The organism is Curvibacter sp. EU05-FHT14A10, from assembly GCF_058791075.1.
The window spans coordinates 113,215-168,921 of the sequence record NZ_JBYTDE010000012.1 but is presented as its reverse complement, the minus strand read 5'-3'; the positions used below and the strand labels follow the sequence as shown (position 1 = coordinate 168,921).

Below are 55,707 nucleotides of genomic sequence, written 5' to 3'. Positions count from 1 at the left end.
AGGCGCTGTCGCGAAAGCGGCGCGTGATGTCTTCGATGGTGGCTCGCTCCTGGGCCAGGGCCGCGACGCAATGCGGGTCAAGCTGCCCGGCCTCGGCCATGTGCTGCAACTCGCTCAGGGCCTGGTCGGTCGGCCAGCCTTCCTTGTAGGGGCGGGGGCTGGTCAGCGCATCGAAGATATCGGCCACGGTGACAATGCGGGCCTCGATCGGGATCTCGGGGGCTTTCAGCCCCCGCGGGTAGCCGGAGCCATCGAGCAATTCGTGGTGATAGGCCACGATATTGTGCATCATCGCCGAATTGGGCAGGTCATTGAGCTTGAAGTCGCCCATCATCTTGCCGACCAGCGCACAGCCGAGTTCGACATGGGTTTCCATGATGCGGTGCTCGTCGGCGTCCAGTGAGCCCTCCTTGAGCAGGATGCGGTCGGGGATGCCGATCTTTCCGATGTCGTGCAGCGGCGCGAATTGGTAGATGTTCTCCACAAACTCGTCGTCCAGCCCATAGCGCGGCGCCACGCCGCGCGCAATCAGTCGTGCGTAGCGCGACATGCGCTCCAAGTGGGCCCCGGTTTCGAAGTCGCGCAGGTTGGCAAAGTCCCGTGCGATCTGGGTCGATGCCAGCAGCATGCGCACCGTGGCCATTTCGCTGCTGATCATCATGTTGATCAGGCTGCAGGCCAGCACCAGATCGCGTTGTACGGTGGGGTTGAAGACCTCGGGCTGCAGAGAGTCGAAGAACACGAAGCCCAGCAGCGTTCCCTGGCCATACATGGGCACGGTGAACGACGACTGGTAGCCCTGCTGGTTCAGCCATTGGGCATGCTCACTGCCTTGGCCGATGACCTTGGGGATGTGGTCCAGCACGCGCAACTCGCCGCTGCGTGCCAAGGCAAGAAGCGATTGGCTTTCGTGCAGGGGAAACTCATAGCCGCGCAGCGCCTCACCGGTGCGGGTGCTGTGCAAAAAGGTTTTCAGGCGGTCTTCGCTCTCGTCATAGAGCGCACAGGCGACGCGGTCAAGCGAGGGCACGGCGGCTCGCAGATGCTCGTGCATCTCGCGCAGGCGTTCGCTCAGGCTGCGGGCGCCTGCAAACAGGTCGACAAAGTGGGGAATGGGTATTTCGGTCATGGAGCGTGGAGCGCGCCCGCGTGATTGGAGCACCGATGTCAGGGGCGACAAGCGTTCAGTATCGGGCTTTCTTGATGCAAATCAAGCTGTGTTGCCGGGCCGGGCCGGGATGGCCTCGTGCTGGGGCCTGTGAGGTCGAGATGACGCGTGTCAGGTCTGAGCAAGCCCCTGATGAATAATTATGAATTCAATTGAATAGACCCAAGCCCCCAGCCCGGCTTGCAGCGGGGGGTCCCAGAGTCGGTGAGAGGAGATCAACCGGATGACTTACGCACAATTCCACCAGCGCTCCCTGACGGAGCGCGACGCCTTCTGGACCGAACAGGCGGCCTTGATCGACTGGCAACAGGCGCCCCAGCAGGTTTGCGATGACAGCAACCCGCCTTTTGCGCGCTGGTTCGTCGGCGGTACCACCAACCTGTGCCACAACGCGGTGGACCGCCATGTGGCCACCCGCGGTGACCAGGCTGCGTTGATCGCGGTGTCCACCGAGACCAACTCCGAGCGGGTCTACACCTTTGCCGAGCTGCAGCGCGAGGTCGAGCGCATGGCTGCATCGCTCAAATCACTGGGTGTGGGCAAGGGCGACCGGGTCTTGATCTACATGCCCATGATTGCCGAGGCGGCCTTTGCCATGTTGGCCTGCGCGCGCATCGGGGCGCTGCACACCGTGGTGTTCGGGGGCTTTGCCTCCGGCGCCCTGGCCTCGCGCATCGATGATGCCGAGCCGGTGGTGATCGTGAGTGCGGACGGTGGTTCGCGTGGTGGCAAGCCCGTGCCCTACAAGCCCTTGCTCGATGCCGCCATCAGTCTGGCCACGCACAAGCCCGCCGCGGTGCTGTTGGTGGACCGTGGGCTGGTGCCCATGAACTGCGTGGCCGGCCGCGATTACCGCTGGGCCGATCTGCGCCAACAGCACCTGGACACCCGCGTGCCTTGCGAGTGGGTGGACTCGACCCACCCCAGCTACACCCTGTACACCAGCGGTACCACGGGCAAGCCCAAGGGCGTGCAGCGCGACACAGGGGGCTACGCCGTGGCCCTGGCCGCCAGCATGAAGCACATCTTCCAGGGCAATCCGGGCGAGACCTATTTCTCGACCAGCGACATCGGCTGGGTGGTGGGGCACAGCTACATCGTCTACGGCCCGCTGATCGCCGGCATGGCCACCATCGTCTATGAAGGCCTGCCGACCCGCCCAGATGCCGGCATCTGGTGGCATTTGGTCGAAAAATACAAGGTCACCCGCATGTTCAGCGCCCCCACGGCTGTGCGCGTGCTCAAGAAGCAGGACCCGGCCTACCTGAGCAAGTACGACCTGTCCAGCCTCAAGGCCCTGTACCTGGCGGGCGAACCGCTGGACGAGCCCACCGCACAGTGGATCAGCAGCGCGCTCAATGTACCCATCATCGACAACTACTGGCAGACCGAGTCGGGCTGGCCCATCCTCACGCTGGCCAACGGCGTGCAGGCCCAGACCAGCAAGTTCGGCAGCCCGGGGTTGGCCATGTATGGCTACGACGTCAAGCTGTTCGACGAGTCCACCGGTGAAGAACTCAAGGGCCCCAACCAGAAAGGGGTGGTGGCCATCGAAGGACCGTTGCCTCCGGGTTGCATGCAGACCGTGTGGCGTGATGACCAGCGCTTCGTGAACACCTACTGGAAGAGCATTCCGGGCAAGCTGGTGTACAGCACTTTCGACTGGGGCATTCGCGACGAAGATGGTTATTTCTTCATCCTGGGCCGCACCGACGACGTGATCAATGTGGCCGGGCACCGCCTGGGCACCCGCGAGATCGAGGAAAGCATCTCCAGCCATTCCAACGTGGCTGAGGTGGCGGTGGTCGGGGTGGCCGACAAGCTCAAGGGCCAGGTGGCCATGGCCTTCGTGGTGCCCAAGGACGCGGCCTCGGTCGACAGCGAAGCGGCCCGCCTGGCGCTGGAAGGCGAGATCATGAAGGTGGTGGACGGCCAATTGGGCGCCGTGGCCCGTCCGGCACGCGTGCTGATCGTCAACGTGCTGCCCAAGACACGCAGCGGGAAACTGCTGCGCCGGGCCCTGCAGGCCGTGTGCGAAGGCCGCGACCCGGGTGACCTGACCACCATGGACGATCCCGCGGCCCTGCAGCAGGTGCGCGACATGGTTCAACCTGGCTGAGCACGGCCCCACGCCGCGCCTGCAGGCCAGCACCGTCTGAACGCGACGGGCCCAGTACATCGGGTCCTGATTTGACAGCCCAGAATCCGAAATAGGATGTACGCGTACATCCTATTTTGTTTTCAAGGCCGCCATGATTCAGACCAAGCGATTCAAGAACGGCAATTCCCAGGCGGTTCGCATCCCTGCCGAACTGGCCTACAGCCAATGGGACCTCGATCTGGTCATCGAGCGTCGAGGCGACGAGTTGCTGATTCGACCGGCGCGTCGCCGAATTGGCGATGTGCTGGGCAAGTTTGCCCAGTTTTCACCCGATTTCATGGCCGACGGCCGTGAGCAGGTCGAGGCCGGTGAGCGTGAGGCCCTTTGATGCCGCGCTACATGCTAGACACCAACATCTGCATCTACCTGATGAAGCACCAGCCTGCGGAGGTTCGTGAACGCTTTGCGGCTTGCTATGTCGGGGATGTCGTGCTCTCGGCCATCACGCTGGCCGAACTCGAATACGGCGTCGCGTGCTCTGGCGAGGCTCAGGCATGCAACCAGGCGGCTCTGAGCAGCCTGCTCGAAGACATCACGGTGGCTGCTTTTGAAACCGGTGCAGCGCGCGCCTACGGACCTTCGCGGGCACAACACCGTGAGCGAAATCGGCATGCCCTGGACAAATTGATCGCCGCGCATGCCCTGGCGCCGCAGGTGGTGCTGGTCACCAACAACGAGTCTGATTTTCTGGCTTTCCCGGGCCTGAGGGTCGAGAACTGGGTGAATGCCCATTGATCAGGGTGGATGGCCTTACTATTCGCTATTCATTAACGGAATAGCGATCATGGACCACTTCCTCATCCGCGCCCCCCGAAGGCTTGTTCTGCTGGCTCTGATGGGCCTGGCACCGGGTTTTGCCCTGGCCCAGGCCCCTACCCAGGAGCTGACCGTGTCAGCCGCTGCCAGCCTGACCAATGCGTTTCAGGACATTGCCAAAGCCTTTGAAAAGGCCCACCCGGGCAGCAAGGTGGTGCTCAACTTTGCGGCTTCCGGGCCCTTGTTGCAACAGATCCGCCAGGGCGCGCCGGTGGACGTGTTCGCTTCGGCAGACCAGGAAACCATGGACCGAGCGGCGGCCGCGCAATTGCTGGCGCCGGGCCGGGTCGACTTTGCGGCCAACACCCTGGTGCTGGTGCAGCCCGTCACCTCCACCGCCACCCCCAAGGCCCTGGCCGATCTGGCCAGTCCGGCTTTCAAGCGCCTGTCCACCGGCAGCCCGGCCACCGTGCCCGTAGGGCGTTACACCCTGGAAGCCGTGAAAACCGCCGGGCTGGAGGCCGATTTTCAACCTCGCTGGATCTACGCCGACAGTGTGCGCCAGGTGCTGGCCTATGTGGCGCGGGGCGAGGTGGACGCCGGCTTTGTGTACCGCACCGATGCCCTGATCGAGAAAGACCGGGTGCGCATTGCCTTCACGGTGCCCACCGGCACGCGGGTCAGCTACCCGATCGCACCGGTGGCTGCAGGCAAGAACCAGGCCCTGGCCCAGAGCTTCATCAGCTACGTGCGTTCGGCGCCTGCCCAGGAGATTCTGGCGACTTACGGTTTCGCCAAGCCCTGAGCCCAGGCCTCGGGCGCGCGCCATTGGGCGGCCCAGGCCTTCAGTTCGTGGGCCGGCATGGGCCGGGCGATGCCATAACCCTGGCCCAGCAGGCAGCCCATCTGCAGCAGGCGCAGGCCTTGCTCGGTGGTTTCCACCCCCTCGGCGATCAAGGTCAACCCGAAGGAGCGTGACAGGCCGATCACCCCGTCCACGATGGCCATGTCGCCGATGTCGGTCATCATGCCCATCACAAAGCTGCGGTCGATCTTCAGCGTGTCGGCCGGCAATTGGCGCAGGTAGGTGAGCGAGGAGTAGCCGGTACCGAAGTCGTCGATGGCGACCGACAGCCCCATGTTGCGCAATTGGACCAGTGTGGCCGACACCGCATCGATGTCGGTCAGGGCGGCGCTTTCGGTGATTTCGATCTCCAGCAGTGAGGTGGGGACATCGGCGTACTCGGCGAGCAACTGCTGTACGCGCAGCGGAAAATCGGCCATCTGCAGATGCCGCGCCGAGATGTTCAGGCTCAAGGGCACGCGCAGCCCCTGGGCCAGCCACTCCCGTTGCAGCGTCAGGGAATGGGTCAGCACCCATTCACCAAAAGGCGCCTCCAGCACGGAACCTTCGATCTGAGGCAGGAACTCGCCCGGCCCCAACAGGCCCTGTTCGGGGTGGCGCCAGCGGGCCAGGGCCTCAACCCCCACCAGCGTGCCTTCCTGCATGTCCACCTTGGGTTGCACGTACAGGCAGAACTCGTTGGCCTGCAACGCTGCGGCCAGGCGGTCCAGCCGGGTGTGGTGCTCGCGAGAGGCCCGTTCGCGTTCGGCATCAAACAGGTGGATTCGGTTACGCCCTGCCTGCTTGGCCAAGTACATGGCTTGATCGGCGTGGCGCAGCAGGGTGTCGGCATCGGCGTCGTCATCGGGGTACAGCGTCAGCCCGATGCTGGCGGTCACGGTCAGGGCCTCACCCTCCAGGCGCACCGGCTCGGCCATGCGTTGCATCAGGCGGCCGAGGGTGGCTTCGCAAGTCTTGCGGCATTCGGGCTGGGTCAGCAGGATCACAAACTCGTCGCCGCCCAGTCGGGCCACCAGATCCTGGGCACGGATGGCGCTTTGCAGTCGGCGTGCAATTTCGACCAGCAACTGGTCACCCACACCGTGGCCCAGCCGGTCGTTGACCGGTTTGAAACCATCCAGGTCCAGGTAGGCCACCCCCAGCAGTTGGCCGCTCTGGCGGGCTTCACGCATGGCAGATTCCAGGGCCTGGGCCAGTTGCACCCGGTTGGGCAGGCCGGTCAGGGCGTCGAAGTGGGCCAACTTCTGCAGCTGAGCCTCTTGTTCGCGCTGGCGCGTCACGTCCAGCCCCACCCCCACCATGCGAAGGGGCCTGCCGTCGACCTGGCGGGCAATCACTCGGCCCAGGTTGCGCACCCAGCGCACGTTGCCGTCCCCATGCTGCAGGCGCAAGGTCACGTCAAAGGGCTGATTGGGGTGGTTTTGATGGCGATCCAGTGCCGCAAATGCCAGCGCGCGGTCGTCGGGGTGAACCACGTCGCCCCAGCGTTCCGGCGCCGAGCTGGGGTCGGCCGGGGGCAGGCCCCGCAGTTCACGCCATTGACGGTCTCCCACCACCTCACCGGTCTGCATGTTCAGGTCCCACAGGGCCAGGGCGGCGGCTTCAATGGTCAGCGACAGCAAGGCCTCGCGCTCTTGCACCAGGCGTTCGGCCTGTTTGCGTTCGGTGATGTCCTTGATGCCGAACAGCCAACAGGCCTGGCCATCGAATTCGATGGTCTGCATGGATTGCAGGCCGGTGCGTGTCGGGTGGCCGCGCGGCGTGAAATCGACTTCGTAGGCATTCAGCACGCCCTGGGCGTTGGCCATGCTCAGCAGCGCGTCGCGATCGGCCTGGGTGTACAGACCCAGGCCTGCTGAAGAGGTGTCTTGCAAAGCCTCGTTGCGACTGATGCCCGTGGCCTGCTCCCAGGCGGGATTGACCTCCAGGTAATGCCCGGTGGCCTTGCTGCAGATGCCCATGGGGTCGGGAATGGCCTGGAAGATGCGTGAAAACCGCTCTTCCGATTCGCGCAGGCGATCACGGCCGCGGCGTGCTTCATCGATGTCGCGGATCACGCCGCGCACCCGGCGCACCCGACCGTCCTGAACCACAGGCTCGGCCATGGCTTGTACCCAGACCACACGCTGGTCACGGCGCACGATCTGGATCTCATGTTCAAAGGGCTTGTGCTCCAGCACGGCGAGCCGCATCGCCTCGCGGAAGACCTCACGGTAGGGCAGGGCCACGAACTGATCGACATACTGGTCTGGCACACCTTCACCCGCAGACAGGCCGTGCAGTTCGTAGCAGACGTCCGACCAGTAACGCTCGGTGGGGTCGGGCGAGTCTTCCCACACCCCCAGGCGGGCAATGCGCCCGGCCTGTTGCAGCAGGGCGTTCACCCGCACCAGCTCATCTTGCATGGACTGGTGCTCGCTCATGTCATGGAACAGGAAGATGAAGCAGGGCTCGCCGTCCATGTTGATCTGGCGCGCCGACATGCGTCCCGGGATGATGCTGCCCTCAACGCTGCGCGCCAGCAGGGGCAGGCTGTCGACCTGCCCCTTGTCGCGGAAGCATTTCAACAGTTTCTCGCGTTCCGCGGGGCTGGCCCAGATGCTGAGTTCGAGGGAGGTGTGCCCGACGATGTCGTCGCGCGGGCGGCCCAGCAAACGGCAGAAAGCGGGGTTCACCTCGCGGTAGGTGCCATCGCTGATGCGGGTGATGCCTGCCGCATCGGGCAAGGCCTCGTAGATGGTCTGAAACTTCGCTTGCGACAGTTGCAGCGCATCGCTGGCCTGGTGGCTGGCCGTGATGTCGTGGTGCATGCCCACCACCCGGCTGGCCCGGCCGAGTTCGTCACGCTCGACAATGCGCCCACGTGCCAGCACCCAGTGCCAGCGGCCGTCGCGGTCGTGCACCCTGAACTCGGTCTCAAAAGCATCGTCGGGGCTGCGCAGCAGGTCCTGTCGGACGTTTTCGAGCCGATGGGCGTCGTCAGGGTGCCAGTGTTGGTCCCAGACCTTCCAGGGGTCGGTGCCACGGGGGCCGCTCAGATCGAACTGTTCGTAAAAGCTGCCCTGGAAGGTGGTCCGTTGCTTGGGCACGTCCCAGATCCAGCGTCCGCCGCCCGAGGAGTCCAGTACCTGAAGCAGCTCGTTTTCTCGCCGCTTGAGCTGAAGTTCGTACCGTGCCCGTCCCAGCATCAACTCCAGGCAGCAACCCAGCAGCAGGGTGCTCCCCCCGTAGCGCCACAGTTGGGCGTGCGATTGATCACTCAACCAGCCCAACTGGCTGGCCAGCAGCATCAGAGCCTGCACCCCTGCCGCCAGCATCAGCAAGGACAGCCACACCCTGACCCGCGGCGAGGCCTTGGACCGCTCACGCCGCAGCAATTGGCGGCAGACATCGGCCCAGGCCATGAGCATGAAGATCAGCAACATCTGTGTGTCCGCAGAGGGTGCGCGCAGGATCACGGCCGCCAGCAAAGCCGGTACCAGAGCGATCAGCCCGACCCGGCGCCCCATGATGTACAGCGCCAGGGTCAGGTAGGCTGGCCGCAGTTCGGCCATGGGCGACAGCCCCGCCAGCACGTTCCAGTACATGGCCACCACTGAGGCCAGGCCCAGCAGCGTGCCTGTGAACAGGCGTTGTCGAAGGCTGGGGGTCAACAGCCAGCCGGGGGGCAGCAGCAGGAACACGCCGACCACGGCCGCCGTGATACCGCTGTTCACCGCCAAGTCAAGCGGAAAGTCAATCAACCCATCACCTCGTTCATATCTTGAAGCCGGGCATCCGGGCGCAGGCCTCAAGGCCTGGGGTGAGGCCTTCAGCCTGAGGCAGGGCGCCGGACTGCGTTACTGAACACAAGTGTAGAGGGATGGTGGCCCGCCTCAGGGCGCGCCAGGGCAGGTCCAAGGGGGGGCAAACCCGGGGAGGCCCCCTGCCAGGGCTGCGTTTGCCTATTTTTTGATCTGTATCAGGCCGGTGGAGAGCGCGGTGCCGCAAACGATCACCAAGCCGCACAGCACCATCCATGGCGTGATCTGTTCGCCCAGAAACAGGCCACCATAGGCCACGGCGAACAGGGGCGTGACGAAGGTGACCGTCATGGCACGGGCCGGACCGGCATGCAGGATGAGCCTGAAATACAGGATGTAGGCAATGCCAGTGCAAAACACCGCGATCGCAGCGATGGCGGCCCAGGCCTGCAGGCTGGGAGCCTGGGCTGGCCACGACAGGGCGGTGGGCACGGCCAGCACCAGGGCTGAGCCCAGTTGGCTGCCGGTGGCATTGGCCAGGGCGGGCACCCCACCGAGGAAGCGCCGCGTCAGATTGGCGGCCCAGCCATAGCAGAACGTGGCCGCTAGGCAGGCCAGCACGGCGAAGCCGCTGCCACCGGGTTTGAAGCTGGCCTTGTCCACCGCCAGCAGCACCACGCCCGTGAAGCCGATGGCCAGGCCCAAGGCCTTCATGCGTCCAGGGCGTTCACCCAGCCACAACCAGGCCAACAGGGCGCCACACAGGGGGGTGGTGGCATTGAGGATGGCCGCCAGCCCGGTGTTGATGGACAGCACGGCCCAGGCGTACAGGGCGAACGGGATCGCTGAATTGACCACGCCGATCAGCAAAATCGACCGCCATTGGGCCTTCAGTGCCGGCCACTGCCCCCGCGAGACCATGATGGGCCACAGAAAGACCGTGGCCAGAATCACCCGCAGGCCGGCCGTGGCCAGCGGGCCGAACTCCGAGGCCCCCAGACGCATGAACAGAAAAGACGCGCCCCACAGCGCTGCCAGCAACACAAACTCCAGGACCCAGGCGGCGCTCATGCGGGCACCTCGGTCCACAGCAAAGCCTGGCTGGCAGGCCCATCGGGCAGGGCCTGGCCTTCCAGGCGCAGCAGCGCCTGCTTGCGCTCCAGGCCACCGGCATAGCCGGTCAGGCTGCCATCGGCGCCCACCACTCGGTGGCAGGGCACGATCACCGACACCGGGTTGCGCCCCACGGCGGCGCCGACCGCTCGTGCCGCGGCGGGCCGCCCCAACTGGGCGGCCAAGGCCCCATAGCCCTGCAACTGGCCGCAGGGGATGCGCAGCAGCGCTTGCCACACGGCCTGCTGGAACGGCGTGCCCTGGTTCAGGTCCAGTGGCACGGAGAACTGCCTCAGGCGGCCCTGCAGATAGGCCTGAAGTTCATCACGGGCCTGCTGCAGCAGGGCGTGCCCGGGGGCCAGCGGCCAGGCGTCCGGGCCATCGAGTCGGGCCGGGGCGTGGCGCTGGCCGGCAAACCAGGCACCGGCCAGGCCGAGTGGGCTGGCTGCGAGGTGCATGGGGCCCAGCGGGGTGTCAAACACCAGTTGAACCCGTTCAGAGGGGGCGGTCATCGGCAAATCCTGTGGGGTGAATTCGGGGAAGTGGGGAGGGGCGGGGCCCGGAGGGCAGCGTCAGGCCGTGTCGGGCGCCGTGGGGGGGCCGTGTCCCCAGATGCGCAGCACGGCATAGCCGCGCCAGGGGCGCCATGCGGCCGAGGCGGCTTCGGTGGCCAGCAGGCGCTGGCGCGGCGTGCTGCCTGGCTGGCGCGTGCCCAGGCGCTCTTGCAACACACCGTCGCCAGCCGGAAACGCATCGGGCCAGCGCAGGGCACGCAGCGCGATGTACTGAGCTGTCCAGTCGCCAATGCCGGGCAAGTCGGTGAGTGCGGCCAGGGTCTGAGCCAGTGGAGCGCTGCCATCCAGCGTCAGGCGCCCTGCGAGCAACGCCTGGGCCAGGGCCATCAGGGCGCGTTGGCGTTGTCGCACGATGCCCAGTTCGCCCAGGCGGGGGGCCAATCCCTGCCCATCGTCCAGAGCAGCCAGGGCCGCAGCATCAGGAAACACGCAGGTCAGGCCCACAGGGCGTGGGATGTCGGCGGGCAGTGCCTGCCCCAGCAGGTCGACCAGGCGTTGGCACAAGGTGCGCCCACCCGCCACGGTGACCTGCTGGCCCAGGATGGCACGCACCGCCAGTTCAAACCCGTCCAGCGTGCCCGGCACGCGCAAGCCGTTGAGTGGCCCGAAGTGGGGCGCCAAAACCTGGTCGATGGCGCCTGGGTCGGCGTCCAGGTCCAGCCACTGGCGCACCCGGCGAATCACGGTGGGCAGGGCAGGGCTCAGGCTTTCGCTGCAGGTCAACAACACCTGGTGCGGTTGCGTTGGCCAATGCACCTGTACCCAACCGATCAGCGGTTGGCCTCCGCCGTGCAAGGCTGGCAGGCGCAGCGTGCGCGCCACGCGCAGGCCATCGGCGGCCTGCTCAATGGCTTCCAGACCCTGCAAGGCCCGCTGGGCCAGAAACCCAACCAGGCCCGCCTGGTCGTAGGGGGGGCGGTAGGCCAGGCGGATGGCGGTCTGGGCGGTGTCCGCCACGGCGGGGCTTTTGCGCCATTGGCTGGGGTTGAGGCCGTAGTGTTCAACAAAGGCGGCATTGAAGCGGCGCAGGCTCGCAAAGCCACTGGCCTGTGCGATGTCGGTCACCGGCAGGGGGGTGTCAGTCAGCAACTGCTTGGCCGTCAGCAGCCGCCGGGTCTGCAGGTAACGCAGGGGTGCCACCCCCAGACTGGCTTCAAAGACACGCCTCAGGTGCCGGTCGCTCACCCCCAGGTGAGCGGCCAGCCGGGCCATGACGGGGGCTGCGTCCGGCTCGCCGACCTGAGGCCAGTGGCTGGGGTCGTCCAGCCAGCGCGAGGCCTCGGCAGCCAGAATCCGGCGCGCATCGGTGCTGGACCACGCCAGTGTCTGCGGGGCCAGCTCGGGTCGGCAGCGCAGGCAGGGGCGAAAGCCCGCCTGCTCGGCCTGGGCAGCCAGCTCGAAGAAGCGGCAGTTCTCGCGTTTGGGCGCACGCACCGTGCAGACCGGGCGGCAATAGATGCCGGTGCTGGTGACCCCCGTGAAAAAGTGGCCATCAAAGCGCGCATCGCGGGTGCTGAGCGCCAGGTAGCAGGCCTCGGGGTCGGTGCTCAGCCCCGCGGGCTGCGCCCGCCCACCCGCCCGGGGGGGGCTTTCGGGCAGCGCCTTGGAAGGGACAGGTGGTGAGGCCATGCCGGCATGATACGCAGCGCAGGGTGATGCGCTGGCCGTTTTCGGACCCCGTCCTTCCCCTAAACGGATGAGTAAGAATTTGTCAACTCAGGCTTTCCCCTCACTACAATCGGTCGGAGTTCCGGCGCGTGGTGTGCCGGTTTTGATCAGTGACACATCCTCCGTACGGGCTCTATCCATGCAAGTGAATGCAGCGATCTTCAAGGCTTATGACATCCGGGGCATTGTGCCCACGACCCTGAACACCGAGGTGGCCGAGGCCCTGGGGCTGGCATTTGGTGCCGCTGCCCAGGTGCTGGGCGAGAAGACCGTGGCGGTGGGGCGCGACGGCCGTTTGAGTGGGCCGTCCCTGGTTCAGGCGCTGATCCGTGGCCTGATGGCGGCCGGCATCGAAGTGATTGATGTGGGCGCGGTGACCACGCCCATGCTGTACTTTGCCGCCAGCACCCTGTGCCGCAGCGGCATCCAGGTCACGGGCAGTCACAACCCCAAGGATTACAACGGCTTCAAGATGGTGCTGGCTGGCAAAGCCATCTACGGCGATGAGATCCAGGCCCTGCGTCGCACCATGGAGGCCGACAGCGCCCCGCGCCTGGCTGGTGGCAGCGTGCGCCAGGCCGATGTGGGCCCTGCTTACCAGGACCGCATCGTGGGTGACGTGAAGCTGGCCCGCCCGCTGAAGATCGTGGTCGACTCGGGCAACGGCATTGCGGGTGCATCGGCCCCGGCCATCTTCCGCGCCTTGGGCTGCGAGGTCACCGAGTTGTTCAGCGAGGTGGATGGCGACTTCCCCAACCACCACCCTGATCCGAGCAAGCCCGAGAACCTGCGTGACCTGATGGCGGCACTGCAGGCCGGTGATGCCGAACTGGGCCTGGCCTTTGATGGCGACGGCGATCGTCTGGGCATCGTCACCAAGGACGGTCAGAACATCTTCCCCGACCGCCAGATGATGCTGTTTGCACGCGACGTGCTGTCGCGTGTGCCTGGGGGCGAGATTGTTTTTGACGTCAAGTGCACCCAACGCCTGGCCCCTGAGATCCGTGCTGCCGGTGGGGTACCGGTGATGTTCAAGACCGGTCACTCGTTGATCAAGGCCCGCATGCGTGAAACCAATGCCCCTCTGGGCGGCGAAATGAGCGGCCACATCTTCTTCAAGGAGCGCTGGTATGGCTTTGACGATGGCACCTATGCCGGTTGTCGCCTGCTGGAGATCCTGAGCCGCCACCCCGACGCCAATGTGGTGCTCAATGGCCTGCCGCAAAGCCATTCGACACCCGAGTTGAACGTGGCCTGTGCCGAGGGTGAGCCGCACCGTGTCACGGCCGAATTGCAGGCCGCCGCCCCCGCCTTCCTGGCGCAGCGAGCCACGGCGCGGGGGCAAAGCGTCACGCCGGCCACCCCGACGATTTCGGCCATCGACGGGCTGCGCGTTGACTGGGCCGATGGTTTCGGGCTGATCCGGGCCTCCAACACCACGCCGGTGCTGGTGCTGCGCTTTGAGGGGCAGGATGCCGAAGCCTTGCACCGCATCGAGGGCGACATGCTGGCCCTGCTGCGGCAGATCAAGCCCGACGCCCAGGTTGGCAGTGCGGCTCACTGACGCGGCGGCCACGGTGTCGACCGCAGGGCCTCCCCCATCCTGGGCGGGCCGCGCATGACGCTGGTGCGCACCTTTTACTCGGCGGCCCTGGTGGCTGCACAACCCTTGTTGCGGCGCAAACTGGCGCGCCGTGGGGTCACTGAGCCGGGGTACCTGGAGGCGATCGAAGAGCGCTTCGGTCACTACCGGCAAGCACCCGGGCAAGGCTTTGTCTGGGTTCACGCGGTGTCGCTTGGTGAGACCCGGGCTGCCGGGATCCTGATTGCTGCCTTGCGGGCCGAATGGGCACGCCGAGGCTGGTCATTTCGATTGCTGCTGACCCACGGCACCGCCACGGGGCGGGCTGAAGGCCAGCGCCTGCTGCGTGACGGTGATGTGCAGGTCTGGCAGCCCTGGGACACGCCGGCGGCGGTGCAGCGTTTCGTGCGCCATTTCCAGCCGGCGCTGGGGCTGATCATGGAAACCGAGGTCTGGCCCAACCTGATCGCGGCCTGCCAGGGGGCGGGGATCCCGCTGGCCCTGGCCAATGCGCGGCTCAATGAGCGCTCACGCGCTGCGGCCCAGCGCTTGCGCTGGCTCAGCGAGCCGGCCTACCGAGGCTTCAGTGCCGTCTGGGCCCAGACCGAAGACGATGCCGGCCGCCTGCGCGCCGTGGGGGCGCCGGTGAAGGCGGTGTTGGGCAACGTCAAGTTCGACGCCCAGCCTGACGAGGTCCAGCAGGTGCTGGGGCGGGCGCTGGCGCGCCGCCTGGACAACGAACGGGGTCAACGCGTGGTGCTGCTGGCCAGCTCGCGCGAGGGCGAGGAGGCAGCCCTGATCGAAAGCTGGCGCAGCAACGCCGGCAGCGTGGGCAATGCCGCCATTCAATGGCTGGTGGTGCCGCGGCATCCGCAACGCTTTGATGAAGTGGCTGAACTGTTCAAACGCGCGGGCTTGACGGTGGCCCGGCGCAGCCAATGGGGCGATCTGGCGGCCCCGGTGCTGCCCCCTCAGGCCGATGTCTGGATCGGCGATTCACTCGGTGAAATGGCCTTGTATTACCGGCTGGCCCGCCTGGCCCTGCTGGGCGGCAGTTTCGAACCCCTTGGGGGGCAGAACCTGATCGAGGCCTGTGCCAGCGGCTGCCCGGTGCTGGTGGGCCCGCACACCTTCAATTTTGCCGATGCCGTCGAGTTGGCCCTGCAGGCCGGCGCGGCCTGGCGCGTCAGCGACATGGCCCACGCGGTGGGCCAGGCGCAGGCCCTGCTGGCCGACGAGCGCCGTTGCCTGGACGCCGCCCAGGCGGCGGTGGCCTTCACCCAGGCCCATCGGGGGGCGGCCCAGCGCACGGCGGCGGCGGCGGCTGGTTTGTGGGCGGCCGTGAACGCTTGATCGGGGCGGGAAAGTACCCGCCGCCGTTTGACTTCAAGCCTCTTTCGTTGTGGGATCCTCACCGCTGAGCAGATCCTCTTGGGCCCGGGCGATGAGCACGCTCAACGCCGGCAGGTCGCTTTGGAGGGGCTGCGAGACCACGCCAAGATCGACTCAGAAGTAACCGTGCGCCAGAGCATTGCGCATGTCATCGGCAATCGAAAGGGGCAACTCTGGATGTGCCGCCGCGAACCTGGGGTGGTGCTTTTCGATGTTGTTGGCCGCTTCGCCGATGACTTCCAGGTGACGGATCACGGCGTCTTGCACCGGTTTTTGATGGAGAAACGCCTGTCAATCCAGGTTTTCGGTGTAGCTGCAGATCCGCTCCAGGGCTTCCAGAATGTGGGCGAGGTAGTCGCGCAATCGCTGCTCATCACGGCTCATACTGGAAGCGCTTCCGCCAGAACCCGGGCTCGGAAGCTGTCTGGAAGCGCATGGGGTGTGAGCACATCCACCTTCACACCCAGCAGCAGGCGCAGCTCATGCATGATCGCGCCGATATCGAAGAGGGTCGTTTGAGGCGTCGGGTCAATCAGGAGATCGAGGTCGCTGGTGTCCGTATCGCGGCCATGCAGCACCGAGCCGAACACCCGAGCATTTCCGGCCCGGTGAGATGCAACGACTTGACGGATCGCGGCTCGGTTCAAGGCCAAGGCTTCAGAAGGTCTCATGGGCTTTGCGCCCGCAATGAAACCTGATGCCAGGGCCGAGCCCTGCCAAAAGGCTGCCGGGGTTTCGGCGCCATGCCGCATCCGACTCAGGGCACCAGCAACTGATTCACCGCCTGCAGGTCTTCCGGTTTGAGGCTGCCGTTGGCCTGGCGCAGCTTCAGGCCGCCGAGCAGCACGTTGTAGCGGGCCTGGGCCAGGTCGCGTTTGGTCTGGTAGAGCTGGCTTTGCGAGTTCAGCACATCGATGTTGATGCGCACGCCCACCTGGTAACCCAGGCGGTTGGCGTCCAGTGCCACCTGGCTGGAGGCCTCGGCTGCCTGCAGGGCCTGCACCTGGCTGGCCCCCGACACCACGCCGTAGAACGCGGTGCGCGTGGCCTGCGCCACGTTGCGGCGGGCGGCGTCGAGGTCGCTGCGGGCCTTGTCTTCGAGCGACAGGGTTTCGCGGATGCGGTTCTGCAGCGCGCCACCGGCGTACAGCGGGATGTTCATGGTCACGCCAATCGAGCCCTGGTAGATGCGCGAGCTGACGGTGCTGGTAGGCGACAGGCTGGAGCCGTTCTCATTGCGGGCGTAGCCATAGCTGCCCGTGAGGTCGACCGTGGGTTTTTCGCCCGCCTGGGCTTTGCGCACCTCCAGTTCGGCCACGTCGACGGCGGTCTGGGCCAGTTGCACGCTGGGGTGTTCGTTGGTGGCGTCAATCCATTGACTGATCTGCTCGGCCGGCGGCGCGCTGACGGGCACGTTGGGCTGCAGGGGCTTGGGGCTGGTGTTGTTGCGGCCCACCAACTGATCCAGGAACAGACGCTTCACCCGCAGGTCGTTCTGGGCAGCGATCTCCTGGCTGAGCACCAGATCGCGCCGGGCCTGGGCTTCGCGGGTGTCGGTGATGGTGGCGGTGCCCACCTCGAAGTTGCGCTGTGCCGACGCGAGTTGCTCTTCGACAGCGACCTTCTGAGCCTGCACGAAGACCAGGCTGTCTTGTGCGGCCAGCACGTCGAAATAGGCCTGGCTGACGCGCACGATCAAGTCCTGTTCGGCCAGGGCCAGTTGGGCATCGGCCTGCTGCAGCAGTTTTTCGCCTTGCTGGTAGGCCGCCAGGTTGCCGGGGCGGTACAGCGGCTGTGTCAGGTTGACCCCGTTTTGCCGCACGCCATACGGGTGCTTGAAATAGGGCACCGAATCGATGTTGCCCGATACCGTGCTGCGGGTGATCGAGGTCTGCATGCCAATCGTGGGGCGCAGATTGGCCTTGGCCTGGTCGGCGCGGGCCAGCGTGGCCTCGAACTGCGAGCGGGCACCGCGGTAGCTGGCATCGTAGTCGCGAGCGGCCTGGTACAGCTCGTCCAGGCTCTGGGCGTGAAGCGAGGCACTCAGGCCCGTGGCCAGGCCGATCAGGGTCAGCAAGGCGGGCAGGCGCCGCAGGGCGTGTAAGGAAACTGGCATGGAAAGCATGAAAAGGGCACTCCGGGGAGGTTCATCAATAAACGGGCACTTCGGGGTCGCGCTCCAATGCCCAGGCGTGGATGCCGCCGGCAATGTTGACGACCGAATCAAAACCGTTTGCTGCCAGGAAGGCAGCGACGCGCTGGCTGCGGGCCCCGTGGTGGCACAGGCAGGCCACCGGGGTGGCGGGGTCCAGTTCGGCCAGTCGCGCCGGAATCTCTCCCATCGGAATGCTGACCAGTCGGAAGTCCGCCGCAGGCTTGATGCTGGCGGTCTGCAGCTCCCAGGGTTCGCGCACGTCCAGCACGACGGGCTGGACGCCGGGGTGGGCCTGGAGCCAGTCGTGCAGGCTGGCGGGTCGGACTTGGTCAATCATGCAAGGGTTCCGGTGAGGGTCAGAAACGGAAGCGCGAAGGCTCGGGGAAGTTTTGCAGGCGGGGGGCGATGGTGTCCCAGGGGGTCTTGGTCTCGAAACGCTTGTCGCCGCTGCGGGTGATGTAGTGGGCGCGCATCACAGGCTCGTCGCCCACGATGGCGAACAGGCGGCCACCCACCTTGAGTTGGTCCAGCAGGGCCGCAGGCACTTCGGCCACCGAGCCGCTGAGCACGATCACGTCGAAGGGGCCGTCGGCCTGCACGGTGCGGGCGCCATCGGCCAGGCGCACTTCCACGTTGTGGATGCCGGCGCGCTGCAGGTTGCCACGGGCGAACTCGGCCAGTTCAGGGTTGATTTCCAGGCTGACCACGCGCTGCGCCTGATGCGCCAATAGGGCGGCCATGTAGCCCGAGCCGGTGCCGATTTCGAGCACTTTTTCGTTCTTCTGCACCTTCAGCTCTTGCATCACGCGGGCTTCGTACTTGGGGGCCAGCATCACCTGGCCGCCGGGCAGGGGCACTTCCATGTCGACGAAGGCGATGGCACGCTGGCTTTCGGGCACGAAATCTTCGCGGTGCAGGGTGTTGAGCAGTTCCAGGATCTCAGGCGCATGCACATCCCAGGGGCGGATCTGCTGTTCGATCATGTTGAAGCGGGCTTGCTCGAGGTTCTGGGGCATGGACATGTTGGGGTTCTCCGGCGGTGGATCAGGACAAACCATCGATTTTAGGCGGGCTGGCCGGTGTTTGGCCGCGCTGCCGCGAACGACGCAGCCAAGCCGTCAGGTCATCAAGGTAGCAATACACCACGGGCACCACGACCAGCGTCAACAAGGAGGAGGTGATCACCCCCCCGATCACGGCCTGGCCCATGGGGGCTCGCTGCTCCGAACCCTCGGTGATGGCGAAGGCCAGCGGCACCATGCCGAAGATCATGGCCAGCGTGGTCATCAGGATGGGGCGCAGCCGCACCCGGGCGGCCAGCAGCAGGGCCTCTGCACGGGGCAGTCCGGCCACCGGCTGACCTTGCTCATCCAGGCCGCCCTCTCGGGCCCGAATGGCAAAGTCGACCAGCAAAATCGCGTTCTTGGTGACCAGGCCCATCAGCATCACGATGCCGATGATGGAGAACATCGACAGGGTCGAGCCAAACATCAGCAGGGCCAGCACCACCCCGATCAGGGTCAGGGGCAGCGAGGTCATGAGGGCCAGGGGCTGCAGAAAGCTCTTGAACTGGCTGGCCAGGATCATGTAGATGAAGATGATGGCCAGCGCCAGGGCCGACACGGCGTAGCCGAAGGACTCGGCCATGTTCTTGGCCGAGCCGCTGAAGGCATAGCGGTAGCCTGGCGGCAATTGCACACCCTGCATGGCTTTCTGGATGTCGGCGGACACCTCGCCGGCCGAGCGGCCGTACACGTTGGCATTGATGGCCACCTCACGCGTCAAGTCGCGGCGGTTGATCTGGTTGCTGCCTGCGGTGTCGAGTACCTGGGCCACCTGGTTGAGGCGAACCACCCGGGTGCTGCCGTCGGCGGCGGTGGCCAGGGCAAAAGGCAGTCTTTCCAGATCTTGCGGGCTGTTGCGGGCGTCCGGGGCCAGGCGCACGTTGATGTCGTAGGTCTGGTCGTCGGGCGCCCGCCAGGTGCCTTCGGTCTCGCCAGCCACCAGCAGGCGCAGCGACTGACCCACCTGGCCCACGCTCAGGCCCAGGTCGGAGGCCGCATCGCGGCGCAACTGCACCGAAATCTGTGGGGCCGCGTCCTTCACGCTCGAATCCAGGTCGACCAGGCCCGGGATGCTCCGCACCTTGTCCATCACCAGCCGGCTCAGCCGTTCCAGTTCGTTCTGGTCTGGGCCCTGCAGCGAGAACTCAACCTGCTTGTTGCCACCCACCGAATCCAGCAGGCCCACATGGGTGACCGTGATGCCCGGCACCTGGCGCAGGCGCTCGCGCAGGACGGCCGACATCTGATCCACGCTGCGGCTGCGCTGTTTGCGATCGACCAGGCGCACGTACAGGCTGGCGTACATCTTGCCCTGGGCGGTGCCGGTGTTGAGGGTGGCCAGGGTGTAGCGCACCTCGGGCGCCTCGCGCACGATGGCCTCGACCTGGCGTGCCTTGGCCTCGGTCGCCTCCAGCGACGAGCCGACCGGGGTGTAGAAGTTGACGGTGGTCTCGGAGAAGTCGGCCTTGGGCACGAACTCGGTGCCCAACAGCGGCACCATCACCACGCTCAGCACAAAAATGCCCAGCGCGAGCAGCAGGGTGGCCAGGCGGTGCCCCAGTGCCCAGCGCAGCAGGGTCTGGTAGCCCTCGGCCAGCCATTCGGTGGCATCGTCAAACGCGCCGGTGACGCGGCCGATGGTCTTGTCGTACAGGGTGACGGGGGCTTGCCGCTCGCCATGGGCGTGGATGCTGGGGTCGTGCCAGACGGACGACAGCATGGGGTCGAGCGTGAAGCTGACAAACATCGAGATCATCACGGCGGCCACGATGGTGATGCCGAACTCGTGGAAGAACTTGCCGATGATGCCCTCCATGAACCCGATGGGCAGGAACACCGCCACGATGGACAAGGTCGTGGCCAGCACCGCCAGGCCGATCTCCTGGGTGCCGTCGAGCGAGGCCTGGAAGGCTGTCTTGCCCATCTGCACGTGGCGCACGATGTTCTCTCGCACCACGATGGCGTCGTCAATCAGCAGGCCCACGCACAGCGACAGCGCCATCAGCGTGATCATGTTGATGGTGAAGCCGAACAGGTTCATGAACAGAAAGGTGCCGATCAGCGCAATTGGCAGGGTCAGGCCGGTGATCAGCGTGGAGCGCCAGGAGTTCAGGAACAGGAACACGATCAGCACCGTCAGCACGGCGCCTTCGATCAGCGTGCGGCGCACGTTGTCCACGGCCACCCGGATCGGGCGCGAGCCATCCAGGATGGGCTGCAGGGTGAGCCCCGGGGGCAACTGGCCCTTCATCTCGTCAATGGTCTTGTACAGGCCATCCACCACCTGGATGGTGTTTTCGTCCTGCGCCTTCTGCACCGACAGCAGCAAGGTGCGCTGGCCGTTGTACAGCGCCAGGCTGTCCAGCTCCTGGGCGCCGTCGGACACGCGGGCGACCTGCTCCAGGCGCACCGGGCTGCCGCCGCGCCGCGCCACGATCAGGCGACCGAAATCCTCGGGGCGCTGCATGCGGGCGTCGATCTGCACCACGCGCTCCTGGGCCAGCGAGCGCACCGAACCCACGGGCAGGTCCTGCGCCTCATTGCGCACGGCGGCCGCCACCTGATCGGCCGTGACGCCGAAGGACTCCATGGCGGCCGGGTTCAGGTAGATGTTGATTTCGCGCTTGGTGCCGCCCACCAGCGACACCGAACCCACACCGCGCACGTTCTCCAGTCGCTTTTTGAGCACCTGGTCGGCCCAGTTGGTGAGTTCGACCGGGCTCATGCCCTGGCGGCCATCGGGCCCGGCTTCGGGCAGCACGGCCAGCGACCACACGGCCTTGCTGGCTGGATCGAAGCGAAGCACGCGTGGTTCTTTGACCTCAGTCCTGAAATTGGGCCGGATCGATGCCACTTTCTCGCGCACATCTTCGGCGGCCTTGCGACCGTCGATCTGCAACTGGAACTCGATGATGACCACCGACTGGCCCAGGTAGGTGCGCGACGTGAGGTTGTTGATGCCGGCGATCGAGTTGACGCCTTCTTCGACCTTCTTGGTGACCTCGCTTTCAACGATCTCGGGCGAGGCGCCGGGGTATTCGGTGGTGACCACCACCACCGGGAAGTCGATGTTGGGGAACTGATCGACCTGCAGGCGCTGGTACGAAAACAGGCCCAGCACCACGATGGCGAGCATCACCATGGTGGCGAACACGGGGTTTTTCAGGCTGACGCGGGTGAACCACATGGTGCGTCAGTTCCGGACGGCCGGGGTGGCCTGGGTCGATGCGGCTGCAGCGGCGGGGGCTGTGGCGGGGGCAGATTCGGCAGACATCTGCACTGCCGTGCCTTCGCGCAAGGGCCCCAGTTCGCCGCGCAATACCGCGGTGCCTTCGGGCAGATCGGGCACCGCCACCCAGAGGTCTTGCGCTACATCGCCGCGGGCACCGGGTGTCACCGCCAGGTGCTTGACCTGGCCCTGCAGCACGGTCTGCACATAGGGCTTGGGTTTGTCGGTGCGCACAGCCGAAAGCGGCACGGCCAGCGCTTTCACGCTGACGGTGTCGAGCATGCCCTGGGCGAACAGGCCCTGGCGCAGCACCGGGCCGGTGCTGCCGGGGGTGTCCAGCGTCAGGTAGGCCAGCACGCTGCGGCTGCCGGCCTGGGCACTGGGGTTGATGCGTGAAACCGTGGCCCCCACGGTGGCACTGTCCTGGCCGTTCTGCTCGATGCTCAGCCGCGCCCGCTGGCCCACGTGCAGGGCCAGCGAGTCGGCGGGGCTGAACGTGGCTTCGAGTTCCAGCCGGCTCAGGTCGACGATTTCCAGCACCTTGCTGTCCACCGGCAGTCGCTCGCCGGGTTGCGCCAGTCGCTGCGCCACCTGGCCGCTGATGGGGGCTTTGAGCACGGTGTCCTCAAAGGTCTTGCGGGTGACTTCGACTGCGGCCTGGGCGGCCTTGTAGGTGGAGATGGCGGAATTCAGCGTGGCCAGTGAGGTGTCCAGCGCGGTCTGCGAGATGAAGCCCTGGGCCACCAGCGCCTTGTTGTTGTCGTACTGGCGCTGAGCGATGTCGATCTGCGCCTTGGCCGAATCGGCCTGGTCCTGGGTCTGACGCAGCCGGAACTGAAACTCGGTCACTTCGATGCGCGCCAACACCTGGCCTGCCTTGACGCTGTCACCCTCGCGCACCGTGAGCTCTTGCAGCTCGCCGGGCACCCGGGTGCGGATGAAGGCCGAATTGACGGCCCGCAGCGTGCCCGACACCGGCAGGCCCTGGCTCAGGGTCTGGACCTTGGCCAGCACCAGGTCGGTCGGGGCCAGCTCGATCACCGGTTGCGCCCGCTGACTGGCCTCGGCCACCACCGCCTGTTGGGCCTTGCGGGCCGACAGGGCCCGCAGCACGCTGAAGCCCAGGGCCAGCACGACCAGGGCCAGCACGGCCCACTTGATCCACCGGCTTCGGCCGGACGAGGGTTGCATTTGCGTCATCACTTGTCTCGTTGTTATTCAGGGGGCGGGTGGGCCTGATGGGGCGGCTGGCGCGCTGACACCGGGGGCACGTGTCTGCAGCCCATCGACCAGCAGGTCGATCTGCTGGTCGATGAAGCGCTCGGGCGACATCTCGAAGTCATTGGGGGCGCAAGCCCCGACCGAATGGCGCCACATCATCAGGAAAATCATGGGCGACATCACGCAGTAGACCGCGTGGTCCATGTCCAGCGGGCGGAACTCGCCGCGTGCCACGCCGCGCTCCAGGATGCGGCGGATCAACTGGCGCCCTGGCAGGATCACCTCTTGCTGGTAGAACTCGGCGATCTCAGGAAAATTGCGCGCCTCGCTCATCATCAGCTTGGTGATGCCCGAGGCCTTGGTCATGCCCACGCGCTCCCACCAACTGCGCATGGCATAGGCCATCAGCTCGGCGCTGGTGCCGGTAAAGGCTTCCAGCTCGGCCTGCCATTCGGTGAAGCGGCCGGAGATGTTCTCCCGCACCACGGCCTTGAACAACTCTTCTTTACTGCCAAAGTACAGGAACAGGGTGCCCTTGGACACCCCGGCGCGGGCCGCCACCTCTTCGGCCCGGGTGGCGGCAAAACCTTTTTCAACGAACAGGTCGAGCGCGGCCTCCAGCAGTTCGCCGGGGCGGGCTTCCTTGCGGCGCTCGCGCTTGGCATGGCTTTCGCTGGCAGAACAGAGCTTGAATTTGGGCAGGGGCATGGGGTTAATGACTGATCGGTTAGTAATGTAACGTTCGCATTTGCCGCGCGTCAAGCCAGGAGGCCGCTCAGGGTCGGGCGGAGACGATGACCCCCGGCATGCGATTCTTTCGGGGGCAGGCTACATTGCGGGATTGTGTTGTTGTGCAAAAAGGCTTGAAAACATGACGATCGAGACCATCACCCTGGGCGGCGGCTGCTTCTGGTGCCTATAAGACTAATTATGTAGTTTTATTGCAACAAATCTCTTGTAAGTTGTTGATCTATAAAGATACAGATTTTTGGTTGATTTTTATTGGTTGTTCTATTGGTTGATTGTTCAAGGTGCTATCCCCTTGGCTGTTGCCGGTCCCCAAGGACCTCATGAGTTAGAGGGACCCAGACGAGCTGGTCCAGTTTCATGGTAGGTAGACATGCACTACGTGGAAAAAGCTGCTCTACGACCGTTTAAACGTGCTCTGTGTGGGTGTTCAGTCAACCTGCTCTAAAAAAAATGGAAGTCAAATGACTTCCATTTTTTTTGGAGTAGGTGCCCTCGGCAGAGATCAAACAAATTTAGGTTTGCTCAAATTATTATTGAAGCGATTCTCATGCTGGTTGATCAACTCTGCCTCTGCTGCTTGTTCTTGCTGTGCTTTTAAAATATAGATTTGTTGTTCAAGTTCAATTATCTTCTGCTTGAGTAAAATTATCTTTCTTATATCCGATTCTTTATAGTGGTTCAGCCTACCGATTTGTATTTCAAGATTCAATTTTGAGAAAAGCACCTGATTGATTTGAACAGAAATCAATATAGCTCTTGCCCCAGTGGCAATCTGACTAAAAGCAGAAATCGCAGATTTATTATCGCAATCACTAGATTTTTTCTGTTCCTGTTGATGGTGTCTCACAACAATAGGATCACTAGGTTTGCTCAACTCTGATTTTTTATTGTCCAACTTCTCAAATGCTTCTTGCTTTTTCAATGATTGAGTGACTTCTTTATTTCGTTGCTCCAACATGATTTGCATAGCTTTCATTGGGTCAGGTGGTTGACCTGAATTCTGTTGTTGCTGATTCTGTTGCTTTGTTTGTTGGGCAGGTTTTGAAGGTGAAGATTTTTTAGACTTCATTGACTTTGGTCCAAAAGTACGAAGCTTCTTTTCTTTTTGTTGATACTGTTTTTTGAAAAACTCAAGACGAGTCTGTTTCAAACGATCAATTTTTTCCTTGTTATTGTTGAATTGATCCTGAGTCAAATCTTTGGAATTATTTTTTGATTGCTGAAAATCTTTGGACTGCTCCTTCAATTTTTTATAATCAGCACCTTCTTCAAAGACAGAACCTTTCAAGCGAATAGCTTTTTGCTCACCTTCTGGCTTGAATGAAATATAGTCTTCACCAACTCTGGTGACTTCACCTTGTTCTTTAAGTAGATCAATAATATCTTGACGATTTTTGATCTCATCATTTTCAATAGCAGACTTGAAAATTTCTTCCAAATTATTCTTAATTTCTTTGTGAGTATTTGCCTGTTTGCAGATTTGGGAAGTGGCTTCTTTCAATGGAATAATTTTCTGTTCAAATTTTGAACGAGAAATTTTCATTGGATCTGCTGTGACTTGATCGTAACCAAGTAAGTGATTTGTGTTTTGAACCCAAGCATCATTGAACTCATGTTGAAGTGTTCCCGGTGGAAAAGGGTTCATTTGTTTTCCAGTAGTCAACTCTGTGGTTGCTAAAAAATAATTCAATTCGAGGTTTCCTTTATCGAAATGAGAAACCCAAGCGATTGAATAATTTTTATCTTTTTCAAGTCCAGGTAAGAAGGTGGCTTCAAAGTCTTTCATGATCGCCAGTTGTTGTTTTAAGCTGGGTTTTTCTGTATCACGAAATGACAAACAACCAGTCGCATACTTGTGTGCTCTGTTGGTCATATTGGCAATTTTGGCGACATTATTTGGATCACCTTCCAGAATTTCAGGTGCGACAGAACGAATTTTTCCGGTGTGATCTTTATCACTCAAAAGATAATTGGCAGCCTTTTGGGGATCACCTTTCCCATGCTTCATTCTGACATGGAGCATTTTATGCTCCGTCATTTAAATTGGAAATTCTCTCCAATTCAGTTCTGATTTTTTCAAGTTCCGCGATCAAAGTCTTGACTGTAATGAAGTCATATTTTGAGTTAACCTGCTTCGTAATCTGATTGAAATTTGATCCAATTTTTCCAAGTGCTCCAGCAACTTTGAGGCGATCAATGTTGGTCTGTTTTATATTATTAAGGTGAATTTCGACAATGTCTTCTTCTCCAAAAATGCAGGCACGAGCATAACGAGCCATTGAATTATGTCTTCCAATCTTGTGCCATTTATTGATCAGTGCTTCAAATTCAATTTCTGATAATTTAATTTCAAAGCGAGTATTTCTCTTGAACTTATGATCGTCATTGGTTCTTCCTGGGTGTTGTTTTAGTTCTGCCATAATTTGTCTCCGTATGTATTCGCAAGGGTCATAGGGCAACGCCCTATCAAGGGATTTCTCTAGGACATAGGCTATGAAATAGCCGTATTGTCCGTATAGAGAAATTGGCCTTGCTTTATGTATATTTCTATCTTACGAAATAGGAATTAAATGTCCACGATCTTGGGCGGAAGTCGATAGCGAAGACAATGGAAGAAATGAAATAAATCCAAAATCAATAATGGGTTTAAGAATTATGGAGCCATGTCCAAGTGATTTTTTCTGTTCTCTTGGGTGAATTTAAATGAATACGAAGACATTTGAAGTCTGACGAAGACTAGAGAAATAAATTACGTTACGAAGCTAGGAAGTCCGGCGAAGACAAATAAATATAAGGTCTTCAAGTCGATAGCTTTGGTTAGTTGCTTTCCGTTTTTTACTCCGTAAGATGGTTGTATAACCATAGGAGATAAAATGAAAAACAATCTAATAAAAACCAGTCACTATCTCGATTCTGAATCTGTTCAGCAATTGAAAGCTCTTGCTGAAAACAATGCTCGATCACTTGGTTGGACTGTTCGTAAGTGTGTGGAATTTGGATTAAAAAATTCTGAGAAGATCAACTTCCATGAACCAATAAAATTTGCTGAACAGCTTCCACCTGAATGGAGTGATTTTTTGGGTGAGTTAAAATGAGTTGGTTCCCAGAAGCTAAATATCAGAAAGAACATTTTGATATTTGCCATGAATATGATCAGGTTCACCAAAAAAATCCTGACATGAGTGAAGAAGAAAAATTTCGTGTGCTGAATGAGTTCACTGATAAATTGACTATGCTCATGCTTAAATATAGATATGAAAAACTTCAAGCAGAGAGATCACGAAAGTGAAAATGGACCAGCTCGTCTGGGTCCTTCTGGAACAAAAAAAGCTACTCAATGAGTAGCTTTTGTATTTGGAGTGTGGAAATTTTTTGCCGTTTCCAATTTTGTTTTATTTCATAAAACCTCTAACGAGATAATTTATGCTGGTATACTCTTAATCTATTTTGCTTGTGTACAGTTAATATATTTTGTACAGATAATAGTTGTACAGTCTTTTTCCTTCTTATCCGTTCCCGTTGGTCACTACTAAGAAGGAAAAAGACTCCCTTGCGTTTTTGGATAAAACGCAGGTTGTCTATTCCTTCATGTGTTGGCCACATATCGGACCAGAAGATAGTTAATCACCTCTGGTTAGTCCATTCACCGTATTAACACAGCTTAAACTTGGTTGGACCTTAAGACTCTCAATGGGGCTCTGTTTAAATCTCATTCTAGCCTCCTTCACTATAATAGTGTCGTTACCTATCACTCAATGCCTTTTCCAGTTACCAGACTGCTATTAAATCAACCTGATTATTTTTACCTGTGCCTGTTTTGTGATCATTCACGTTAGCAACTTTCCGACCGAGGAAATTAATCGACGCATAAAAAAAATTGCCCTAACAGTTCTCGTTGAGGCAATTTGATATTAATTCGGTCTTGACAATTCGTGAGAATTTAATAATATTTACTTGCCAGTCTAGGAAACTGTTATTGTACTTATATCGAAAATCGAAAGATTGTCAAGAGTGCGATAGAAAATAAAAAGACCAGTCATGTGACTGGTCTTTTTTATTTGGGTGGTAAATTATTTTGGAATAAAAGCTTGACCACAACTGTTGCAATGGAATCCTTTTCGGTAAAGTGGTTCCCAAATCTTGTGGTACTCCCTATATGCTTTCCATTCCTTCCAATCTCTGCGAAGAATAAAAATAAAGATTAGCCACACTGCAATACTGGCATACCTAAATCCAATGTCTGAACCATGAGCTTGTAACCACGGTGTTGAACCAAAAGCAGCAAGTCCAAGAACAATAGTTGGTGCTTTTGTCGGTTTATCTGGCTCACTGAATTTTGCTGCTAATTGTGTTTTGCTAATACTGCTAGTAGTACCAAGTCCTACTCCAATTCCTCCTGTTCCAATTCCAACACCGTTAACCACACCATTATTAAAAGAAGTTCCTGATTGAACAACCACACGAATTGCCTGGGTGTGGTCACTTCCACATTTAGGACATTGAATTCCCATTTCTACTCCATTGTAGGGTTGTGAAGTACACATACGGTTTTGCCCATATGTGAAGCAAACTCCGTAGATGCAAATGTATCACATGGTTAGCTTGTTGGCATGTCTGCCAAACCGAAACCACCTACAGAACTTCCAGCACCTGACGATCTTCGTGGGGTGCTGGCCTTCAATGTGCGACTACTGAGAGTAGGGAAGAACTGGTCGCAAGAGGCTCTAGCCCTGGAGTGTGGGTTGGATCGAACCTATGTGTCTGCTGTGGAGCGATCTCGTTGGAATGTGTCTCTTTCCAACATAGAAGTAATAGCAAAAGCTCTTGAAGTGCAACCGTGGGTGTTGCTCAAGCCACCTGAAAATGGCACATTGATATGAATTAATTTATAAAATAAAAAGCCAGTCCTAATGACTGGCTTTTTATTTGGTGTACTTGTTTACTTAAAAACATGCCAGCCTTCTATGTTTGCAAAACTTATATATTTCTTGAGTTGATCTTCCAGTAATTTTAAATTTTCTTCAAAATCAAATTGAGCTTTTATGCTTGACTCATGCAATGAGGGCAAGTCAAGTCTATCCTTTGTTAGATTATTCTCACTCTCATATTTGTATTTTTTGTAGAATAGAATTTTGGCTCCATTCTGTTGAATTTCTCCAAGAGTTTCGTAAATTCCACTAGTTTTCTTAAATAGAAATTGTGATTCTCTATATGCTCTGGTGAAATTCCTTGATTCTTCCTGCACTTTATCGTGTGGCTCATGCCAAGTTGCTTGATAGTATTCAAGTGCAGCCAGATAGATAGAGAATCGTCTGTTATACAAGTCCAATTTAGTTTTGGCACTTGAAATTTTCATTTGCAAAAAAGCAACCGAAAAAGAGCATGCACTTATGAATATTGCTGCTCCGCTTAAGATGGTTGTGTTATCCATAAATATCAAAACTCAATCACAGGTTGTTTCATGCTCATATCGGAGGGAAAAACAGGGTGAAGTGCATTGGGTTTTAATTTCAACGCCATTTCTACAAATTCTTTGTCTTCTTCAAAAACATAGAGTATTTTGAATTTTTTCACCCCAATTTTCTCAGACCTTCTGAGGTCATATAAATTTTTCACTCTGAAATTTATAGTTCTCATTAGTAGGGAGAAAAGACCATAACTAAATTGGCCGTCTAGCTCTTCTATTTTTTGTGCAACTAATGACTGATTGGTTATGTTTGGAATTGATTTAAGAATATCAACCAAATCTTTTTTCTTCGCTTTGCTTGGAGTTGTCAATTGCTGTTCAGTACATAGTGACTTGAGTTCACTAACTTTTAATTGACTAAGTGCTTCTTCACTTGTTGCAGGTGTAAATACTTTTTTCTGTGGGAAGTTTGTGGGAAATCTTCCAATTTTTGAAAATCTGTTGTTCCATTCTTCGTATTCATTCCACTTCCAATCTCTGCCTTTGAAATATTTCTCCCACACAACAGAGTGATACCCTCCCATATTTAGAAAGCCACCATCACATTTTTTTATAATGTTGTGAATTTCTTTGGTCTCATTTTCTGAAAAACCAGATATGTCAGCAATCATTGTTTTGAAGACTTCGTCATAGCATTCAAAAATCTCCTTCTCTGGCTTTATTGTCGGCATTGAATTACTGTATTGTGGTGAAATGGAACTTGCCTTGACAGGTTCTTCTTTTTTACCCAATGACTTCAAGAAATCAAAAATTCCCATAGTTTTTCCTAGTTTGTAAGTTCAAGTAAAAGGACTAATAGCTCATTTTTTTCTTCGGTGCTAATGCTGTTTGATTTTTGCTTCTCTTTTAATTCATTTAGTCTTTTAATATTATTAACATCATCCATTACTGGGCTGAAATAGTGTTTATTGGTAATGTCTGGATTGTCATGTCCAAAGGTTCTCAATGCACCTTGTTGGGTATCAGTGGACATGAGTCTTGTTCTAACATGAAGCTCGTCAAATTTACGAACTGACGAAAAACCAAGAATGTTTGCAACAAGCAAAGAATTATCATTTGCTTTGGACAGGGTTTTTGAAATTGCAGTTTTTCGGAAATCGTGAAACCTCAAATCGAATCCATGCTTTTTCACTTGTGCATGAAAGATTCGATCAAAACCCATAATTGTATAATTAAAGAAATTACCTTTTTCACTCTTTGGTTTGAGTGTGGCAATGTAATCTTGTGCTTCTTTCGTCAGATAGACCTTTCGTGGTTTACCTGATTTGGTATGAATGAGTTGAATGTAATTTTCTTTGACCTGATCATTTTTGAGTGTAATCACTTCACTTCTTCGCATTGAAGTGAGTAAAGACAGGTTGGAAATTTCATAGAGTTCTGGATTGGAATATTGCTTGAATGCGGTGAAGATTTTTTCGAGCATTTGATCGGAAATAAATCCTTCCCGTTTCAAGGAATTATTTTTAAGCAAATCTCTATCATATTCACGACATGGATTTCGAAGTTCAACAATAGAGTCCAGTTCGGAAAAATACTTTGCCTTGTTGAAAACATTGGAAATTTGTGTGATTTCTCTTTGAATTGAAATGGGTTTCAATCCAAGTCGCTTCCTTGACTTGATATAGTTATTAATGTCAATGGGAGTGATTTTGCGAATATCGTATTTGCCAAAGAATTTATAAACTGGGTCTTCAGGATTGCCGACACCCATGTCTACTTTTTCTTGATAGGTAAGCGACCTATCAAGAATAGAGGTTCCAAGAATAATATTGAAAAAAGCAACCGTGCTTGCATGGTTCCTTTTTTGAAGTTCTGTTTCTCGTGGTTTGGTATCAATGTAATCACGAATGTAGAGCTTCACAAAATGCTCAAAACTAAAATCGTTGCGATTTTCTTTATCAGCACGATATTTTTCTTCTTCTGTTTGTTCAATGGAATAGATTAGTTTTTTACCTTGAACAGTTTTTGATAATGCCAAGTATTCTTTAGCTTCATTCAAGTTGTCAAAAACTCTACTCCGTTGACCTTTGAAGTTCTTCCTTGTAATCCTCACACGATATGCACTCTTGACAGTGCCATCTTTTAATGTCCAACTAATTTCTTGGATACCTCGCGGTGTGGCAGTGGTCATCAGGAACCTCTAAAATTTGGCTGTTCTATTGGCACATTTTACAGCGATCAACCAATCTTTGGTAGTGGTTGTTTCGGTTCCTGAAATGCTGTGAATCCTTATGCGACAAGGACTTAGGAGGGAAAAATGACAGAAACTATCGTGCTTGGTGGAGGGTGTTTTTGGTGCACCGAGGCCGTCTACGTGCGTGTGCGCGGTGTGCTGGACGTGGAGTCGGGTTACTGCAATGGCCAGGTGGTTCAGCCCAGCTATGAGCAGGTGTGCAGCGGTAGCACCGGCCATGCCGAGGTGGTGCGCCTGCGCTTCGATCCGGCCGTGATTTCGCTGGACGAGATCCTGCAGATCTTTTTCTCGATCCATGATCCGACCACGCTCAACCGGCAGGGCAACGATGTGGGCACCCAGTACCGCAGCGGCATCTATGCCGAGGATGCGGCGCAACTGGCCCAGGCGCAGGCCTTTGTGGCTGCCGTGAACGCCAGCGGCACCTGGCCCCAGCCCGTGGTCACGGAGGTGGCCCTGCTGGACAACTACTGGCCGGCTGAGGATTACCACCAGGACTACTTCGAGCAGCACCCGGGCCAGGGCTATTGCGCCTTTGTGGTGGGCCCCAAGGTGGCCAAGTTCCAAAAAACCTTTGCCCGTTTTCTGAAAGGTTGAGCTGGTTTTTGTCACAATCCCGTGACTGAGCGACAGCACAATCGCTGTTTGCGCCGGTCACCGCCCAGTTCAGTTTTGTGAAGATGATTTCCCTGTCCGCCATGAAAGTCATGCCCGCGCCCGGCCTTGCCGACGTGTGCGGTGCGTTGCTGCGCGCGGGTGGGCGGCGCCTGGGGTGGGTGGGCTTGCTTCTGGTGCTGGTGCTGGCCCCTGTGTTGGGGCAGATGCACCGGATCCACCACCCGGCCTGGCGCGCTGCAGCTGCGCCGGCTGTGCTCGCTCTGACCCCTGACACGGCGGCTGCTGAGCCAGGGCAGGTTCGCGCAGAGCAATGGCTGGATCGCCTTTTTTCACACCACAGCGGCGACGCAGACTGCCTGGTGTTTGACCAGTTGGGGCATGACGCGCCGCCCCAGGCCATTGCCGTGGCCGACCTGGGCCCGGCACTGAGCCATTTCCTGCCCTGGTGGCTGGATGCGACCCTGGTGGCCACCACGGCCGCCCGCTGCCAGGCCAGGGCGCCCCCCCTATCTCGTTGATGTCTGCCTGATCGGGCGGCCAAGCTGGCCGCCCCCGCCGCGTTGCCCATGGGGCGCGCGGCATGTGTCCGACCCTGTTTCAACGAGATTCGCCATGACTTCCTTGCCTTCTGCTGCGCGTTTGGCGCGCCTGCCTTCCATTCGTCCCAGCCTCTTGCACCTGGCCTGCCTGTCCCTGATTGCTTCGGTGCCCCTGGCGCAGGCCCAGAGCAGCACTGAAGCCAACCCCCCTGCCAGCAGCAGCTCTGGCCCGAGCCTGCGCGAGGTGACCGTGACCGGCAACCCGCTGGGCGCCTCCGAGCTGGTGGTGCCGGTCACCTCCTTGCAGCGGGACGAGCTGACCGAGCGTGCCCGGGGCACCCTGGGCGAGACCCTGGACGGCACCCCGGGTGTGAGCAGCACCTATTTCGGACCCAATGCCAGCCGACCCATCATCCGGGGCCTCGATGGAGACCGCATCCGGGTGCTGAACAACGGCGGTGCCACCGTCGATGCCTCGGCTCTGAGCTTTGACCATGCCGTGCCGCTGGAGCCCATCACGGTGGACCGCATCGAGGTGCTGCGTGGGCCGGGGGCCCTTCAATATGGTGGCAGCGCCGTGGGCGGCGTGGTCAATGTGATCGACAACCGCATTCCGCGCGAAGCCCTGGACGGCGTCACTGGCAAGGTCGACCTGGGCCTGGCCAGCGGCAACCGTGAACGCAGCGCCGCCGCGATGGTGGAAGGCGGCAACGATCGCTACGCCCTGCATGTGGATGGTTTCAAGCGGCGCACCGGGGACGTCAACGTGCCGGTCAGCCTGCCCTGCGAAAAGACCGGGGCCAGCCCGCAGGCCAGCCGCATCTGCAACTCCGCCAGCGACGCGCAGGGCGGGGCGGTGGGGGGGAGCCTGTTCTGGGACAAGGGTTACCTGGGCGCCTCGGCGGCCACCTACCAGACCACCTACGGCACGGTGGCCGAGGACAACGTGACCATCGGCATGCGCAGCAACCGCTACGCGTTGGAAGGCGAGTGGCGCCCCCCGGTGGCTTTCATCCAATCGATCAAGGGGCAGTTCAGCCATTCCGACTACGCCCACACCGAGTACGAATCGGGTGTGGCGGGCACGCGTTTCACCAATCAGGGCAATGACTTGCGGCTGGAGGCGCGGCATGAACGCTTTGTGGGCCTGGACGGCGTGATCGGCCTGCAGGCCGAGACGGGCCGCTTTGCGGCCTTGGGGGAGGAAGCCTTCGCGCCGATGAGCCGCAGCAGCAGCCAGGCCTTGTTCATCCATGAGGAACTGCCGACGTCCTGGGGCAAGCTGAGCGCCGGCGCCCGCACCGAGAGCGTGTCCGTGCGTTCGCTGGGCAGTGCAGAGACCGCACGCTTCGAATCCGGTGAGCGACGCTTCAACCCTCACAGTGCGGCGCTGGGGGCCCTGTACAAGCTGAGCCCGGCCTGGCAGATGACGGGCAATCTGGCCTACACCGAGCGGGCCCCCAAGGACTACGAACTGTTTGCCAACGGCCCCCACATGGCCACGGTGGCCTGGGAAACCGGGGATTCCTCACTGGGCAAGGAGCGCTCTACCAGCGCCGAACTGGGCCTGCAATGGAAGCAGGGCGCTCATCAGGCCTCCGTCAATGCCTATCAGACGCGCTTTCGCAATTACATCGGTCTGTTGGCCACCGGCGATCAGCTGACGGCCGACGGTCAACGCAACCCTGCCGACAGCAGCCTGACCACCTACCCCGAATACCGCTACAGCGGCATCCGGGCCCGTTTCACCGGGCTGGAGGGCAACGCCACCGTGCGCCTGATGGGGCCGGGCGGCCTGCAGCCCGGTGGCAGCGCCGGGGCACTGGATCTGTTGCTGCGGGGCGACCTGGTGCGGGCCATCAATGCCGACACGCTGGACCCCTTGCCACGCATCGCCCCGGCCCGCCTGGGGGCTTCGCTGGCCTGGACGCGCGGGCCCTGGTCGGTGCGCGGTGGCTTTGACCACTCGGCCGCCCAATCCCGGGTGCCCAGCGACAGCCGCGCCACCTCGGCCTACACCTTGTGGAACGCCATGGGCAGTTACAAGACCACGGCCCGTGTGGGCGGACAGACCACGCAGATGCTGTGGTACGCCCGCCTGGACAACCTGACCAACCAACTGGCCTACAGCGCCACCTCGATCCTGACCACCACGGCGTACCCCAAGGCGCCCTTGCCCGGGCGCAGTCTGAAGGTGGGCTTGCAGATCGCGTTCTAGGTCCTGGTTGTCAGACAACCCGCGCCAAAGCAGCGACAATCGGTGGCTTGATAGCGGCCCGCAGCGTGCGGGCCGTTGTGTTTTGGCCCACCAGACCGTTTTGCCGTGAATCATCCTGTCGTTGTTGCCCTGCTGCCCGTTGTCCTGTTCATTCTCACGGGCTACGTGGCGGGACGGCGGCGCTGGATTGGCGGTGGGGCGGTGCGTGACCTGTCGAACCTCGTCTTCATGCTCTTGCTGCCCGCCCTGCTGTTTCGCACCATGAGTGCGGTGCATCTGGGGCAGCTCGACTTCAAGCCCATCGCCATGTACTTTGGCGCGGCCGGTCTGGTGTATGCGCTGGTGATCGCGGTGAAGGGTTACAACCCCACAGGCGCGGTTTTGGCCCTGGCCGGTACCTTCAGCAACACCGGCATGATCGGCATTCCCTTGATCGGGCTGGCCTATGGGCAGCCTGGCATGGTGACCCTGTTCACGCTGATTTCACTGCATTCGCTGGTCTTGCTGACGGCCGGCAACATCGTGCTGGAGCTGGCGGCCCAACGCGAAGATGCCCGCCGCGGCGTGGCCCCGGCGCACAGTGTGTGGGTGACGGTAGGGGGCGCGCTGCGCAAGGGCATCATCCATCCGATTCCGCTGCCCATCCTGGCCGGCTTGCTGTTCGGATCGACCGGTCTCAGCATCCCGCCGCTGCTGGACCAGCCGCTGCAGTTGCTGGGCAATGCCATGGGACCGATCGCCCTGGTGTTGGTGGGCGTGACCCTGGCCTATGGCTCGGTGGGCAGCCACCTCAAGGGGGCGCTGATGATGGCGGGCGTGAAAAACGTGTTGCACCCCGCGGTGGTGCTGGCCCTGGGTTGGCTGCTGGGTCTGGGGGGCGTGCCCCTGGCGGTGATGGTGGTGACCGCCGGGCTGCCAATTGGTGCCAACGTCTACCTGTTTTCGCAGCGGTATGGCGTGGCCGAGGAACTGACCACCGCCAGTGTGGCGGTGACCACCGTCATGGGGTTGGTCACGCTGCCGCTGGCCATGCTGCTGGTGCGCGGCGTGCTGTGATCCTCACGGGGCCAGACGTTCGCGAACCCAGCTGCCGTTGTCTTCCAGGCGATAGCGCAGGCGATCGTGCAGGCGGCTCTTGCGGCCCTGCCAGAACTCCCAGCGCTCGGGCACCAGCCTGAAACCGCCCCAATGCGGCGGGCGTGGCGGCTTCAGCATGAACTGTGCGCCATAGCGCGCCGCATTGGCCACCAGCACGCTGCGGCCGCTGATGACCTGGCTTTGTGGGCTGGCCCAGGCGCCGATGCGGGAATCCAGCGGCCGGCTGTTGAAGTAAGCGTCGCTTTCCTCATCGCTGACCTTTTCCACCCGACCCTCGATGCGCACCACGCGCTCCAACTCGACCCAGTGGAATTGCAAGGCGGCAAACGGGTTGCCGGCCAACTCATGCCCTTTGCGGCTTTCGTAATTGGTGTACCAGACGATGCCTCGTTCGTCATAGCCCTTGATCAGCACGATGCGGGTGCTGGGGCGCAGGTCGTGGCCCACGGTGGCCAGGGTCATGGCGTTGGGTTCGGGTACCTCGCCCGTGATGGCCTCGTTGAGCCATTTCTCGAATTGGCGCAAGGGTTGCGCCTCGGAGGCGTCTTCGCTGAGTTCTGCGCGCTCGTAGCTTTTGCGCAAGTCGGCAATCGCCGAGGGGCTGGTTTTGTTGCTCATGCGCCGATTTTGCCTGCTGCTCGGCCCTTGCGCTTGACCCAGCACAGGGGCAGGGCATCGGCCGCAGGGTGTTCACACCTCCTGCGGCGGCAGGCGTTGCAGCCGACTGATGGCCGGCCCCGAGATCAGCAGCAGTTGCCAGGCGAAGGCCAGCACCGCCAGCCCCAGGCAGGCCGATTCGCCCCAATGCGCGCCCACCAGCCCACCCAGGGCGGCGCCCAGAGGGCGGGCGCCGGCATTGCCGGTCAGAAAGATGGCCGACACCCGGCCCAGCAAGGCCCCGGGCGTGACGGTCTGGCGCAGCGTCGTCGAGCTGATGGTCCAGATGATGGCCCCGCAGCCAAACACAAAAAAGCCGAGCCCGGCCAGTGCGGCCGAGGGCCACCACACGGTGGCCGCCAGGGTGCTGCAGGCCAGCAGCGACATGGCCGGCCCGAACTGCACGGCTCGGCCCAGGGGCAGACGGGCCAGCACCCGGCTGGCCAGCAGGGCACCGCACACCATGCCGGCACCAAAGCCAGCCAGGGTCAGCCCTACGCTGGCCGCGTTCAGGCCCAGGTGGCGCACCGCATAAGACACATAAGTGCCCTGCAGCACGAACCAGCCGATGTTCCAGATCACAGCGGTCTGGAAGATGGGGCGCAGCAAGGGTTGGTGCCACACCTGGCGGGCGCCCTCGCGCAGTTCGGCCCACGGGTGGCGCGGCGGCGCCGGGGTGCGGCGGGGCTCGTGCAGGCCGCGCATCCAGGCCACGGCCAGGCCCGAGCCGACGGCGGCCACCACAAAGGCGGTCGAGCCGCCGGCCCAGGCCACCAGGCTGCCCGCCAGGGCTGGGCCCCCCGCATACGCCAGGCTGCGCGCCAGTTCCAGCCGTCCGTTGGCCCGTGCCAGGGCGCTGCCCGGCACCAGCGACGGCACCAGGGCCGGGGCCGCCACGCTGAAGCCCACCGTGCCCAGGGCCCCGATGAAGCCCATGGCCAGCAGCCAGAGCAGGTTGGCCTGCCCCGTCAACAGGGCGCCCAGCAGCGCCAGCAGCGAGACGGCCCGCAACAACTCGGCCCCCACCATCAGGCGCAGCCGCGAGCCGCGGTCGGCCAGCAGGCCCAGCGGGATCGAGAACAGCAGAAAGGGCAGGGTCTGGAAGGTGGCGAGAAGCCCGGTTTCACCCGGACCGGCCCCTAGCAGCGTGACCGCCACAATGGGCGTGGCCGCCAGGCTCAGTTGTTCGGCGGCCTGGGCGGCCAGGTTGGCCCAGGCCAGGCGGTTGAAGGCAGCGGGCAGCTTGGCGTCGGTCATGCAGGGGGCTTGTGCAAAAGGAGCGGATGGGTGGGCAGACGGCAAGTCTCGCAGCTTCTGTGGGGCCTTGCTGGCCGTTTGCGGACCTGAGACCGTCAACACGTTCCGAGGCTGCGGGCTCGCTTATAGTTCGGCCGCCGATCCCTGCCCATCCCTGCCCACGCGGGCCCCGAACCTGCCACCCCATGTACAAGCCTGACCGTCCCGCCGTTCTGCCCATTCGCCAGGGGGTCAGCCCCAGTTGTGTGGCGGTGCCCGCAGGCCCTTGGCCGACCCTGCTCGATTTTCTGGTGCATCGCCTGCCCAAGGTCAGCCGGCAGGACTGGATCGAACGCATGGCCCGCGGTGACGTGGTCTGTGAGCGCGGCAAGACGGTGACACCCGAGCGGCCCTTTGAGCACAGCCTGCGCTTGTTTTACTACCGTGAGCTGGCCACCGAGCCGCAAATCCCCTTCGAGGTCGGCGTGGTGTACCAGGACGAGCATCTGCTGGTGGCCGACAAACCCCATTTCATGCCGGTCACACCCGGCGGGCGCTATCTGCACGAGACCTTGCTGGTGCGCCTGAAGCATCAACTGGGCATCGCCACGCTGTCACCCATCCACCGCATCGACCGAGAGACCGCCGGGCTGGTGCTGTTCTCGGTGGACCCGGCCAGCCGGGGGGCTTACCAGGCCTTGTTCCGCGAACGGGAGGTGAGCAAGCAATACGAGGCCATGGCGCCCTGGCGGCCCGAACTGAGCTTTCCGATCCGACGCCAGAGCCGCATCGTGGAAGACCCGGCGCAGTTCTTCCGCTGCTGCGAGGTGCCCGGCGAGCCCAATGCTGACAGCACGGTCGATGTGCTGGAGGTACGCGGCGAGTTGGCGCTCTACCAGCTCAGCCCCGTCACGGGCAAGCGCCACCAACTGCGGGTGCACATGAATGCGCTGGGCCTACCCATCCACGACGACCACTTCTACCCGGTGGTGAACGACCCGCCCGAGGGCGATTACTCACAGCCCCTGCGCCTGCTGGCGCGGGCCCTGGCCTTCGACGACCCGGTGACGGGCCAGCCCCGTCAGTTTCGCAGTGGGTTGAGGCTGCGCTGGCCGGGGGAGGCCTGAGGGCGATCCGATGTCGAGGCAAAGTTCGCCTCGTCACATTGTTAACAAGTAGCTTGTTTGTTATCCTTAGAGTGCTAGCTAATATTGCAAGCATGAACGGCAAACATGCAAAGACACTGGCGGCCATTTTTGCAGTGCCCACCAGCAAGACTTTGGAGTGGGCAAAAATTGAAGCGCTTCTGATCGCTGTGGGTTGCCTTGTGGTGGAGGGGCGTGGGTCCCGCGTGCGCTTCGTGCACGGCCAAGTGGTGGCAAGCTTTCATCGCCCACACCCTGCCAAGGAGGCCAAGGCCTACCAAGTCGAAGACGCCCGTGACTTTCTGAAATCCATTGGAGTAACGCCTTGAACACCATGATCTACAGGGGCTATACCAGTCGCATCGATTTTGATGACCGTGATGACATCCTGGTGGGCCGCCTTTTGGGTATTCAGGATGTGGTGAGCTTTCATGCGGACAGCGTGGCTCAACTTCGGGAGGCTTTCCACGAGGCGGTGGATGATTACCTTCAAACCTGCGAAAAAATTGGCAAGCCTCCCCAAAAGCCTGCGAGCGGGAAGCTCATGTTGAGGGTGCCACCAGAGGTTCACGGCTCTGCACTGATTGCCGCCCAGGCCGCGGGCAAGAGTTTGAATCAGTGGGCAGCAGAGGTCCTGGCAACAGCCGCGCACGCTTGACACTCGTTTTGACACTCGTTCGTCAGCATGGGCGGCAGGACCCGTTCAGCCCCGAGCCGCCACCAGATCGATCTCGACCGACGCATTCTTCGGCAGTTGCCACACCCCCACCGAGGTGCGGGTGTGGCGGCCGGCGGCCCCCAGTACCTCGACCAGCAGGTCAGAGGCGGCATCGGCCACCTCGCTGTGCTGGGTGAAGTCGTCGGCGCATTGCACATACACGGTGACGCGCAGCACCTGCTGGATGCGGTCCAGGCTGCCCAGTTGCTGCTGCAGCAGGGCCAGTGCGCGCAGCACGCTGATGCGGGCGCCGGTGCGCGCCTGCTCCAGCGAGGTGCCGGCCCCCACGCGCCCGGTGACCTGCACCGTGGTGCCCACGCGGGGCACCTGGCCGCTGACATACACCGTGTCGCCGTGGCTCAGCACGCTCTGGTAGTTGCCCCCGATCACGATGGGGCCGGAAAAGGCATCGCCCCAGGGGGCGCAGGCCGCTTCGAAACGGGCTTGGCGGGTGGTCATGGTGGTGGCGGGGGAGCTGAAGGTGGGGCGGATCTTACCCTTGGTGGTGGGCCGTGCCTGTTGCGCCTGTTGCTATTGCACGCTGAGCTCGCGCCACGACACCCGGCGGGTACTCGTGCTGGTGCTGGACACGGGGATGGTGGTGGTCTGGCTGGTGCCATCCGACAAATTGGTGATGGCCACCACTTTGCCGTTGGCCAGGCGCACCAGGCTCACACCGCTGGACAGGCCGGTGGTGGTGCCTGAACTCAGCAGCACGCCGGTGCTGGTGCTGGTGCCCACGGCCAGCCCGGTGGTGTAGCTGAAGTAGTTCAGGTAGCTGGAACCACCCACGCTGCAGCCGGTGCTGGTGGTGGGGATGTTGGTGGTGAAGGCCAGGGTGCCGAGTTGCAGATCCATGTCGGTGGTCATGCGCTCGCCGCTCTCCGGCAGGTCGGCGAACCAGCCGTACATGGTGCCCAGGTCCACCGCGTAGCTGACCGTGCTGGTGGCCGTGCGCACGCCACCTGAGTCGCTCAGCGTCTGCTTCACGAAGCAGTTGGTCTTGGTGCTGCTGGAGCAGGGGTTGCTGCGGGGGCTGCCATACAGGCCGGTGGTGGCGGTGGAGGTGGTGAGCGGGTCTTTGATGGCGTAGATCGACTGGGTCTGGGTACTGGTGAGGTCGCTCAGGCCCAGCAGTTCGCCGGTGCCCACAAAGACCAGGTAGTTGCCGTTGCTGTAGCCGAGTTCGGGCCGGGTGGTGACAGGTTGCCGGGTGCTGCTGGCATCGGCCAGGGTGGCCAGCAACTGAGGCGTGACCGTGGTGCTGGCCGCGTTGGCGGCGGTCAGGGCACTGATGTCGATGCGCCAGACATTGCCCAGCAGGTCGCCGCCATACAGGCGCAGGGCCAGGTTGTTGGTGCTGGCGCTGTCGACGTAGGCGCTGAGCTGTGCCAGGCCGGCCGGGCAGGGCGCGGTGCTGCAGCCGCTGACCGCGGCGCTGCTGCTGCCGGCGCCTGTGTCGATCTTTTTGATGATGGCGCCGGTCTTGGCGTTGAGGATCCAGACGACGCCATGACCAGTGCCGGGTGACACATTGTTGTAGCCCGAGCTGATGATGACCACCCAGGTGCCGTCCGACAGCTTGGTGATCACCGGGATGCCGTAGGAGTAGCCCAGGTCGGCGTCGGTGGTGTAACCGGTGGTCTTGCTGGTGTCGTAGCTGAACTCCCACAGCACGCTGGGTGAGGCAGGCGTGGTGATGTCGAGCGCGTAGAAACCACGCCCGCCGCCGCCCAGGCCACCAATCAGGATTGTGTGCCAGGCGCTGTCGAAGTAGGCGTCGCCAGTCTTGGGTGTGGCGTTGACGTAATTGATGTGGTTGCTGCTGTAGTTCTTGTCTGCCAGCTTGTATAGATTGGGCAGCAGCATGGACGGGATGTAGGCCCAGGATTCGACCCCGGTGCTGGCATTGAAGGCATGCAGCATGCCATCGTTGCCACCGATGTAGACCATGCCCTGGCGCGAACTTTGAGCCGCCTTGAAGGCGGCGTAGCCAGCATCTTTGTAACTGAACAGCGGGGTGGTGACGTACACGGGCGCCGAATCGACCAGATCGCCGAGGGCATGGGTTCGGGCTCGGTAGTACTTGCTGGCGTCGCTGGATTCATTGCTGCGGTCACCCCGCAGAAAGTTGACCAGGTTGATGCCGCCGGCGCCGGTACTGGTGCCGGCGGTGGTGCTGTCCACCTGCGAGGCGCTGGCGATGCACAGCGTGCCGCTGGTGCACAGCTGCGAAAGGCCCGATATCGCCCCGCCCGTGATCTGGAAGTAGGCCTTCTGGGCTGTGGTGAGCGACGCCCAGGTGAAGGGCTGCAGGGCGCCCGTGGTGGCGTTGTAGGTGTAAATGCTGCGTGAAGCGGCAGTCAGGTTGTCGTACAGCGGGGTGGCTGCCGTGCTGGCGGCGCTGTTGACGGTGCCCGATTCAGACCAGTCGACGTAGCTCGACAGGGCGCCGGTGCTGACGTCGATGGTGTAACGGGCCAGCTCGCCGTACCAGTCAACCGAGCGGAAGGTGGATTTGAAGACGTAGTTGTCGCTCGACGTGACGTTGGGTGTGCTGGTAGTGGCCGTGGCCGAGTTCGAGGTGGCAGCCTGCACGGAGGACAGAAAGGTGCTGAGCCCGGTCTTCAGGTTGCTGGCATTGCTGGCGCTGTAGTACACGCCGCGGCCGTTGACGGCGGCGTGCCACAGGTCGTCAATGGTGGTCTGGGTGTTGTTGGTGGGTTTGGGCCAGCCGCAACTGCCCGAGGTCTGCCAGCTGCAGATGCCATTGCCGGCATTGGTGGTGCTGGCCGTGGTGCCCACGCTGACATCGTAGTAGTCGCCCGAGGTCAGCGAGGTGTAGCCCTCCTGAAACAGCATGTAGCCCGAGGCCCCCAGGCCCAGTGTGGAGGTGTACATGCGCTGCTGCCCGTCGGCCACGCTGTTGCTCGCGACATCGACACCGCTGGCGCTCAGGGTGTTGCTGTAGGCGGAGGCCCGCAGGTCGGTGTTGTAGTAGTAGTAAGCCACATCGGCCAGGGTGTTGGCGGTGGCGTTGGGGTCCAGGTAGGGTCGGGTGGCGCTGCCGTCCTGGTCGCCGATTGCGGTGCTGCCGTCGATGCGTGTGGGGTCAGCCGTCTCATTCCAGTAGCCGTCGGTCGAGAGGATGGTGTAGTTGCGCTGGCAGGCGTACTGCATCGGGTCGGTGGCGCTCACGTTGTTGATGCTGCTGAGCTTGCCGGCGTAGTAGCGCCCGGCCTTGCTCAGGGCGGTGCGCAACGGGGTGCTGCTGCTGGGCTTGGCCTTGGTGAATTTGCTGAACCACGCGGCCTTCTGTCCACTACTGCCGGTGGTCAGGTCGGCCAGGTTGAGAAAGTCAGAGCCGGTGTTGTTGTTGATGCTCATGTAGCCCAGGCGGTAGCTGGTGCCCAGAGTGCTGAAGGCCTGGGTGGCGGCGGTCTTCATCATCTGCATGCGGGTGTGGTAGTAAGCCCACCAGTTGGCGTAGTTGGTCATCTCCTCGGCATAGGTGCACGTGGTGCTGGCGCAGTCGGTGCGGGTGGCCGACTTGGCCGTGGTGCCGGGGTAGCTGTACGACGTGGTGCCCGTGACGATGCTGGTGAGGATGTTGGAGCCTGGCACGGTGACCGTACTGGTGCCCGACTTGTAGCTCAGCGTAGGGTAGCGCAGTTGGGTGTAGGTCTTGCCACCCGTGGGTGCGGTGTTGACATAGGTGACCTGGCAGTCGCTTAGCGCGGTGTCCGAACACCAGCGTACATAGGCCGGGTAGGGATAGGCCGTGGTGGCGGCACTGAGGGTGGCGCAGGTGGCCTGATGCACATCGCTGCAGTACTCGCCTGCCACGAAGGTGTAGAAATAGGCGTTGCCAACCAGGTTGCTGGTGGAGGTACTTTGCACACCAAAGCCATCGTCGGGTACCTTGCTCCAGGTGCTGGTGTTGCTTGAGCTCATGCTGGGGTAACTGCTGCCGTCGTAGTACACCGGTGGGCTGTAGGTGACCGCCGCGTTGTAGTACAACCCGTTGTAGCGGCTGTTGCGGAACAGGGCCGCGGTGTTGGTGCTGGCCCAGTCGGGCAGGTAGGCGTAGTCCATGCTGCCCGAGTCATCGAGCACGTACAGGATGTTGGGCTTGACCTGACCAGGGCTGGCGGTCTCCAGCGGGCTGGTGGCCAGATCGGTCACGGTGGCCTGGCTCAGGGGCGACAGGGCCGCGACCAGCAAAAGCGTCAGTGCATGGCGAGGGCTGCGCATGGGGCTGTTTCCGGGTTGAAGGTGAGGGCGAAATGAGCTCGGCAGGCGGCAGACGTCTACAGTGCCACGACGACCTGGACAAGGCTTTGCGTGCCGCGGGGCCCGCTGACCCGTACCGTGATGCGGTAGTACACCTGGCTGCCGTTCAGGCCGCTGCCGCCACTGCTCTTGAGGTTGATTTTTTGCGAGTCGCAACTGCTGCCCCCGGAGCAGGTGCCCGAGTTGGCGTTGGGCGATTGGGTGCAGTCCACACTCGTCGAACTGGCGTCGCCGGTTGCACTGCACAGGCGATGAATCACATAGGCCACCGTGTTGCCGGCAGGGTCGGTGCTGAGCTTGAGCGATGAACTGTCGAGCGTGGCGCTCCAGAAGTCGGCCCAACTTTGGCTGGTTCCAGGGTCTTGCCGCGTGGCCAGATAGCCGTAGGCGGTCTGGTCGCAGGCCAGCACGGTGGTGCCAACCGAGGTGGAACAGGTACTGGCCGTGGTGCTGGTGCTTTGGCCGTTGTTGTTCTCCAGCCAGGCAATGGCGGCCTCCACACCTTCGTCGGCCGAGTGGGTGGCCGCCTGCTGGAAGGCCAGGTTGCCGGCAATCTGATTGGCGGTGTAGACCGAACGTGTGAGTGCCAGGGCGCCCAGAGTCAGTGCCACCAGCACGATCAGCGCCATGATCAAAGCCACGCCACGGGTGGGGCGGTGCGCCTGACGGGTGTGCTTCAGCATCCGGTGGTCCCGCCTTGGTAGTTGATCTGCGAACCTGACCAGATCATGTCGCGCAGAGGCACCACGGTGCTGGCCTGGCGGTAGCGGTATGCCGTCCAGTCGGTGAGCCCGCTGAGCACGATCGGGGCCGCGCTGGGGTTGGTGGGGGCGCTGGTGCTGACCGTGCTGCCGTCCCAAACCGGGGCACTGCTGGTGGGCAGGGTCTTGTCGTACTGCGGGCTGCGCGCTACCACCGCCATGCGCAGGGTGAGCACGCGTGACCAGGCACAGTAAAGGTTCAGGCCACTGGTGTCTGCACTGCTGCCAGGGGTTGTCTGGTCGTAGGTGTCGAGCGTGCCGTCCATCAGTACGGTGCTGGTGTCGCGCCCGTATTGGGCGCGCAGCGCCACCACATTGCTAGCCACAGGCACCCACACCGTGCTGTCCAGGCTGCTGGTGTAGCTGCTGCTGCCGCAGTTGTAGCGCAGGTAGTCGCACTGGGTGAGATTGCCGTTGCGCACGGCATAGGCATGGATGGACAGCGCCTTGCCCAGATTGAAGACCAGGCTGCCCGCGCCCAGCCCCACCGTGTTGTTGGCGACCGTCAGCTTGGCGGTGCTGCTGTCAATCGCGCTGACCTTGTTGAGTGGCAGGGTGCAGGGGCTGGGGCGGGTGCTGTTCTGGGCGACCACGTAGTCGCCGACGGCAAAGCTGCCCGGCGACGTGACCTGGTAAGTGCCCGCGACCGAGGTGGCGATCAGGGCATCGCCTTCGGAAGAGCCATTGGTGCTGGTGGCGACCACCAGCAGGGTGTCGGTGTTGCTGTCGCCCGCTGGCACCAGGCTGGTCGCCGGGTTGATGGTCGCGGGGGCCAAGGGCAGGCTGACGGTGGCACTGTCCTGGGTGCTGGTGTAGCTGAGGCTGCAGCCGAGGATGGCGAAAGCATTGACGCCATAGCCCGAACTGCGCACGTCCCGCTCCAGGCCATACAACGCCACAGTGGCGTTCAGCAGGGCGTCGTTGCCGCCTGCGGTGGCGCGGCGCGCGGTGTCGGAATCCAGCATCAGGCGCATCATCACGATCACGGCAGCCAGCCCGATGAGTATGCCAACCATCACCTCGATGAGACCAAAGCCACGCTGGCGCAGCGGTCTGGGCTTTGCGTTGAACGAGGGCGCTGTCATTTCAATTGCACCAGCGTCACCAGTTGGTGGGATTGGGTGTCGGCTGGGCCTCGCCAGAAGACGGTGATGGTGGCCTGGCTGCGCGCCGTGCTGCTGCTGCCGCCACCGGCCAGTGTGCTGAAACTGATGGTGGGCAAGGTGCTGTTGGCCGACGAGATGCCGGGCAGACCGCTGGCCTGCACCTGCGCCAGCCACAGCGCATAGGCGCTGCCGCTGGGGCTGGCGAACTGGGTTTGCAGCGTGGTGGCTGTGCGGTCGCTGGCCCACATCTGGCTGGCCGCGGCGTTGGCCAGCAGGCTGGCCATGCTGCGGTATTCGGCTTGGCTGGCCTGCTGTACCGCGCCAGCCTGCATGCCCACCAGGCCGAGCAGGCCGACCGAAAACAGCAGCACGGCCACCAGCGATTCAATCAGAGCCGATCCCCGCGCCTTGGCGGGCCGCGACGGCCGATGTTCAGCAGGCGCGCGCACGGTCGGCGGCCTGAGTGCTGCTCAGGCTCGGGTCACACAGGCGGATCTGCCCGCCGGGACTGACCACCAGGTTCAGGCACCGGGTGTCGCCTGATGCGGCCATGCAGGTGCCGCTTGGGGCGGTGACCTGGAAAGTCACATTGGCGCTGACCGTGGTGGTCGGGTTGGTGGTGGCGGCAAGACGGCCCAGGCTGTCGAAGGCCAGGGTGCTCTGGCTGGCCGTGATCAGCGCGTTGCTCAAAGAACTGCTGCCGGCGCTGCGTTGCAGCAGGTAGGGGCTCGTGCTGTCGCTGATGGCGCTGGCGCAGTGCGAGGCCGGGCTGATGCTGCTGCCCAGGTTGATCACCCATTGGGTGCTGGCGCTGACCAGGGTGCAGCTGTCGCTGAGGTCGCTGGTGAGCTGCAGCCGCACGGCGGTGTTGCGGCGAACGGCCTCGGCGCGCGCCATCTGCAGCCCGCTCTGCAGGTTCTCGGCCTGGCTGCGCACCTGGGCATTGCGCAACCAGCTTGAAAAGGCTGGGATCACCATCAAGAGGCTGATGCCGAGAATGGCCAGTGCCACCATCAACTCGATCAAGGTGACACCTCGCATGGAGGGCGGCTTGCGACCCACCTCCATCAGCATCGCCCTCCCTTGGCGGTGACCCAGCAGGTGGTGGAGGTGGTCCAGCCGGTGGGCACCGAGGTGGTGGCCCGGTTGCCGCTCTGGTCGATGGTGAAGGTGAAACCCGCCATGTTGGTGCCAGCGTTGCCGCTGGCACTCAGCACATAGGTCGACGTGGTGCAGGTGCTGAAGGCGTAGGTGAAATAGCTGCTGCTGGCCATGCCGCTGGTGCTGCAGGCACTGGTGTTGGGCGCGAAATAGCTTCGGCTGTCCTGGAACAATTGCTCCATGGCCACCTGCTTGGCCGCCAGAGCGGCTGTGGCCTCAGGGATGCGCGAGCGCTGGATGTAGTAGACATAAGCCGGCAACGCAATGGCTGACAGGATGGCCACGACGGCCACCGCAATCATCAATTCGATCAATGTGAAGCCCTGGAGGCGGCGCAATGGCAGGAGATCAGTGGTACGGCGGGGCATGGGCAGGCCAGTGGGGACAGCAAGAGAAAACGTCCTGCTGGCTGCGATTAAAAGCGGTTCCACCTCCTGAGCGCGCCATGTACCCGGGTCGATACCTGATTTTACGAATCGTTTGTGGTGTGTTGCAGGCGCTTTACGGGCCGATGCAGTTCCACCGTGACGGCGGCCCTGTCACCGGCCCAATGTGGTCTTGAAGCCCCTGTTATGCCTCTATAATCTTGCCTGCCGCGGGTGTAGTTCAATGGTAGAACGGCAGCTTCCCAAGCTTCATACGAGGGTTCGATTCCCTTCACCCGCTCCAGATTCCTGTCTCACACGGCCTCAGGCCACCTCAGAACCCGCTGACCTCCCTCTGGCAGCGGGTTTTTTGTTGTCTCACGTAACCTCAAGCCATACCATCACATCTCAACACTTTGTTGGTACGTGCATGAATGGCATCACGCCGCTGGCGTCGGTAGCGCGCACGTGGAGCGGACACAGGCGCGAAGCCAGCGATGGGCGGGGTCCGCCTCAAGCCGAGGGTGCCAAAGCAAGGAGACCGAGAACGGCGCCAATGGCAGCGGCAGCTCAAGTGGGTGCAGGCCTGCGTACAACACGCCAGTGTGACGTTCATGGACACAGGCGACCAGATCCGAGGCACGGACCAGGGCTAGCGCTGCCGCAAAGCCTCCCACCACCGTGTTGATGTGACGGGCCAGCCCCAAGCCCGCTAAGGCTGCATCGACGGGCCCCTTGTCGCCCTCGCGCCGAGAGATATGGACATGACGGGCTGCTGCAAACCGGGCTGCGGTCAGTTCTCCTTCGCAGAGTGGATGGCCCTGGCGCACGACGCCGATGTAGCGATCCCGGAACAGAGCCTGCGCGCGCACTTCCGGCCCGACGAGCTGGTCCACCACGCCGGTCTCCAGATCGACTGAGCCGTCACGCAGGGGGCCGCTGTCCTTGTCGAGCTTGTGCAGGAAATGCAGGCGCACGCCGGGAGCTTCTGCAGCGATCCGCGCCAACAGTCCGGCACCGAAATTCTCGACGAAACCCTCGCTGGCCCGCAGGGTGAAGGTGCGCTCGAGCTGCGCCGGATCGAGCTGTCCGATGGGCCGAAGCGCAGCCTGAGCATCCTGGACCAGTTGCCCGATGGACTCACGCAGCTCCAGCGCTCGCGGGGACGCCACCATGCCGCGTCCGGCCCGCACCAGCAGTGGGTCACCGGTGGCTTCGCGCAGCCTGGCCAGAGCACGACTCATCGCCGATGGGCTCAGCTTCAAACGACGGGCAGCGCGCGCTACGTTGCCTTCGGCCAGCAGCACCTCCATCGTGTACAGCAGGTTGAGATCGGGTCGAGTCAAGGCGAAGCTCCAAATTGGTTGAGGTTGATATGGCGTCCCACGCAACTATCAAGTGCAGATCATGCGCCTTCCGCCATGTCTCGTGAATCTCTATCTTTCGACCTATGTGCTGGGGCGGTGGTCGTCCCAGCGGAACCGAAGGAGATTCACATGACCCGCAACACCCTGGAAACCAGCATCGACGGTATCCGCTCGGTCTGGGGGCCGCTCAGCACCGAAGTCGTCGCCGCCTGCAAGGCGCATCTGGAGGACTTGGTCCAAGCGCCGACCAGCGAAGATTGGCTGGCCGAACTGCACCGGCAGGCGCCGGCAAACAAGGAACTGCACCGCGATGCCGAGCATGGCTTTGTGCTGCTGGCTCACACAGAAACTGCCGGCTTGTACCGGCCACCCCACGACCATGGCCAGGGCTGGGTCATCTATGCAATCCAACAGGGTGAGATCGAGATGGGCACCTATGCGCGGCTAACACATCCGGACGGCAGTGTGCGCCTGGTCAAGCGCGGCACGACGCGGGTCCGCCCGGGGCAGGTTCAGGTCTACCTGCCTGGTGACATCCACGACACGCGCTGCGTGAGCGGCCCGGCCCTGCTGTTCCGCTTCACCGAGCGTGACCTGAAGAAGGAGGAGAGCGAGGCCCATCGCGTCACGCGCTACGCCGAACACGACGGCGCTTGGACCGCGAGGGTGCTGTGAAGCCGCTCCAAACGCCAGCCAGGAAGCAGCAGGCAGTGGACATGCCGCAGCCCAAAGAGGACGCCAGACGGCCCCTGCCGGCACCCAGGCGTCAGGCCGCGATTGCTGCCGTGTTGGCTGCCATGGTGTTGGCTGTGCTCGACGCCGCCATCGTCAACGTGGCACTGCCGTCCATGGCGCAATCTCTCAACATCACCCCGGCCAGGTCAGTCTGGATCATCACGGCCTATCAGGCTGCCTTGGTCATGGGCTTGCTGCCGTGCGCCGCGCTGGGTGAGAGCCAGGGCTTCAGGCACGTCTTTGCGCTGGGCGTCGCGCTGTTCACCGTGGCGTCAGGCCTTTGCGCGCTGGCTCCGACCCTCGAATGGCTGGTCGCGGCGCGATTCCTGCAGGGCCTTGGGTCTGCTGCGATCATGGCGCTGGGCATCGCCCTGCTGCGTCTGGCTGTGCCGCAAAGCCAGCTCGGCGCCGCCATCGGCTGGAACGCGCTGGCCGTGGCGCTGTCTTCGGCGTCCGGGCCAACCCTCGGCGCGCTGATCCTGTCAAACGCGAGCTGGCCCTGGCTGTTCGCAGTCAACCTGCCATTGGGCGCCATGGTCTTGCTGGCAAGCCGCGCATTGCCCGATCTGGCCGGCACAGCCCGACCATTGGACCGGATCAGCGTGGCGCTGAATGCTGCGGCCCTGGCGTGTTTGGTGATTGGTGCCGAGGTGCTGGTGGAGCGCTCCATGCTGGCTGCCGGCCTGCTCGGAGGCGCCATGGCCGGTCTGGTGGCGCTGGTTCGCCGGGAAATGCCAAAGGCCGCCCCATTGATGCCGCTGGACCTGCTGCGCTCGGGCTCGTTCTGCACCTCGGTGATTGCCTCGGTGTGCTGCTTCTCCGGCATGACCATGGGGCTGCTGGCTTTGCCCTTCCACCTGCAGCACAGCCTCGGGCAGAACACGCTGATGACCGGGATTTACATGACACCCTGGCCGCTGACGGTCGCGATCACAGGCCCGGTGGCAGGCCGCTTAGCCGACCGGGTGTCGACAGGCTGGCTGTGCGCCGCCGGAGGCGTCTGTCTCGCGGTCGCTCTGGCTGCTGCGGCTCTTTGGCCATCGCAAGGCAGCGCATGGCAACTGGTGCCGCTGACCATGCTTTGCGGGCTGGGCTTCGGTCTGTTCCAGGTCCCCAACAACCGCAACATGTTCCTATCGGCCCCCCAGGAGAGAGCCGGCGCCGCTGGCGGCATGCAGGCTACGGCGCGGCTGGCTGGGCAGACGGCGGGCGGTGTCGCCATGAGCCTGCTGTTCACCCTGGCCTCCACAGGATCCGCACCGCGGCTCGGACTGGGCATCGGATCAGCCCTGACCCTGGCCGCAGGCCTCATCAGCGTTCTGCATGTCAGGGCCAGGGCCTGACAGAAGAGTCGCCAACCTCGCTCCTTCCGGGGCATCCACCGACGGCGCGTTAATCGAACAAGCATCCTCGCCATTACCCAAGAAGGACCTATGGAACCCCGTCTCAACTTCTTCAGCTCCAACCCCGACGCATTGAGGGCGTTAAGGATCCTGGATCAGCAGGTCGCTCAGTCAGGACTCGAGCCTAAGCTCGTCGCACTCGTGCGCCTACGGGCATCGCAGATCAATGGCTGCGCCTACTGTATCGATGTGCACGCTGCGGATGCCCGCAAAGCGGGCGAGTGTGAGCGGCGCCTGGCCGCACTGGTTGTCTGGCCCGAGACGCCTTTTTTCGACCACCGTGAGCGTGCTGCGCTGGCCTGGACTGAAGCGGTCACGCGGGTGGCTGACACACGTGTTCCCGATGCGGTGTGGGAAATGGTGAAACTGCTGTTCTCGCCTGCAGAACTCGTCAATCTGACGCTGCTGGTCTCCACCATCAACGCCTGGAACCGATTCGCTATCGCGTTCCGCATGCTGCCGATACGAGGTCAGTGAGGTCGGGATTCTGCTTGCCAACATAATGGACCACGACCGACCTCTTGCTCGCCACCAAGCTCGCCGTGCTGCGTCTTCGCTGCGCAGCATGTCGCGCCTGGAGTCCAGGGCCTCAGGCCACCTCGGAACCCGCTGACCTCATTCAGGCTGCGGGTTTTTTGTTGTTCACCCTCTGGCCTGTACCGTTTCCATGTCTGGCTGCAGTGCAGGAGGTCAATCCGGTTTGTCCGTCTGGGTTCCTTGGGTCACGGCCACCTTTGGCAACCCTTGGTCACAGCGCAGTCATGACTCCCCTCCTATACTGCGCGGTCTTGCAAATCGGATGCGTTCGTGAAATTTCGTTTCAATCATCTTTCTGGTCTTTTGCTGAGCGCCTTCACCTTGGTGACGCTGCCCGTCTGGGCCGACAACAGCACAGGCGCTGAGGAGCCCGCCGCCGACGAATCCAGCATGGCGCGCTTCCAGAGCACTTACATCTGGCAGAAGAAGAATGCTTTTCAGGCGGCCTATTCGGGTCCCAACAGCCTGAGCCCTCAGGCAGAGCGCAGTTACACCCTGACCTTTGACGCGTACCTGGGCTTCAAGCCCTGGCAAGGGGGGGAGTTCTACTTTGTGCCCGAGATCACCCAAGGCCTGCCTTTGTCAGCCCTCACGGGCCTGGGCGGCTTCACCAACGGTGAGGCCACGCGCGTCAGTGGTACCAACCCCACGCTGTACCGACAAAAGCTGTTTTTGCGGCAGACCTGGAACCAGGGTGGCGGGCAGGAGAAGGTGGACGCGGCGGTCGATCAGATGGCCGGCACGGTGGATCGCAACCGCTGGGTGCTGACCGCCGGTAATTTCTCGACCCTCGACGTGTTTGATGACAACGCCTATGCCAAAGACCCGCGCACCCAGTTCATGAACTGGTCGGGCATGTCGCACACCTCGTACGACTACGCGGCCGACGCACGTGGCTTTGGCTGGGGCGCGGCGCTGGAGTGGTACCAGGGCACGTGGGTCTTGCGCGCCGGCCGCATGACCGGCCCGACCACACCCAACGGGCAGCCGGTGGACCTGCGCATCTTCAAGCACTACGGCGATCAGTTTGAAGTGGAGCATGCGCACGAATTGGCAGGGCAGCCCGGCAAGGTCCGGGTGCTGGCTTGGCGTGCCCGGGCGCAACTGGCCCGTTACGATACCGCACTGGCCTACGGGCAGGCCAACCCGGGTGCCGCCGACAAGCAATGGATTGCTGCAGTCCGCGGGCCCGAGCAGACCAAGTATGGCCTGGGCCTGAACATCGAGCAGGCCATCAACCCCGAATCCGGTGTGTTCATGCGGGCTATGAAGGCCGATGGCAAGACCGAGACCTATGCCTTTGCCGAGGCCGATGCCTCGTTCTCGACCGGCTACGCCAGTTCGGGCAAGGCCTGGGGCCGGGCGCAGGACACGGTGGGTTTTATGTTTGCGCGCAACATGCTGTCGGCCGATCGGCGTACCTACCTGGCGGCTGGCGGCATCTCGTTCTTCATCGGCGATGGTGCCTTGCGCTACAAGCCTGAAACCCTGGTTGAGCTGTACTACAACATGAACGTGCACAAGAATCTGTGGGTGTCGCTCGATTACCAGCGCATCAGCAACCCGGCCTACAACGCTGACCGCGGTCCGGTCAATGTGGGGTCCGTGCGCCTGCACGCCGAGTTCTGAGGTTCCTGAGGGGCTGACGCAGCCCCCTACGCTCAGTGAAGATCAGGAGCTGCCGCCCTCGGTGGCGGTCCAGCGGATGCCGGCCACACCCAGGTTGTGTTCGCTGATGTGCTCGGCAAACACCGGGATCAGGGTGGTCAGGTGGTTGTGATAGCGCTCTTTCCACATGGCACGCAGGTGGTTCAGGCCTTTTTCATTGCGGTACAGCGTGCCGTCCCAGCCAATCAACAGCACGGCGGCCTCGCCTTCATCCACCAGCACGCACAGCAAGGCATCGTCGGCGTCTTCGTTGAGCGAAGCGGCCAAAGCGGCCTCATGGGACGCAATGCCCTCCACATACAGGTCCAGGCTCAGCGCCTGCTGACCCGAAAAGGCACGCAGCAATTCGCTGGCGATCTGGATTTGGTCTGTCATGCGCGTTGGAGCCATCGGCTCAAGAGTTGCTGCCACCCATCCTAGCAGCGCCCAAGCCTCGCCAAAGCGCAGTCAACTGACAAATGCGCAGGGATTGGCCCGATGTTTGAAAGGGCCCAAAACCGCCTCGACCAGGCTTCAGTTCGTCACGGCAGCAAGGCTCAGATGGCCGCGGAGCAGGCCAAGCCAGCGGCACCCGAGGAGCTGGCTCTGCCAGGCCTCTGGGTGCGCCCCTTGAGGGGGATGGGGGCCACATGCAGTGAGGCCATCCGACAGGGTGGTCCTTTTCAGCCCTGAAAAACCAGCCATCAGAGCGTTGAAGTTCGTCACCACGCCAAGGCCCAAAAGGCCGCGGAGCAGGCCATACCAGCGACACCCGAGGAGCTGGCTCTGCCAGGCCTCTGGGTGTGCCCCTTGAGGGGGAGGGGGCCACACGCAGTGAGGCCCCAACAGGGTGGACCTATTTCATTTCAAGATGTCACCCAGGCACAAGTACTTCAGTTCGACGTAGTCGTCCATGCCGTGGTGCGAGCCTTCACGGCCCAGGCCCGACTGCTTGACGCCGCCAAAGGGCACGTGCTCGGTCGCGATGACGCCGGCATTGATGCCGACCATGCCGTATTCCAGGGCTTCGCTCACGCGGAAGATGCGGCCCACGTCGCGGCTGTAGAAATAGCTGGCCAGGCCGAACTCGGTGTTGTTGGCCGCGTCGATGGCTTCTTGCTCGGTCTTGAAGCGGAACACCGGTGCGAAGGGGCCAAAGGTCTCTTCACGGGCGCACAGCATGTCGGCCGTGGCATCGGCGACCACGGTGGGTTCGACGAATTGACCACTGAGCTTGTTGCCGCCAGCCACCACGCGAGCGCCCTTGGCCAGGGCGTCGGCCACATGGCGATGAACCTTCTCGACCGCCGCATCCTCGATCAGCGGGCCCTGGTTCACACCTTCCTCGAAACCATTGCCCACCTTCAGGGCCTTGACCTTGGCGGCGAACTTTTCAATGAAGGCGTCGTAGACGCCATCCTGCACATAGAGGCGGTTGGCGCACACGCAGGTCTGGCCGGCGTTGCGGTATTTGCTGGCCATGGCGCCTTCGACCGCGCTGTCCAGGTCGGCATCGTCAAACACGATGAAGGGTGCGTTGCCGCCCAGTTCAAGCGACATTTTCTTGACCGTGGGGGCGCTTTGGGCCATCAAAATGCGACCCACCTCGGTGCTGCCGGTGAAGCTGATGTGGCGCACCACGTCGCTGGCGCAGAACACCTTGCCCACGGCGATGCTGTTGCTGCCATCGGCCGTCAACAGGTTCAGCACCCCGGCCGGGATGCCGGCGCGCACGGCCAGCTCAGCGGCGGCCAGCGCGGTCAGGGGGGTCAGTTCGGCGGGCTTGATCACCACCGGGCAACCGGCCGCCAGGGCAGGCGCCACCTTGCGGGTGATCATGGCCAGCGGGAAGTTCCAGGGCGTGATGGCGGCGCACACGCCGATGGGCTGCTTGAGCACCATCAGGCGACGGTTGTTGTCGAACTGGGGCAGGGTTTCGCCGTTCACGCGCTTGGCCTCTTCGGCAAACCATTCGACAAAGCTGGCGCCGTAGGCCACTTCGCCCTTGGCTTCGGCAAAAGGTTTGCCCTGTTCGGCGGTCATGATGCGGCCCAGGTCCTCCTGGTTGGCCATCAGCAGCTGGAACCACTTGAGCAGGATGACGTGGCGCTCTTTGCCGGTCTTGGCGCGCCAGGCGGGCCAGGCGGCGTTGGCGGCCGCGATGGCGGCTTCGGCATCGGCCGCGCCCAGGTTGGCCACGTCGGCCAGCTTCAGGCCGGTGGCTGGGTCGTTGACGTCGAAACGGCTGCTGCCGGCCACCCATTGACCATTGATCAATGCGTCAGTCTTGAGCAGGGTGGGGTCTTTGAGCAGGGCGAGGGGGGAGGTCTTCATGTCCATGGCTTGGGTTTCCGTGTCGGCAAGAAAAGAAGGGGGGGGGAGGGGGCTCAGCGGCAGGGCACGCCGGGCAGCACGCACAGCATCTCGTACAACAGGTTGGCCGCCAGCAAGGCCGTGTTGCCGCTGGTGTCGTAGGGCGGGCTGACCTCCACGAGGTCGCAGCCTATCACGTTCAATCCGCGGCAGCCGCGCACGATTTCCAGCCCCTGGGGCACGGTCAGGCCGCCGATTTCAGGGGTGCCGGTTCCGGCAGCGTAGCTGGGGTCGAGACCGTCGATGTCAAAGCTGATGTACACCGGATGATCGGGGCCGATGCGTTCGCGCACCTGGGCCATCAAGGGGGCCAGCGACTGGTACCAGACCTCGTGTGCCGGCACCACGGTGAAGCCCTGCTGGCGCGGCCAGTCAAAGTCATCGGCGGCGTAGCCGGTGCCGCGCAGGCCGATCTGCCACACCTTGTCGCCGGCCAGCAGGCCTTCTTCCACGGCGCGGCGGAAGGGCGTGCCGTGGGCGATGCGTTCGCCGAACATGTCGTCGTTGATGTCGGCATGGGCATCGACGTGGATCAGCGCCACCGGACCGTGGTGTTTGGCCACGGCGCGCAGGATGGGCAGCGCGATGGTGTGATCGCCGCCCAGCGTCAGGGGCACGCAGCCGTGG

General features: G+C 61.7%; 51 protein-coding genes, 1 tRNA gene and 1 pseudogene (2 of these 53 cut by a window edge). 21 read left to right on the top strand and 32 right to left on the bottom strand.

The features are described from left to right. On the bottom strand, window positions 1-1,129 hold the 5' portion of the coding sequence (locus tag AC3WUT_RS21615) for an HD-GYP domain-containing protein (RefSeq protein ID WP_492349149.1). The gene continues 2 nt to the left of window position 1, outside the view; only the first 1,129 of its 1,131 coding nucleotides appear in the window; the start codon lies at window positions 1,127-1,129; its stop codon straddles the left edge of the window (only 1 of its three bases is visible, at window position 1). A gap of 262 nt (window positions 1,130-1,391) precedes the next feature. On the opposite strand from AC3WUT_RS21615, the gene AC3WUT_RS21610 reads away from it, so the two are divergent. The 4 genes from AC3WUT_RS21610 to modA all read left to right on the top strand — a co-directional run bounded on the left by AC3WUT_RS21610 (window position 1,392) and on the right by modA (window position 4,890). Beyond that, entirely contained in the window at window positions 1,392-3,287 is a 1,896-nt protein-coding gene (locus AC3WUT_RS21610) for a propionate--CoA ligase (RefSeq protein ID WP_492349148.1), read from the top strand. 133 nt (window positions 3,288-3,420) lie between these two features. Next, window positions 3,421-3,657, top strand: a complete 237-nt coding sequence (gene vapB / locus AC3WUT_RS21605) for a type II toxin-antitoxin system VapB family antitoxin (RefSeq protein ID WP_492349147.1) — start codon at window positions 3,421-3,423, stop codon at window positions 3,655-3,657. Then, window positions 3,657-4,064 carry a type II toxin-antitoxin system VapC family toxin gene (locus AC3WUT_RS21600; protein WP_492349146.1) on the top strand — a complete coding sequence of 136 codons (408 nt, stop codon included), beginning with the start codon at window positions 3,657-3,659 and terminating at the stop codon, window positions 4,062-4,064. Before vapB ends, AC3WUT_RS21600 begins: the two co-directional genes overlap by 1 nt. A gap of 49 nt (window positions 4,065-4,113) precedes the next feature. Then, the gene (gene modA / locus AC3WUT_RS21595) at window positions 4,114-4,890 is read left to right on the top strand and encodes a molybdate ABC transporter substrate-binding protein (protein ID WP_492349145.1); all 777 of its coding nucleotides are present in this window, start codon (window positions 4,114-4,116) and stop codon (window positions 4,888-4,890) included. Here the strand turns inward: modA and AC3WUT_RS21590 are convergent. The 4 genes from AC3WUT_RS21590 to AC3WUT_RS21575 all read right to left on the bottom strand — a co-directional run bounded on the left by AC3WUT_RS21590 (window position 4,869) and on the right by AC3WUT_RS21575 (window position 12,010). Continuing rightward, entirely contained in the window at window positions 4,869-8,666 is a 3,798-nt protein-coding gene (locus AC3WUT_RS21590) for an EAL domain-containing protein (RefSeq protein ID WP_492349144.1), read from the bottom strand. The genes modA and AC3WUT_RS21590 overlap by 22 nt on opposite strands. A gap of 228 nt (window positions 8,667-8,894) precedes the next feature. Beyond that, window positions 8,895-9,764 (bottom strand): DMT family transporter, encoded by an 870-nt coding sequence (locus AC3WUT_RS21585; RefSeq protein WP_492349143.1) that lies wholly within the window; start codon window positions 9,762-9,764, stop codon window positions 8,895-8,897. After that, on the bottom strand, window positions 9,761-10,318 hold the full coding sequence (locus AC3WUT_RS21580; protein WP_492349142.1) for a methylated-DNA--[protein]-cysteine S-methyltransferase: 558 nt from the start codon (window positions 10,316-10,318) through the stop codon (window positions 9,761-9,763). The genes AC3WUT_RS21585 and AC3WUT_RS21580 overlap by 4 nt, the downstream gene beginning before the upstream one ends. Before the next feature lie 60 nt (window positions 10,319-10,378). Next, window positions 10,379-12,010, bottom strand: coding sequence for a DNA-3-methyladenine glycosylase 2 family protein (locus tag AC3WUT_RS21575; RefSeq protein WP_492349141.1), 1,632 nt, complete (start codon window positions 12,008-12,010; stop codon window positions 10,379-10,381). 178 nt (window positions 12,011-12,188) lie between these two features. Here AC3WUT_RS21575 and AC3WUT_RS21570 point away from each other — a divergent pair, with 178 nt between their 5' ends. Both AC3WUT_RS21570 and AC3WUT_RS21565 read left to right on the top strand, forming a co-directional pair. Continuing rightward, window positions 12,189-13,613 carry a phosphomannomutase/phosphoglucomutase gene (locus tag AC3WUT_RS21570; RefSeq protein WP_492349140.1) on the top strand — a complete coding sequence of 475 codons (1,425 nt, stop codon included), beginning with the start codon at window positions 12,189-12,191 and terminating at the stop codon, window positions 13,611-13,613. A gap of 54 nt (window positions 13,614-13,667) precedes the next feature. Next, the gene (locus tag AC3WUT_RS21565) at window positions 13,668-14,984 is read left to right on the top strand and encodes a 3-deoxy-D-manno-octulosonic acid transferase (protein ID WP_492349139.1); all 1,317 of its coding nucleotides are present in this window, start codon (window positions 13,668-13,670) and stop codon (window positions 14,982-14,984) included. Window positions 14,985-15,137: 153 nt separating this feature from the next. Here AC3WUT_RS21565 and AC3WUT_RS21560 read toward each other — a convergent pair. The 10 genes and pseudogenes from AC3WUT_RS21560 to AC3WUT_RS21515 form a co-directional block, all read right to left on the bottom strand. Next, window positions 15,138-15,299: pseudogene (locus AC3WUT_RS21560) on the bottom strand (HepT-like ribonuclease domain-containing protein); the annotation flags it as partial. Between the two features lie 104 nt (window positions 15,300-15,403). Continuing rightward, window positions 15,404-15,694 (bottom strand): nucleotidyltransferase family protein, encoded by a 291-nt coding sequence (locus AC3WUT_RS21555; protein ID WP_492349138.1) that lies wholly within the window; start codon window positions 15,692-15,694, stop codon window positions 15,404-15,406. Window positions 15,695-15,780: 86 nt separating this feature from the next. Beyond that, window positions 15,781-17,139 (bottom strand): TolC family outer membrane protein, encoded by a 1,359-nt coding sequence (locus AC3WUT_RS21550; RefSeq protein ID WP_492349137.1) that lies wholly within the window; start codon window positions 17,137-17,139, stop codon window positions 15,781-15,783. A 34-nt stretch (window positions 17,140-17,173) separates the two neighbouring features. Further along, window positions 17,174-17,515 carry a rhodanese-like domain-containing protein gene (locus AC3WUT_RS21545; RefSeq protein WP_492349136.1) on the bottom strand — a complete coding sequence of 114 codons (342 nt, stop codon included), beginning with the start codon at window positions 17,513-17,515 and terminating at the stop codon, window positions 17,174-17,176. 19 nt (window positions 17,516-17,534) lie between these two features. Next, the gene (locus AC3WUT_RS21540) at window positions 17,535-18,200 is read right to left on the bottom strand and encodes a protein-L-isoaspartate O-methyltransferase family protein (RefSeq protein WP_492349135.1); all 666 of its coding nucleotides are present in this window, start codon (window positions 18,198-18,200) and stop codon (window positions 17,535-17,537) included. Window positions 18,201-18,222: 22 nt separating this feature from the next. Continuing rightward, a complete protein-coding gene (locus tag AC3WUT_RS21535) occupies window positions 18,223-21,429 on the bottom strand; it encodes an efflux RND transporter permease subunit (protein WP_492349134.1) in 3,207 nt (1,068 codons plus the stop codon). A 6-nt stretch (window positions 21,430-21,435) separates the two neighbouring features. Next, on the bottom strand, window positions 21,436-22,671 hold the full coding sequence (locus AC3WUT_RS21530) for an efflux RND transporter periplasmic adaptor subunit (protein WP_492349133.1): 1,236 nt from the start codon (window positions 22,669-22,671) through the stop codon (window positions 21,436-21,438). 18 nt (window positions 22,672-22,689) lie between these two features. Further along, window positions 22,690-23,400 carry a TetR/AcrR family transcriptional regulator gene (locus tag AC3WUT_RS21525; protein ID WP_492349132.1) on the bottom strand — a complete coding sequence of 237 codons (711 nt, stop codon included), beginning with the start codon at window positions 23,398-23,400 and terminating at the stop codon, window positions 22,690-22,692. A 544-nt stretch (window positions 23,401-23,944) separates the two neighbouring features. Continuing rightward, entirely contained in the window at window positions 23,945-25,480 is a 1,536-nt protein-coding gene (locus tag AC3WUT_RS21520) for a hypothetical protein (RefSeq protein WP_492349131.1), read from the bottom strand. After that, window positions 25,467-25,862, bottom strand: coding sequence for a plasmid mobilization protein (locus AC3WUT_RS21515; RefSeq protein WP_492349130.1), 396 nt, complete (start codon window positions 25,860-25,862; stop codon window positions 25,467-25,469). Before AC3WUT_RS21515 ends, AC3WUT_RS21520 begins: the two co-directional genes overlap by 14 nt. A 453-nt stretch (window positions 25,863-26,315) precedes the next feature. Here AC3WUT_RS21515 and AC3WUT_RS21510 point away from each other — a divergent pair, with 453 nt between their 5' ends. Together AC3WUT_RS21510 and AC3WUT_RS21505 are read left to right on the top strand one after the other, a co-directional pair. Beyond that, window positions 26,316-26,537 carry a hypothetical protein gene (locus AC3WUT_RS21510; protein ID WP_492349129.1) on the top strand — a complete coding sequence of 74 codons (222 nt, stop codon included), beginning with the start codon at window positions 26,316-26,318 and terminating at the stop codon, window positions 26,535-26,537. Continuing rightward, a complete protein-coding gene (locus AC3WUT_RS21505) occupies window positions 26,534-26,731 on the top strand; it encodes a hypothetical protein (RefSeq protein WP_492349128.1) in 198 nt (65 codons plus the stop codon). The genes AC3WUT_RS21510 and AC3WUT_RS21505 overlap by 4 nt, the downstream gene beginning before the upstream one ends. Window positions 26,732-27,512: 781 nt before the next feature. Here AC3WUT_RS21505 and AC3WUT_RS21500 read toward each other — a convergent pair. After that, a complete protein-coding gene (locus tag AC3WUT_RS21500; RefSeq protein ID WP_492349127.1) occupies window positions 27,513-27,953 on the bottom strand; it encodes a hypothetical protein in 441 nt (146 codons plus the stop codon). Between the two features lie 99 nt (window positions 27,954-28,052). On the opposite strand from AC3WUT_RS21500, the gene AC3WUT_RS21495 reads away from it, so the two are divergent. Next, window positions 28,053-28,322 (top strand): helix-turn-helix domain-containing protein, encoded by a 270-nt coding sequence (locus AC3WUT_RS21495; protein WP_492349126.1) that lies wholly within the window; start codon window positions 28,053-28,055, stop codon window positions 28,320-28,322. 59 nt (window positions 28,323-28,381) lie between these two features. Here AC3WUT_RS21495 and AC3WUT_RS21490 read toward each other — a convergent pair whose 3' ends face one another. The 3 genes from AC3WUT_RS21490 to AC3WUT_RS21480 are packed head-to-tail and all read right to left on the bottom strand — an operon-like array spanning window position 28,382 to window position 31,040. Further along, on the bottom strand, window positions 28,382-28,873 hold the full coding sequence (locus AC3WUT_RS21490; RefSeq protein WP_492349125.1) for a hypothetical protein: 492 nt from the start codon (window positions 28,871-28,873) through the stop codon (window positions 28,382-28,384). Window positions 28,874-28,878: 5 nt separating this feature from the next. Beyond that, window positions 28,879-29,667, bottom strand: coding sequence for a hypothetical protein (locus AC3WUT_RS21485; protein ID WP_492349124.1), 789 nt, complete (start codon window positions 29,665-29,667; stop codon window positions 28,879-28,881). Window positions 29,668-29,675: 8 nt separating this feature from the next. Next, complete coding sequence (locus tag AC3WUT_RS21480) at window positions 29,676-31,040, bottom strand: tyrosine-type recombinase/integrase (protein ID WP_492349123.1); 1,365 nt, start codon at window positions 31,038-31,040, stop codon at window positions 29,676-29,678. 126 nt (window positions 31,041-31,166) lie between these two features. Here AC3WUT_RS21480 and msrA point away from each other — a divergent pair, with 126 nt between their 5' ends. The 4 genes from msrA (at window position 31,167) to AC3WUT_RS21460 (ending at window position 35,534) form a co-directional block, all read left to right on the top strand. After that, entirely contained in the window at window positions 31,167-31,700 is a 534-nt protein-coding gene (msrA, locus tag AC3WUT_RS21475; protein WP_492349122.1) for a peptide-methionine (S)-S-oxide reductase MsrA, read from the top strand. An 83-nt stretch (window positions 31,701-31,783) separates the two neighbouring features. Next, complete coding sequence (locus AC3WUT_RS21470; RefSeq protein ID WP_492349121.1) at window positions 31,784-32,239, top strand: hypothetical protein; 456 nt, start codon at window positions 31,784-31,786, stop codon at window positions 32,237-32,239. Between the two features lie 94 nt (window positions 32,240-32,333). Continuing rightward, on the top strand, window positions 32,334-34,478 hold the full coding sequence (locus tag AC3WUT_RS21465) for a TonB-dependent receptor (RefSeq protein ID WP_492349120.1): 2,145 nt from the start codon (window positions 32,334-32,336) through the stop codon (window positions 34,476-34,478). A 105-nt stretch (window positions 34,479-34,583) separates the two neighbouring features. Next, a complete protein-coding gene (locus AC3WUT_RS21460; protein ID WP_492349119.1) occupies window positions 34,584-35,534 on the top strand; it encodes an AEC family transporter in 951 nt (316 codons plus the stop codon). A 3-nt stretch (window positions 35,535-35,537) separates the two neighbouring features. Here the strand turns inward: AC3WUT_RS21460 and pdxH are convergent, their stop codons facing one another. Both pdxH and AC3WUT_RS21450 read right to left on the bottom strand, forming a co-directional pair. After that, window positions 35,538-36,194 carry a pyridoxamine 5'-phosphate oxidase gene (gene pdxH, locus AC3WUT_RS21455; RefSeq protein ID WP_273422345.1) on the bottom strand — a complete coding sequence of 219 codons (657 nt, stop codon included), beginning with the start codon at window positions 36,192-36,194 and terminating at the stop codon, window positions 35,538-35,540. 72 nt (window positions 36,195-36,266) lie between these two features. Next, complete coding sequence (locus tag AC3WUT_RS21450) at window positions 36,267-37,490, bottom strand: MFS transporter (protein WP_492349118.1); 1,224 nt, start codon at window positions 37,488-37,490, stop codon at window positions 36,267-36,269. 185 nt (window positions 37,491-37,675) lie between these two features. Here AC3WUT_RS21450 and AC3WUT_RS21445 point away from each other — a divergent pair, with 185 nt between their 5' ends. The 3 genes from AC3WUT_RS21445 to AC3WUT_RS21435 all read left to right on the top strand — a co-directional run bounded on the left by AC3WUT_RS21445 (window position 37,676) and on the right by AC3WUT_RS21435 (window position 39,272). Continuing rightward, window positions 37,676-38,596: a pseudouridine synthase gene (locus tag AC3WUT_RS21445; RefSeq protein WP_492349117.1), complete on the top strand. Its 921-nt coding sequence runs from the start codon at window positions 37,676-37,678 to the stop codon at window positions 38,594-38,596. 92 nt (window positions 38,597-38,688) lie between these two features. After that, window positions 38,689-38,943, top strand: a complete 255-nt coding sequence (locus AC3WUT_RS21440; protein WP_492349116.1) for a type II toxin-antitoxin system HicA family toxin — start codon at window positions 38,689-38,691, stop codon at window positions 38,941-38,943. Window positions 38,944-38,948: 5 nt separating this feature from the next. Next, window positions 38,949-39,272 (top strand): type II toxin-antitoxin system HicB family antitoxin, encoded by a 324-nt coding sequence (locus AC3WUT_RS21435; RefSeq protein WP_492349164.1) that lies wholly within the window; start codon window positions 38,949-38,951, stop codon window positions 39,270-39,272. Window positions 39,273-39,317: 45 nt separating this feature from the next. On the opposite strand, the gene AC3WUT_RS21430 is transcribed toward AC3WUT_RS21435, so the two are convergent. The 7 genes from AC3WUT_RS21430 to AC3WUT_RS21400 form a co-directional block, all read right to left on the bottom strand. Then, a complete protein-coding gene (locus AC3WUT_RS21430) occupies window positions 39,318-39,791 on the bottom strand; it encodes a RidA family protein (RefSeq protein WP_492349115.1) in 474 nt (157 codons plus the stop codon). Between the two features lie 72 nt (window positions 39,792-39,863). Continuing rightward, window positions 39,864-43,586: a pilus assembly protein gene (locus AC3WUT_RS21425; RefSeq protein ID WP_492349114.1), complete on the bottom strand. Its 3,723-nt coding sequence runs from the start codon at window positions 43,584-43,586 to the stop codon at window positions 39,864-39,866. A gap of 56 nt (window positions 43,587-43,642) precedes the next feature. Continuing rightward, the gene (locus AC3WUT_RS21420; RefSeq protein ID WP_492349113.1) at window positions 43,643-44,308 is read right to left on the bottom strand and encodes a pilus assembly PilX family protein; all 666 of its coding nucleotides are present in this window, start codon (window positions 44,306-44,308) and stop codon (window positions 43,643-43,645) included. Continuing rightward, complete coding sequence (locus AC3WUT_RS21415) at window positions 44,302-45,471, bottom strand: PilW family protein (protein ID WP_492349112.1); 1,170 nt, start codon at window positions 45,469-45,471, stop codon at window positions 44,302-44,304. Before AC3WUT_RS21415 ends, AC3WUT_RS21420 begins: the two co-directional genes overlap by 7 nt. Next, the gene (locus AC3WUT_RS21410) at window positions 45,468-45,941 is read right to left on the bottom strand and encodes a type IV pilus modification PilV family protein (RefSeq protein ID WP_492349111.1); all 474 of its coding nucleotides are present in this window, start codon (window positions 45,939-45,941) and stop codon (window positions 45,468-45,470) included. The genes AC3WUT_RS21415 and AC3WUT_RS21410 overlap by 4 nt, the downstream gene beginning before the upstream one ends. Then, window positions 45,925-46,533 carry a GspH/FimT family pseudopilin gene (locus tag AC3WUT_RS21405; RefSeq protein ID WP_492349110.1) on the bottom strand — a complete coding sequence of 203 codons (609 nt, stop codon included), beginning with the start codon at window positions 46,531-46,533 and terminating at the stop codon, window positions 45,925-45,927. Before AC3WUT_RS21405 ends, AC3WUT_RS21410 begins: the two co-directional genes overlap by 17 nt. Window positions 46,534-46,559: 26 nt before the next feature. Next, the gene (locus AC3WUT_RS21400) at window positions 46,560-47,021 is read right to left on the bottom strand and encodes a type IV pilin protein (RefSeq protein ID WP_492349109.1); all 462 of its coding nucleotides are present in this window, start codon (window positions 47,019-47,021) and stop codon (window positions 46,560-46,562) included. Window positions 47,022-47,248: 227 nt separating this feature from the next. Here AC3WUT_RS21400 and AC3WUT_RS21395 point away from each other — a divergent pair. Then, window positions 47,249-47,322: transfer RNA gene (locus AC3WUT_RS21395), tRNA-Gly, on the top strand. A gap of 136 nt (window positions 47,323-47,458) precedes the next feature. Here AC3WUT_RS21395 and AC3WUT_RS21390 read toward each other — a convergent pair. Next, on the bottom strand, window positions 47,459-48,364 hold the full coding sequence (locus tag AC3WUT_RS21390) for a LysR family transcriptional regulator (RefSeq protein WP_492349108.1): 906 nt from the start codon (window positions 48,362-48,364) through the stop codon (window positions 47,459-47,461). A gap of 150 nt (window positions 48,365-48,514) precedes the next feature. Between AC3WUT_RS21390 and AC3WUT_RS21385 the strand changes: the two genes are divergently transcribed. The 4 genes from AC3WUT_RS21385 (at window position 48,515) to AC3WUT_RS21370 (ending at window position 52,689) form a co-directional block, all read left to right on the top strand. Beyond that, window positions 48,515-49,060 (top strand): hypothetical protein, encoded by a 546-nt coding sequence (locus AC3WUT_RS21385; RefSeq protein WP_492349107.1) that lies wholly within the window; start codon window positions 48,515-48,517, stop codon window positions 49,058-49,060. Continuing rightward, a complete protein-coding gene (locus AC3WUT_RS21380; protein ID WP_492349106.1) occupies window positions 49,057-50,463 on the top strand; it encodes an MFS transporter in 1,407 nt (468 codons plus the stop codon). Before AC3WUT_RS21385 ends, AC3WUT_RS21380 begins: the two co-directional genes overlap by 4 nt. Before the next feature lie 90 nt (window positions 50,464-50,553). After that, window positions 50,554-51,000, top strand: coding sequence for a carboxymuconolactone decarboxylase family protein (locus tag AC3WUT_RS21375; RefSeq protein WP_492349105.1), 447 nt, complete (start codon window positions 50,554-50,556; stop codon window positions 50,998-51,000). Window positions 51,001-51,330: 330 nt separating this feature from the next. After that, the gene (locus AC3WUT_RS21370; protein ID WP_492349104.1) at window positions 51,331-52,689 is read left to right on the top strand and encodes a carbohydrate porin; all 1,359 of its coding nucleotides are present in this window, start codon (window positions 51,331-51,333) and stop codon (window positions 52,687-52,689) included. Between the two features lie 42 nt (window positions 52,690-52,731). Here the strand turns inward: AC3WUT_RS21370 and AC3WUT_RS21365 are convergent, their stop codons facing one another. The 3 genes from AC3WUT_RS21365 to speB form a co-directional block, all read right to left on the bottom strand. After that, window positions 52,732-53,103 (bottom strand): hypothetical protein, encoded by a 372-nt coding sequence (locus AC3WUT_RS21365; protein ID WP_492349103.1) that lies wholly within the window; start codon window positions 53,101-53,103, stop codon window positions 52,732-52,734. A 465-nt stretch (window positions 53,104-53,568) separates the two neighbouring features. Further along, entirely contained in the window at window positions 53,569-55,047 is a 1,479-nt protein-coding gene (locus tag AC3WUT_RS21360; RefSeq protein ID WP_492349102.1) for an NAD-dependent succinate-semialdehyde dehydrogenase, read from the bottom strand. A 47-nt stretch (window positions 55,048-55,094) separates the two neighbouring features. Then, on the bottom strand, window positions 55,095-55,707 hold the 3' portion of the coding sequence (speB, locus tag AC3WUT_RS21355) for an agmatinase (RefSeq protein WP_492349101.1). 353 nt of this gene lie beyond the right edge of the window; the window shows 613 of its 966 coding nt (coding positions 354-966); its start codon lies off the right edge, out of view — the gene reads right to left on this strand; its stop codon occupies window positions 55,095-55,097.

Excerpts from the sequence above, each read along its gene's own strand:
- AC3WUT_RS21550 (WP_492349137.1), bottom strand. The coding sequence starts at position 17,139 with ATGCCAGTTTCCTTACACGCCCTGCGGCGCCTGCCCGCCTTGCTGACC.
- AC3WUT_RS21610 (WP_492349148.1), top strand. The coding sequence starts at position 1,392 with ATGACTTACGCACAATTCCACCAGCGCTCCCTGACGGAGCGCGACGCC.
- AC3WUT_RS21585 (WP_492349143.1), bottom strand. The coding sequence starts at position 9,764 with ATGAGCGCCGCCTGGGTCCTGGAGTTTGTGTTGCTGGCAGCGCTGTGG.
- AC3WUT_RS21490 (WP_492349125.1), bottom strand. The coding sequence starts at position 28,873 with ATGGATAACACAACCATCTTAAGCGGAGCAGCAATATTCATAAGTGCA.
- msrA (WP_492349122.1), top strand. The coding sequence starts at position 31,167 with ATGACAGAAACTATCGTGCTTGGTGGAGGGTGTTTTTGGTGCACCGAG.
- AC3WUT_RS21575 (WP_492349141.1), bottom strand. The coding sequence starts at position 12,010 with ATGGCCTCACCACCTGTCCCTTCCAAGGCGCTGCCCGAAAGCCCCCCC.
- AC3WUT_RS21600 (WP_492349146.1), top strand. The coding sequence starts at position 3,657 with ATGCCGCGCTACATGCTAGACACCAACATCTGCATCTACCTGATGAAG.
- vapB (WP_492349147.1), top strand. The coding sequence starts at position 3,421 with ATGATTCAGACCAAGCGATTCAAGAACGGCAATTCCCAGGCGGTTCGC.
- AC3WUT_RS21505 (WP_492349128.1), top strand. The coding sequence starts at position 26,534 with ATGAGTTGGTTCCCAGAAGCTAAATATCAGAAAGAACATTTTGATATT.
- AC3WUT_RS21465 (WP_492349120.1), top strand. The coding sequence starts at position 32,334 with ATGACTTCCTTGCCTTCTGCTGCGCGTTTGGCGCGCCTGCCTTCCATT.
- AC3WUT_RS21525 (WP_492349132.1), bottom strand. The coding sequence starts at position 23,400 with ATGCCCCTGCCCAAATTCAAGCTCTGTTCTGCCAGCGAAAGCCATGCC.
- AC3WUT_RS21530 (WP_492349133.1), bottom strand. The coding sequence starts at position 22,671 with ATGACGCAAATGCAACCCTCGTCCGGCCGAAGCCGGTGGATCAAGTGG.
- AC3WUT_RS21480 (WP_492349123.1), bottom strand. The coding sequence starts at position 31,040 with ATGACCACTGCCACACCGCGAGGTATCCAAGAAATTAGTTGGACATTA.
- AC3WUT_RS21535 (WP_492349134.1), bottom strand. The coding sequence starts at position 21,429 with ATGTGGTTCACCCGCGTCAGCCTGAAAAACCCCGTGTTCGCCACCATG.
- AC3WUT_RS21470 (WP_492349121.1), top strand. The coding sequence starts at position 31,784 with ATGATTTCCCTGTCCGCCATGAAAGTCATGCCCGCGCCCGGCCTTGCC.
- AC3WUT_RS21450 (WP_492349118.1), bottom strand. The coding sequence starts at position 37,490 with ATGACCGACGCCAAGCTGCCCGCTGCCTTCAACCGCCTGGCCTGGGCC.
- AC3WUT_RS21510 (WP_492349129.1), top strand. The coding sequence starts at position 26,316 with ATGAAAAACAATCTAATAAAAACCAGTCACTATCTCGATTCTGAATCT.
- pdxH (WP_273422345.1), bottom strand. The coding sequence starts at position 36,194 with ATGAGCAACAAAACCAGCCCCTCGGCGATTGCCGACTTGCGCAAAAGC.
- AC3WUT_RS21500 (WP_492349127.1), bottom strand. The coding sequence starts at position 27,953 with ATGGGAATTCAATGTCCTAAATGTGGAAGTGACCACACCCAGGCAATT.
- AC3WUT_RS21440 (WP_492349116.1), top strand. The coding sequence starts at position 38,689 with ATGAACGGCAAACATGCAAAGACACTGGCGGCCATTTTTGCAGTGCCC.
- AC3WUT_RS21540 (WP_492349135.1), bottom strand. The coding sequence starts at position 18,200 with ATGTCCATGCCCCAGAACCTCGAGCAAGCCCGCTTCAACATGATCGAA.
- AC3WUT_RS21375 (WP_492349105.1), top strand. The coding sequence starts at position 50,554 with ATGGAACCCCGTCTCAACTTCTTCAGCTCCAACCCCGACGCATTGAGG.
- AC3WUT_RS21425 (WP_492349114.1), bottom strand. The coding sequence starts at position 43,586 with ATGCGCAGCCCTCGCCATGCACTGACGCTTTTGCTGGTCGCGGCCCTG.
- AC3WUT_RS21435 (WP_492349164.1), top strand. The coding sequence starts at position 38,949 with ATGATCTACAGGGGCTATACCAGTCGCATCGATTTTGATGACCGTGAT.
- AC3WUT_RS21570 (WP_492349140.1), top strand. The coding sequence starts at position 12,189 with ATGCAAGTGAATGCAGCGATCTTCAAGGCTTATGACATCCGGGGCATT.
- AC3WUT_RS21405 (WP_492349110.1), bottom strand. The coding sequence starts at position 46,533 with ATGCGAGGTGTCACCTTGATCGAGTTGATGGTGGCACTGGCCATTCTC.
- AC3WUT_RS21400 (WP_492349109.1), bottom strand. The coding sequence starts at position 47,021 with ATGCCCCGCCGTACCACTGATCTCCTGCCATTGCGCCGCCTCCAGGGC.
- modA (WP_492349145.1), top strand. The coding sequence starts at position 4,114 with ATGGACCACTTCCTCATCCGCGCCCCCCGAAGGCTTGTTCTGCTGGCT.
- AC3WUT_RS21485 (WP_492349124.1), bottom strand. The coding sequence starts at position 29,667 with ATGGGAATTTTTGATTTCTTGAAGTCATTGGGTAAAAAAGAAGAACCT.
- AC3WUT_RS21420 (WP_492349113.1), bottom strand. The coding sequence starts at position 44,308 with ATGCTGAAGCACACCCGTCAGGCGCACCGCCCCACCCGTGGCGTGGCT.
- AC3WUT_RS21520 (WP_492349131.1), bottom strand. The coding sequence starts at position 25,480 with ATGACGGAGCATAAAATGCTCCATGTCAGAATGAAGCATGGGAAAGGT.
- AC3WUT_RS21415 (WP_492349112.1), bottom strand. The coding sequence starts at position 45,471 with ATGACAGCGCCCTCGTTCAACGCAAAGCCCAGACCGCTGCGCCAGCGT.
- AC3WUT_RS21360 (WP_492349102.1), bottom strand. The coding sequence starts at position 55,047 with ATGGACATGAAGACCTCCCCCCTCGCCCTGCTCAAAGACCCCACCCTG.
- AC3WUT_RS21385 (WP_492349107.1), top strand. The coding sequence starts at position 48,515 with ATGACCCGCAACACCCTGGAAACCAGCATCGACGGTATCCGCTCGGTC.
- AC3WUT_RS21555 (WP_492349138.1), bottom strand. The coding sequence starts at position 15,694 with ATGAGACCTTCTGAAGCCTTGGCCTTGAACCGAGCCGCGATCCGTCAA.
- AC3WUT_RS21545 (WP_492349136.1), bottom strand. The coding sequence starts at position 17,515 with ATGATTGACCAAGTCCGACCCGCCAGCCTGCACGACTGGCTCCAGGCC.
- AC3WUT_RS21565 (WP_492349139.1), top strand. The coding sequence starts at position 13,668 with ATGACGCTGGTGCGCACCTTTTACTCGGCGGCCCTGGTGGCTGCACAA.
- AC3WUT_RS21580 (WP_492349142.1), bottom strand. The coding sequence starts at position 10,318 with ATGACCGCCCCCTCTGAACGGGTTCAACTGGTGTTTGACACCCCGCTG.
- AC3WUT_RS21495 (WP_492349126.1), top strand. The coding sequence starts at position 28,053 with ATGTCTGCCAAACCGAAACCACCTACAGAACTTCCAGCACCTGACGAT.
- AC3WUT_RS21365 (WP_492349103.1), bottom strand. The coding sequence starts at position 53,103 with ATGACAGACCAAATCCAGATCGCCAGCGAATTGCTGCGTGCCTTTTCG.
- AC3WUT_RS21515 (WP_492349130.1), bottom strand. The coding sequence starts at position 25,862 with ATGGCAGAACTAAAACAACACCCAGGAAGAACCAATGACGATCATAAG.
- AC3WUT_RS21430 (WP_492349115.1), bottom strand. The coding sequence starts at position 39,791 with ATGACCACCCGCCAAGCCCGTTTCGAAGCGGCCTGCGCCCCCTGGGGC.
- AC3WUT_RS21445 (WP_492349117.1), top strand. The coding sequence starts at position 37,676 with ATGTACAAGCCTGACCGTCCCGCCGTTCTGCCCATTCGCCAGGGGGTC.